We start from the raw sequence: 46,323 nt of genomic DNA on the forward strand, positions 1-46,323 counted from the left end.
GGGACGCCGCCCACGCCGGCGTCGAGCACCGCGCCCGCGTCCGCGAGCGCCGTCCGGAGCGCGGTGCGCGTGCCCTCGTCGGCGACGAGGCCCGCGGACTCCGCGAGCACGGGCGTGCCGTCCGTCACCGCCGCCTGCAGCCGGTCGTAGGCCCACTGCTGCTGCGCCGCGACGACCGCGGCGGTCGCCTCCGTGACCGTGCCCGCCGCGGTGTCGAGCTCGCCCGGCGCGGGGGACGAGCCGGTGACGACGATGAACGACCGCTCGGGGCGCGAGCCGGGGTGGAACGGGTTGGGCCGCGTGATCCCGTCGACCGTGCGCTCCTCGGTGGTCCACCGCGGTGCCGTCGTGCGGAGCCGTTCGCCCTCGTCCACGGCGACCCGCAGCGTCTCGCGGACGGCGGGGTCGGCGACCTGGCCGTCGCTCGCCGCGAGCACCGTGCGCCCCTCGTCGACCGCTCCGGCGAGCGTGGCGAGGGCGGCGGCGTGGTCCTCCTCGGCGCGGGCGCGCGCGCCGTCGACCCGCGCGGACTCTGCCTGCACCTCGGCGTCGTAGCTCTCCACCGTCGTGACCCACGCGCGGTGCTCGGCGCGCGCCCCGAGCGCGCCGCCGACGACGACCGCGAGCGCCACGCCGACGGCGACGGCGGCCCACCACCACCGTCCCCGGCGCCTGCGCCCGACCACCCGCGGGGTCGTCATGCACCGATGGTGGGGCAACCCGTGTGTGACGTCCAGCACACCACGCGGGATGTCGCGCCTTCGCCACTGCCCGTCGACGCACGAGAGGTCCGCCGGGGCGGTCCCTGCGCATGCCTGCGCATCCCGGCGCACGCCTACGCTGGGTCGACGACCACCTGACGACGACCCGACAGGAGGGGACGCATGTTCGGCAGGCGACGTCGCACGTCCGACGACGACCCGGTGCGCCGCGCCGCGCAGTACCGGGTGGACCGCGAGGTCGACGAGGAGGCCGCGGAGTCCGACGAGCACGAGGAGCACGGCGAGCACGGCGACGCGGCCGGGGCGGGCGAGGAGGACGAGGTCGTCCGCACGCCGCGGCGCGTGCGCCCCGAGGACCGTGCGCGCTACGTCGACACGGTCATCGACCAGGCGATCCGCCGCGGCGAGTTCGACGACCTCCCGCTCGCGGGCAAGCCCATCCCGGGGCTGACCGGCCGGCACGACCCCGACTGGTGGCTCAAGAGCGTCATCGAGCGCGAGCAGCTCACCGGCCTGGGCCCGCCCGCGATGCTGCTCAAGCGCGAGGACCGCGAGCTCGACGCACGGCTCGACCAGGAGCTCGACGAGAAGGCGGTCCGCGACATCCTCGAGGACTTCAACGCGCGCGTGGTCGACGCCCGCCGCCAGCTCCTCGGCGGCCCGCCGGTCGTGACGCCCACGCGCGACGTCGACGCCGAGGTCGCGCGGTGGCGCGCGCGCCGCACCGGCCGCTGACGCGCCGCCCGCCGCCGGGCTCGCGCGCCCGGACCCCCGCCGCCGTCAGGTGGAGCGGGCCTCGAGCTCGGACCGGACGTGGTCGACGATCGCGTCGGCCGCCGCCTCGACCTCGTCGAGGCACTCCTCGAAGTCGCGCGGCCCGCCGTACCAGGGATCGGCGATGTCGAGCGCGCTCTCGGACCCGCCCGGCTCCACGCGCGGCGCGGCCGGGTCGAACGAGCGGTACATGCGGACGCGGTCCGCGACGTCGGAGCCCTCACCGTCCGCGCCCGCGCTCCCGTCGGCGAGCCGGCGCAGCGCACGGGCGTGCTGCGCCGTCATGGCGAGCACGAGGTCGCGCTGCGCGACGTCCCCCCGCTCGACCCGGCGCGCGCGGTGCAGGTCGTCCACGGGGTACCCGCGCTCGAGGAGGACCGCGCGGGCGCGCGGGTCGATCGGGTGCCCGCGCTCCTCGTCGCTCACCCCGGACGAGTCCACGACCACGCGGCCGCCGAGCCCGGCGGCCTCGAACCGGTCGCGGAGCACGATCTCGGCCATGGGGGAGCGGCAGATGTTCCCCGTGCAGACGGTCATCACGCGGTACGGCTCGCTCATGCCGCCATTGTGCCGCGGCCGCACACCACCGCCGCCTTCGTCCGGTGGCGGCGAGGCGGCGGAGCACGGAGGTTTGACCTGGGCGGGACAGGCAGGACGCCTCGACGACGACCCGCACACCGCACGCAGAGCACCGAGGAGACCGGCATGACCGTCGTGAACCCGCCGAGCGACCTGCGGGAGTACATCGAGTACCTCCGCGACAGCGGCTACACGGTCCGGGACGGGCACACGCCCGACCCGGACCTCATCGACCCGGAGGGCAACCCCGTCTGGACGTGGCAGGAGGGGTACCCGTACGACGAGCTCATGGACCGCGACGAGTACGAGGTCGAGAAGTACCGGCTCCAGGTGGAGCTGCTGAAGTTCCAGTACTGGCTCGAGGACAACGACCGCCGCGCGATCATCCTGTTCGAGGGCCGCGACGCGGCGGGCAAGGGCGGGACGATCAAGCGCTTCACGGAGCACCTCAACCCGCGCACGGCACGCGTGGTCGCGCTGTCGAAGCCGAGCGACCGCGAGCGCGGCCAGTGGTACTTCCAGCGCTACGTCCAGCACCTGCCGACGGCGGGCGAGATCGTGCTGTTCGACCGCTCCTGGTACAACCGCGCGGGCGTCGAGCGGGTGATGGGGTTCGCCACCGACGAGGAGTACCGGACGTTCATGGCGCAGGCACCGGCGTTCGAACGCATGCTCGTCGACTCCGGCATCCACGTGACCAAGCTGTGGTTCTCCGTGTCGCGCACCGAGCAGCGCACCCGGTTCGCCATCCGCCAGCTCGACCCCGTGCGGCGGTGGAAGCTGTCGCCGATGGACCTGGCGTCCCTGGACCGCTGGGAGGACTACACGGCGGCCAAGGAGGAGATGTTCCGGCGCACCGACAAGCGGTACGCGCCGTGGACGATCATCCGGTCCAACGACAAGAAGCGGGCGCGGATCAACGCGATGCGCTTCTTCCTCAGCCGGTTCGACTACGACGGCAAGGATCGCGAGGTGGTCGGCACCCCCGACCCGCTCCTCGTCCTGCGGAGCAAGAACGAGCCGGCGGACGAGTGAGGTCGCCCGTCCGGTGCGTCTCGTCCGCCCGCTCGTCGCGCACCGGCGCGGCCGCGTGCCTACCGTGAGGCCATGACGATCAGGGCGGGTACCGGGCGTGTCGCGGTGACGGGGGCGAGCGGGCTCCTCGGGTCGAAGCTCGCGTTCCGGCTGGCGGCGGAGGGTGCGCCGCAGCGCCTCGTGGTCCGGGACGAGGAGCGCGCACCGAGCCTGGGCGACGGACCTCTCCCGGAGTCGGAGGTCGCGGTCGTCGGGGGCTACTCCGACACGCGCGCCATGGTCGAGGCGTTCACCGGCTGCGACACCGTGTTCCTCGTGTCCGCGCACGAGGCGGCGGACCGCGTCGCCGAGCACCGCGCGGCCGTCGACGCCGCGGTCGCCGCCGGCGTGCAGCGGATCGTCTACCTGTCGTTCGTCGGCGCGGCGCCCGACGCCGTGTTCACGTTCGCGCGCGACCACTGGCAGACCGAGCAGTACGTGCGCGGCACGCGGCTGCGCCACACGTTCCTGCGCGACAACCTCTACCACCGCGGCCTCGCGCTCATGGTCGGCGACGACGGCGTGCTCCGCGGGCCGGCAGGTGACGGCCGGGTCGCGTCGGTGTCGCACGACGACATCGCCGACGTCGCGACGGCCGTCCTCCTCGACGAGCGGCCGCGCCGGCACGACGGCGCCACGTACGACGTGACCGGCCCCGAGGCGCTCACGCTCCACGAGGTCGCGCAGGCCTTGTCGCGGGCGGCCGGCCGCGAGATCACCTACCACCCGGAGTCCGTCGACGAGGCGTACGCGTCGCGGGCGTCGTCCGGCGCGCCGCGGTTCGAGGTGGAGGGCTGGGTGTCGTCCTACCAGGCCATCGCCGCGGGTGCGCTCGCCCAGGTCAGCGACGTGGTCGAGCGCTTCACCGAGCGCCCGGCGCAGTCGTTCGCGGAGTGGCTCGACGACTACCCGGAGGAGTGGGCGCACCTGCGCCGCTGACCGTGCGGGTCCGGGCGCCGCCCGGGCGAATCCTCCCTGCGCGAAATTCGGTGGTCGGTGCGCGCGGGCGGACGTACCGTCGTCGTACACGAGAAGGGAGGTGATCCGAGAAGTGAATTCTCTTCGGACCCGTGAGGTGGTCGCGCGCTAGTCGTCGCGCGACCGATTCGTATCTGACGGACCGGACGCGGTGAGCCCGTGAACCGGGCGGCGCCTCCCGCGCGGGAGGCGGCCGACGGCGAGCGAGTACCACGCGACCACCGGGGCCCGCGGGCGTCGTGCCCTCGTCCAGCACGACAGGAGGAATCCCCTCCGGCCCGCGGGCTTCTCCGTGCCCGCGCCCGGCACGACGCGCGTGCTCAGTACGGCGCGCGCGCCACCACGAGGAACCGCGGCGCCTCGTCGACGAACTCGTGCCCGGCCGCGAAGTGCAGGTGCAGCGCGCGCAGGGGCGCCTCGAACCGCGCCACCGCCTCCGGCGTGAGGGGCGCGAGCTCCGGGACCGGCGACGCCGTCGTGCGCAGCGACCCGAGCAGGGAGCCCAGGTCGCGGTACCGGCGCAGGCCCTCGTGCTCGCGTGCGACGTCGACGACGAACCCCGCCCCGCGCAGCACCTCCACCGCCCCGTCGAGGGTCACGGAGTCGGGGTCCCAAGGCAGCTCCGCGCCGAGCGCCGTGCACACGCGGATCCCGTCGCGGCTGTCGAGCTGCTCGGTGAGGAACACGCCTCCGGGCCGCAGGACGCGGCGCACCTCGTCCGGGTCGAACTCCTCGTGCCGCGCCAGCACCACCGCGAACTGCGCGTCGAGGAACGGCAGCACCTCGTCACCGCGTCCCGTCGCGCGCACCTCCACGCCCAGGGGTGCGAGACGCCGCCGGGCCACCGGCAGGTGCGGCGGCCACGCCTCCGTCGCTGCCGAGCCCGCGGGCAGCGGCGCGAGCGAGGCCAGCAGCCCTCCGCTGCCCGTGCCCAGGTCGAGCACCGGCCCGCGGTCGCCCGCGACGAGCTCGCGCGCGAGCGCCGCGTAGTCCCACGGCGGGGCGTCCTCGACCACCCGGCCGGTCACGCGCCCGTCGACCGCGCCACGGTCCGGCACCGTCAGCGGCACCGACCGCGCCCACACCACATGCGTCTCGAACGACGCGTCCGGGGCGGGCAGGGCGAGGGGGACCGCGGCGTGCATGCCCTCGATTCTCGCCCGGCACCCTGGTCGTTCGCCGGGAGGACGGCCCTGCCCGCGCGTCGTGGCACGCCGCCGGACGGGGACTCCTCCCCATCGCCACCCCCCGACGGCGCGCGATAGCCTCCCGGGGCACGCGCCGTCGGCGCGCGCCGACGGCCCCGCACCGCGGGCGCCGCCGAGGACCGGACCGGAAGGCGGGGGCGCGTGAGCAGCGGTCTCTGGGGAGCCGACGTCAACCAGCTGCGGGCGCTCGCGGAGTCGTTGCAGTCCGCGTCCGAGCAGCTCGTCACCACGACGGCGCAGGTGAGCAGCCTCCTCGAGTCGTCCACGCGGTGGACCGGCGACGACGCCGCCCAGTTCCGCAGCGAGTGGGGCGGGTCGTCCGTGGCGCTCCTGCGCGGCGTGAGCCAGACCCTCTCCGAGGCGTCCCAGGCCGTCCTGCGCAACGCGCAGCAGCAGTACGACACGAGCACCGAGGGCGGCGGCATCCCGGCCCCCGGCGTCCCCGCTCCCGGCGTGCCGACGGGCCCCGGCGGCGGCCCCCTCGGCGGGAGCCCCGGGCTCCAGGGGTCGATCTGGGACGTCGGCCAGGTGGCGTGGGGCGCCGCCTCGCTCGTCCTCGCGGGGAAGAAGGGCTGGAAGGTCGGCTCGTTGGTCAACAGCTTCCTCCAGGCGAACCGCCTCGCGGACGTCTCGGACGCCGCCGCGAGCGCCTCGGTCTTCGCGCGCGGCATGGTGGTCGACGACGCGATCGGGGTGCTCGGCGGCTTCGGGACGGCGGGGCGCCTCATGGGCGGCGTGGGCGGCCTGTTCGGCGTGATCGGCGGCTTCGACCAGATGTTCAACACCCAGTACGACGGCCTGCGCGGCGGGGTCGACCGCGTCATGGGCGGCGTCTCCGTCGTCGGCGGCGCGGGGACGATGCTCCTGATGGCCGGCATGCTGACGAACCCGGTGGGCATCGGCGTCGTCGTCGGCGCGGGCGTCGTCGCGGGCGCCTGGGCGCTCGGCAACCTCGTCGTCGACAACTGGGACTCCATCACCGGCTTCTTCGGGGACCCCGGGGGATATCTGGCCGACGGGTGGAACGACGTCAAGGACTTCGCCGGGAACGCGGCCGATACCATCGGGGACGTCGCGTCCGACGTCGGGGACGCGATCGGCGACGGCCTGTCCGCCGCCGGTGACTTCGTCGGAGGGCTCTTCTCGTGACCGAGCAGACCATGCGGTGGTCGGCCGCGGACATCGCCGCGGCCGAGCAGACGCTCGCGCGGTCCACGGCGGGGGAGGTCACGCACGTCGTCACGCTCACGGACGAGGAGGTGACGATCCTCGACGGCCTGCAGAACCCGCAGCTGGTCGTGCTGCCGTGGCTCGACGCCCAGGAGGGCGCCGACCGGTCGCTCGTGGGCCGCGTCGCGCTGCGGTCCCTGCTCGCGCGCGGCCTCGTCGTGCCGACGGAGGAGCAGCCCGCGGGTCAGCCCGGCGCCGACGGCGCGCCGGAGGTCCGGATCGTGGCGGTCCCCGAGGTCACCGGCCCGCTCGTGCTGCGCCGCACCGCGAGCGCGATCCTCTCCGCGGAGCGCACGACGTCGCTCGGCAAGCACTGGGTGTACCTGTACCTCCACGAGGACGACCGCGTGCTCGAGGAGGAGGTCGGCCCGAGCGGCCACCACTCGTTCAGCGTCTACCCGCTCGCCGAGGTCGCCGGACGCGTCGCCGTGTTCGCGGACCCCGCCGCCAAGGCGGTCCTCGACGGCCGGTCGCAGACCTTCACCCCGGACGAGCTCGCCGCGCAGGCGCCGACGCTGCCCGAGCTCGCGGACGCCGTCGCGGTCACGACGCTCGCCGGCGTCCGGGCCGGGTCGGACGTCCTCGTCCAGGTGAGCGTCTACGCGACGCCCGACGGGGTCTACGTCGTCCGCGGCACCGAGCGCGGGGAGGACGGCGAACCCGTCACCCTGACGCTGTCCGAGGTCGGGCCCGCCACGGTCCGCCGTCTGCCGCTCGAGCTGCTCGGTCGATGAGCGCGGGGCAGCTCGCGCACCCGACCGGTGACCGCGTCACGGCCAAGGTCCGCCAGCTCGCCGCGGAGTCCGGGCTCGGCGGGGTCCGGCACGTCTCGGCCGCGACGCTCAACGGCCCCGGTTGGACGACGGTCGTCCTCGCTCTCCTGGTGTTCTCCCTCGGTCCCGTGCTCGTCGGCGGCGCGAGCCCGGCGACCGCCGCGGGCGTCGGTGCGGCCTGCGTCGTGATCTTCGCCGGGATCCTGGTGTTCCTCGCGTCCGAGAAGCTCGTCGTGCTCGAGCGCGGGATCCTCGTCGGGTCCTTCGCGCCGTTCCTGCGCCCGACCGCGCTGCCGTTCGCGGCGATCGACGCCCGCACCGTGCGCGCCGTCGTCGCGAACCAGCGCACGCTCGGCCTCCTGCTCGCCGACCGCGGCGTCAACGGCGGCTCGCGCACGGTGCTGTGGTCGCGCCGCGCGGTGACGTTCATCGGGGTCGCGCCCGTCCTGGCGAAGCGCGCCGCGGTCACTCGCGAGCCGCTCGACCTCGCGACCGCGACGGGCGTCGAGCTCTGGGTCTTCTCCGCGCGTAACCCCTCCAGCCAGGAGTCGCTCGTGCGCGCGCTCGGCACCGCGATGCGGTCCGCCGGGGCGCCGGGCGCCGACGACGTCGAGGCGCTCGCGCTGCCCGCGCAGCCGGTCGAGGTCTCGGCCGACGGCGCGGACCGGCTGGCGATCCCCGAGCGCTTCCGCGCACCGCGCGTGCGGCGCACGCGCTAGTCGTGGGTCCAGGCCGAGCGACCCGCAAGGTGCGTGCCACCGTCCAGCGCCACCCCGAGCTGGGCGCTCTCCTGCACGTCGAGGCGAACACGCCGCCCGCGAGCGCGTACGTCGTCACCGCGGTCGTGATCCTGGCGTTCACGGTCGGCGTCGTGCTCGGCAACGGGGACGTCGTCGACGCGCTCGCCGTCGCGCCCGTCTGGGTGGCGATCGCGGCGGTCGTCCTGTGGTTCATCGGCTCGGAGAAGATGCTCGTCCTCGAGCGGGGGGTCGTCGTCGGCTCGTTCGCGCCGTTCCTGCGCCCGTACGTCGTGCCGTTCGCGGAGATCGACGCGTGGTCGGTCGGTGCTGTGGACAAGGTCGTGCGCCTCGGGCGCATGACGGCGAGCCAGGGCGTCGCGTCGACGGGCCGCACCGCGCTGTGGTCCCGGTACGCCGTCGTCTTCGTCGGCCCGTCGGCGGTCGTCGCGCGACGCCACCGCGCGCGCGTCGCGGGGGTGCTCGACGTGTCGGAGCGCACCGTCCGTGGCGGCACGCTGTGGTGGTTCGCGACGCGCGGGCGCCCCGACCGCCTCGTCCACGCCCTCGCCGGCGCCCTCCTCGCGGCGGGCGTGCCGGGAGCGGACGGTGTCGTGGCGCGAGCGCTGCCGCCCACCGTCCTCTCGGGCAGGCCGGAGGACGCGGCCGTCCAGCTCCCCGGCCTTCAGCGCCGCACGCGCTGACCGGGCCTCAGCCCTCGCTGGGCCGTCCGAGCGCGGCGACGAGCTCCGCCGTCGGGCCGCCGTCAGCCGTCGCGGCGCGCAGGGCCTCGAGCTGCAGGACCATCCACGGGCTGAAGGCCCACGGCGTCGCGTCGACCGACCGCACCACGTCGCGCGGGTCGGCCCAGGCGATCTCCACGACCTCGTCGGGGTTCGGCACGACGTCGCCCACCGCGCGCGCGACGTAGACCGGGCAGATCTCGTTCTCGACGACGCCCGACGCGTCGACCGCGCGGTATCGGAAGCCGGGCACGGCGACCTGGAGGTCGGCGAGCTCGAACCCGAGCTCGTGCTCCGCGTGGCGCACGACCGACTCCTCGGACGTCTCGGTCCAGCGCGTGTGCCCGCAGAAAGAGTTCGTCCACACGCCGGGCCACGTGCGCTTGACGAGGGCGCGCCGCGTGAGGAGCAGGCGGCCGGCGTCGTCGAGCACGTAGCAGGAGAACGCGAGGTGCAGGGGCGTCTCGGTGGTGTGCACGGCCGAGCGGTCGAAGGTGCCGGTGCGGCGGCCCTCGTCGTCCACGGTGACGACGTGGTCGGCGGCCACGGGGACGTGGGAGGTCATGCCGTCACTCTCGCACACCGGGCCCGGACGCGGGGCCCGGGCTCCCGCGCGGGTGAACTAAGGTGAGGGTAACCTGCACGACCTCCCCGACCCGTGAAGAGCACGAGATGGCCCCGCACGCCTCCACGACGGACGCCGCCCCGGCGGCCGCCGGCGGACCCGAGGACTCGCCGCGCGCCACGCGCGAGGACCGGCGTCCCGGCGTCGTCGGCTCGCTCGGCGGCCGGACGCTCGGGCTCCTCGTGTCCCTGCTGGTCCTCGTCGTGGCCGTGGCGCTCAGCCTCGCCGTCGGGTCCCGGGCGGTGCCGCTCGGCACGGTCGTCGACGCCCTCACGGCGTACGACGGCAGCGCGGAGCACGTCGTCGTGCACGACCTGCGCGTGCCGCGCACGCTCCTGGGGCTGCTCGTCGGCGCGGCGCTGGGCGTCGCGGGCGCGCTCATCCAGGGCATGACGCGCAACCCGCTCGCCGACCCCGGCATCCTCGGCGTCAACGCGGGCGCCGGTCTCGGCGTGGTCCTCGGCGTCGCGCTGCTCGGCGTCGCGGACGTCAGCGCGTTCGTGTGGTTCGCGTTCGGCGGGGCGGTCGTCGCGGCGGTCGCCGTGTACCTCGTCGGGTCGGCGGGGCGCGGCGGCGCGACACCCGTGCGGCTCACGCTCGCCGGCATCGCGCTCGGCGCGTTCCTCAGCGGGCTCACGCTCACCATGACGCTGCTCGACCCGGCGTCGTTCGACCGGCTGCGAGCGTGGGGCGGGACGTCGGGCGCGTGGGGGTCCGGGTCGATCGCGGGGGCCACGCCCGCGACCGTCGGCGACGTGACGCCGTTCATCGTGGTCGGGCTCGTCCTCGCGCTGCTCGTCGCGCGCCCGCTCGACGCCGTCGCGCTCGGCGACGACCTGGCCCGTTCGCTCGGCGCGCACGTCGGACGCACGCGCGTGCTCGTCGGCGTCGCCGTCACGCTCCTGTGCGGTGCGGCGACCGCCGCCGCCGGCCCCGTCGCGTTCGTCGGGCTCATGGTCCCGCACGTCGCGCGCTGGGCCGTCGGCCCGGTGCAGCGCTGGATCGTGCCCTACTCGGCGGTGCTCGGCGCCGTCCTCGTGCTCGCCGCCGACGTGCTGGGGCGCCTCGTCGCGCGCCCGGGCGAGGTGCCGGTCGGCATCGTCACGGCGTTCGTCGGGGCACCGGTGCTCATCGCGCTCGTGCGCCGCACCCGGGCGAGCGGCCTGTGAGCGCGCCGACCGCCCGCGCGGGGACCCACCCCGCCGAGCGCCGGACGAACCGACCGGACTTCGGCCGGCCCGTGCGCGTCCTGCGCACCCCCGGCGGCGGGTTCAGCCGGCGGCTCGATCTGCGCACCGGCCTCGTGTGCGCGGCGCTGCTGCTCGTCTCGCTCGCCGTCGGGGTCGTCGCGCTGACGACCGGGGACTACCCGCTGAGCGTCGGGCAGGTGCTCGGCGCGCTCACCGGCGCGTCCGAGGGCCCGGTGCGCATGATCGTCGTCGAGTGGCGCCTGCCGCGCGCGCTCCTCGCGCTCGTGCTGGGCGCCGCGCTCGGCGCGAGCGGTGCCGTCTTCCAGTCGATCACGCGCAACCCGCTCGGCAGCCCCGACGTCATCGGGTTCAACACCGGTGCGTACACGGGCGCGCTCGTCGTGCTCATGGTGCTCGGCGGCGGGTACGGTGGCGTCGCGGTCGGGGCCCTGGTCGGCGGCATCGGCGCCGCCGTCCTCGTCTACGTGCTCGCCTACCGGCGCGGGGTCCAGGGCTTCCGGTTCGTCGTCGTCGGCATCGCGGTGTCCGCGATGCTCTCGGCGGTCAACGGGTGGCTCGTCATCACGGCCGACCTCGAGACCGCGATGGCGGCGACGCTCTGGGGCGCCGGCTCGCTCAACGGCACCACGTGGGAGCAGGCGGCGCCGGCCACCGTGCTCGTCGTCGTGCTGCTGCTCGCGCTCGTACCGCTCGTGCCGCGCATGCACCTGCTCGAGATGGGCGACGACGCCGCGACCGCGCTCGGCGTGCACCGCGAGCGCGTGCGGCTCGCCCTCGTCGGCGTCGGCGTCGCGCTCATCGCCGTCGTGACCGCCGCCGCCGGCCCGATCTCCTTCGTCGCGCTGGCCGCGCCGCAGCTCGCGCGCCGCCTGACGCGAGGCGCGGGCGTCCAGGTGCTGCCCGCCGCGGCGATGGGCGCGCTGCTGCTGTCGGCGAGCGACCTCGTCGCCCAGCGCCTGATCCCGTCGACCCAGCTGCCCGTCGGCGCCATCACGGTCGTGCTCGGCGGCGCCTACCTCGTCTGGCTGCTCGTGCGCGAGGCACGGCGATGAGCGGCGAGCACCCGACCCGTCCCGGGAGGACCCGCGTGACCACGACCGACCGCTCCGCCGGCACCACGGGAGCGCCGGGCCGTGCCGCGGCGGCCGCCGCCCACGAGCATGCCGCCGTACAGGAGGGTGCGGACCGTCTGTACGCCGCGGGCGTCACGCTCGGCTACGACGAGCGCGTCATCTCCCGCGACCTCGACGTGGCGATCCCCGACGGCTCGTTCACGGTGATCGTCGGGCCCAACGCGTGCGGCAAGTCGACGCTCCTGCGCGCGCTGTCGCGGCTCTTGCGACCGGCCGAAGGGCAGGTGGTGCTCGACGGGCGCTCGATCTCGGCGATCCCCGCCAAGGAGGTCGCGCGCCGCCTCGGGCTGCTGCCCCAGTCGTCGATCGCGCCCGAGGGCATCACCGTCGTCGACCTCGTCGCGCGCGGCCGGTACCCGCACCAGAAGCTCCTGCGGCAGTGGTCGCGCGAGGACGAGGCGGCCGTCGTCGCGGCCATGGAGGCCACCGGCGTCACCGAGCTCTCGGGCCGGCTCGTCGACGAGCTGTCGGGCGGGCAGCGCCAGCGCGTGTGGGTCGCGATGGTCCTCGCGCAGGAGACGCCCCTCCTGCTGCTCGACGAGCCGACGACGTTCCTCGACATCGCCCACCAGGTCGAGCTGCTCGACCTGTGCGCCGACCTCAACCAGGAGCGCGGGCACACGCTCGTCGCCGTGCTGCACGACCTCAACCACGCGTGCCGCTACGCGACGCACCTCATCGCGATGAAGGACGGCGCGGTGGTCGCCGAGGGCGCGCCGGCGGACGTCGTGACGGCCGAGCTCGTCGAGGACGTCTTCGGGCTGCCGTGCCGGATCATCGACGACCCGGTGACCGGCACCCCGCTCGTCGTGCCCGAGCGCCGCCCGCGCCGGGGTTGACGCGCCAACCTCATCCCGGGAGGGAAACGGAACAGCGCGCAGCCAGAGACCGATTGACAATCGATAGAACGCCATCGATAGTCGATACATGAACACGACGCTGACCGTGACCTTGCGGACGACGCTGGCGCTTCTCCTGCTGGGTGCCCTGGCGTGCCAGATCGCCTTCATCCCCCTCGTCGCCCAGGGATTCGCAGACGCATACCCGGAGGTCTCGCACCTTGCGGTCCCCTACACCAGCGCGGCCATCCTCGCGCTGGCGTGCTTCGACATCGCGCTCATCGCGATCTGGCAGTTGCTCACCCTGGTCAGGAGACAACGGATCTTCGACGCGAAGGCCCTCAAGTGGGTCGACGCCATCACGACCTGTGCAGCCGCCGCCTCGGTCCTGGCGATCGCCGTCTTCGTGCACATGATCTTCGTCGAGCAGACAGGCGGACCAGCGGGTCTCCTCGCTCTCGTCGGATCTCTCGTTGGTGGCGCAGCACTCGTCCTGCTGATGGTCGTGATGCGAGGGTTGCTCGAGACCGCGATCTCCGACCGCAGCGAGCTCGCCGAGGTGATCTGATGGCGATCGTGGTCGACCTCGACGTCATGCTCGCCCGTCGGAAGATGACGGTGGGCGACTTCGCCGCCGCAGTCGGGATCACGCCCGCGAACGTCGCCGTGCTCAAGAACGGGCGAGCGCGGGCCATCCGGTTCACGACCCTCGACGCGATCTGCCAGGTCCTCGAGTGCCAACCGGGGGACATCCTCAGACACGAGCCGGAGCCCCCTGCCGGCACGCACCAGTAGGAGCATCGGCTCGACGCCGCGGCGTCGCCTCACCCGACGACGTCCGCGAACTCCTCGGGCAGCCGCACGTTCCGCGGGTGGTCGGCGAACAGCGGAGCGACCTCGGCGGCGGAGTACCCGGCGATGCCGCAGCCGACCGGTGTGAGCAGGAACGTCAGGTCCGGGTGCTCGCGCGCGAACGCGAGGAAGGTCGCGACCTCGTCGCGCAGCACGTCCCAGCCGGACATCGTGTCGATCGCGTACGACCGCCCGTGCAGGCCGTGGCCCTCGCCCCACACGGCGCCGAACAGCTCGTGCGCGGTGCGGGCCGCGCCGGCGCCGTGCGCGCCCGAGGCGTTCGACCCGAAGACGAAGATCTCGCCCGGTCCCAGCTCCGTGATCCTGGCCATCCGGCCACGCTAGGCCGCCGGGGCCGGAGGCGCACGGCCGGCCGGCGGGCCGCCGTCCCGTGACGCAGCGAGGCCCCGGGACGCGACGTCCCGGGGCCTCCTGTCAGGGCGTCAGCCGCAGGCGTGCGCGGCGTGCTCGACCTGCTGCTCGGTCGTGACCGCCTCGCCGTCGACCGTGGCGGTCGCGGTGACCGTCACCGCCCCGGCCGGGACCGAAGCGCTGCGGACCGCGAACGCGTGGTAGGCGTTCGCCCCCGCGGCGACGGCCTCGAACGACCGCTCGCCGTACGGCGTCGCGAGGGTGACGCCGACCGGCACGTCCTCGCCGTTGGCGGCGCGCACCGCGAGGTACGCCTTGCCCGCGAGGCACCGCGGCGAGACCTCGACCGCGACGTCGAGCTCCGGCTCCTCGGACAGCGCCGGCAGCACGACCCGCCCGCGCGCCTCCTCGTTGCCCGCCGCGTCGGTCGCCGCGAACTCGATGACCTGCTCGGTGTCCGTGAGCGCCCGCGTGAACGGCTCGGAGTAGGTGCCCCAGAACGTGCCGGGCCCCTCCCACTGGATCTTGTCCACGCCGGAGCCGGCGTCGGTCGCCTCGAGCGTGATCTCGACGCTCGTGCCGAGGTCGCGCACGGTCGCGGTCGTCACCGGGGCGACCGAGTCGACGCGCAGGTCGCGGGACCCCTCGCCGACGTTGCCGGCCGCGTCGGTCGCCCGTGCGGCGACGGTGTGCGCGCCGTCCTCGAGCGCGAACGGTCCGTCGTAGGCCGCCCACGCCCCGCCGTCGACCGAGACCTCCACGGCCGGCGCGGCGTCGCGGTTGTCCGTCGCGACGACGGTGACGGTCGGCTGCTGGGTGTACCAGCCCGACGTCGCCGGGCCCGGCTGGGCGGTGAGGCTGACGGTCGGCGCGACGGTGTCCTCGCCGTCGTCGGGCGCCACGACGAAGACCACGGCCTCCGCCGGGAGGTCCGTGCCCTCCACGTCGCCCTCGACGAAGAACAGCCCGTCGGGCTCGGCGTAGTCCGCCGGGTCGACCTCGTCCCACGTCACGGGGATGCGGCTGTCCCTCGACGCGTCCTCGTACTCCGCGGTGACGGTCGCGGGCAGCGCCGGGGCCGTCCCGGAGAGCGTCACGACGCTCACGTAGTCGACGAGCGTGATGGCGCCCGGCTCGCCGTCGCGCACGTGCACGGTCCCGGAGAACGGCTCCACGAGCTCGGGCGACGTGCCGACGACGTCGAACGACCCCGCGGCCGCCACGTCCTCGGCGGTGACGTCCTCCCAGTCCGCGTCGACCGTCTGCACGCGCCCGTCGGCGAAGATCGCGTCGATCTCCGCGGGCAGGTCCGGCAGCACCCCGACGTCGGTCGGGATGTGGACGGGGGAGTGGTCGATCGGGCCGTGGGGGTCGACGGGGTCCGGCTCCTCGACGCCGCCCGTGCCCCACAGCTCCCACTCGGACACGCCGACCGCCGAGTACGTCGGCGTCGTCGTGCCCTGCAGGGCCTGGAACGTCGCCCGCACGCGCGTCGTCGTGATCGGGTCGAACGTCGTCTCGTTCGTCTCGAGCCGCTCGGTGCCGAACCCGCTCGGGTTGGGGACGTCGACGAACGCGCCCGCGTCCTCGTCCCAGTACTGGATCGTCCACGACGCCGGGACGCGCACGTTGTCGCCGTTGGCGTCGGTGCCGTCGGACCAGAAGCGGATCACCGAGCGGTCGACCGTCACCGGGGCCGGCCACGAGTACTCCAGCCACTGCGAGGCGGGGCGGTTCCCGCTCCACGTCGCCCAGGTCGCGTCGTGCCCGCCCCCGGTGCTCACGCCGGCGCCGTCGTTCACCGCCTCCACGCGGTTCCACGAGGCCGTGTAGCTCGCCTCGGGCGTGCCGCGGAGGGCGACGTTGCCCGGCTCCTCCACCGCGGCGGCCACCGCGGACGGCGCGGTGCCCCGCGCGCCCGCCACGTCCGCGACGGCGGCCCCGGCCGACGCCGTCCCGGCCAGTCCCACCACCAGGGCGGCCGCGGCGATCCCCGCGACCGGACGCCTGCGCTGCATCCTCGTGCTCTCCCGTCCGTCGGTCGTCCGTGCGCTCATGCGATCCTCGCCTTCCCCGCCGCGACGAGGACCTTCTGGCCGTCACGACGGCTGAGCAGCCCCTCCGCGACGAACTGCTCGACCGTGCGCTGCACCTTCGTGAGGAAGGCCGCGCGGTCCGCGAACCCGCCGTCGCCCCACACCACGTCGAGGAACGACGTGCCGTTCGGGCGCACCGCGTTCGCCACGCCGCTGTCGAGGCCGGCGAAGACGACGCGCGGCTCCGACCGCTCGACGTACATGTGGTACTGGGTGTCGTCGCCCGACCACGCGGGCTCGAACGTCAGGTTCCCGAGCCTGTAGTACCCGTCGCCGAGATCGGTGAACGCGCCGTCGAGCGTGCCGTCGAGGCCGAGGTGCGCGTAGAGCGAGAGCTTGAGGTACTCGCGCGACGCGCTGCGCGCGAGCAGGACCGTCGGCCCGTTCTCGATGCTCTGGACGGCCGGGTTGTCGATGGTCGGGACGGCGCGGATGCTCAGCGGCATCGTCACGTCGACGACGTCGCCGGGCGACCACGAGCGCGCGACGCTCACGTACGTGCCCGGCACGGCGTCGAGCTCCTGCTCGACCCCGTTCACCGCGACCGTGAAGCCCTTGCGCACCCAGCCGGGCACGCGCAGCCGCAGGTCGAGCTGCCCGGACCCGTGCACCGTGATCCGGCTCGCGCCCACCTTCGGGTACTGCGTCTCCTGGACGACCTCGAACTCCTTCTCGGGCCAGCTCAGCGTCGACGCGAGGTAGAGGTTCACGTACAGGGCGTCGCCCTCGACGGTGCGGAAGTAGATCGAGTCGCGGTACTTCACGTGGTTCTCGAGCCCGGTGCCGCCGCAGCACGTGCCCGTGTTGCCGTACTCGCGGCGCGTGCCGGGGTTGACGCCGTACATGTACGTGACGTCGGGGGACGTGTCGGACTGCGTGTTCTCCTTCGACCCCACGATGTGGTTGAGAAGCCCGCGCTCGTAGTACTCCATGTACTTCGGGTCGAGCGTGTGGAAGAACAGCAGGCGCGAGAGCTTGAGCATGTTGTACGTGCCGCACGTCTCCGCGTTGCGGGCGCCGATGTCGCCCGCGACGGTGTTCGGCGGCCCGAACAGCTCGCCCTCGCCGTGGCCGCCGTGCGCGTACGTGCGCCCCGGCACGACCATGCCCCAGAAGCCCTCGACGGCGCGGCGGTAGCGCTCCTCGCCCGTGAGGTCGTAGACCTTGAGGTACCCGGGGAACTGCGGGATGTGCTGGTTCGCGTGCTTGCCGTTGAGCGTGTCCGTGCCCGCCGCGCTCGCGTCGACGAGCGTGTTGAGGTCGAACAGCTTCGCGGTCGCGACGAAGGTGTCGTCGCCGGTGATCGACGCGAGGTCGGCGAGGACCTCGTTCATGCCCCCGTACTCGCCGGCGATGTAGATGCCCCACATGCGGTCGAGCTGCGCCTGCGGCAGCACCGAGAGGCGGCTGTGCACCCACTGCGCCATCGACGTCGCGATCGCGAGCGCCTGGTCGGACCCGGCGAGGCGGTACGCCTCGAGCAGGCCCGCCATGATCTTGTGGCACGTGTAGTACGGCGCCCAGATCTCCCCGTACGGCGCGTACTTCTCGAGCTGGCTGAACTGCCACTCGCCGTACGCCGCGAGGAAGCCCGGGTGGCTGAACCGGCCCATGGCCGCGAGCGCCGTCTGGACCTCCCCGAGGCCCTCGACGATCTGGTTCACCTTGTCCGCGAACACGGCCTCGCCCGTGCTCGCGTACGCGAGGGACACCATGGACAGGAAGTGCCCGCCGTAGTGTCCGCGCAGGAGGTTGGCGGTCTGGGTGTTCGCGCGGCCCGGGTAGTCGTCCGGCCCCCACGGCTCCTCGTTCTCGTGGCCGAAGCCCTCCCAGCCGCCGGGTGCGCTCGCGCCCTTCGTGTCGAGACCGGCGTTTCGCCGGAACACCGCGAGGACGCGGTCCACCGGGTAGACGCGGGCGAGGTGCAGGATCTGGTCCTGCGACCGCGTGGCGACGCTCGGGGCGAGCGTCACGTCGGACATCGGGAACGGTTCGGCCGTCCAGCCGTCGAGCGTGATCGAGCGGTCGAGCGACCGCAGGAAGGCCCGGCTCACAGGTGGTGCGGCCGGGACGGCGCGCGCGGGGACGGGCGCGGCCGCGAGGGCGCTCCCGCCGCTCGCCAGCGCGACCGCACCGGCCGTGGCTCCCGCGGCCAGCGCGCCGAGCCGCAGGACGGACCGGCGCGAGTAGGTCGAGTCGTGCACGTGCATGTGTTCGCTCCTTGGTCACTCGTCGTCGAGTGGTGCGGGTACCGACGGTGGTACCCGGTCCCGGAGGTCGTCCCGGGTCGGACCCCGGGACGACCTCTCGCGCTCAGCCGCAGTCGAGCGCGTCGTGCTGCACCTCGTGCTCCACGGTCACCGGCTCCCCGTCGACCGTCGCCGTGGCGGTCACGGTGACCGTGCCGGCCGGGAGCGACGTCGTCCGCGCCGCGAACGCGTGGTACGCGTTCCGCCCGGGCGCGACGGCCTCGAACGACCGCTCGCCGTAGGGCGTCGTGAGCACGACGTCGACCGGCGCGTCCCCGTCGTTCGTCGCCCGGACGGCGACGTACGCCTTGCCGGCCAGGCACCGCGCCTGGGCCGTCGCCGTGAGCGGGAGCCCGGGTCCGCCGGTCCCCGGGTCGTCCGCGAACGCGCGCCACTCGGTGACGGCCACCGCGGAGTACGTCGACCCGTTGCCGTTCGCCGTGAACGTCGCACGCAGGCGCGAGGTCGTCACGGGGTCGAACGTCACGGCGTTGAACGCGGTCGTGCTCGTGCCGTACCCCGACGGGTTCGCGACCGGTGCCCAGGCCTGCGCGGCGTCGTCCCAGTACTCGAGGACCCACGAGTCCGGCGCGTTGACGCCGTCGCCGCTGCCGGGCGCGGAGTCGCGCCAGAACTTCAGCTCGGCGCCCGTGAGGCGGATCGGCCGCGACCAGTCGTAGCGGGTCCACTGCGTCGCCGGGCGGTCGCCCGACCACGTGCCCCAGATCTGCGCCTGGCTCGGGCTCGCCGGGTCGGCGCCGTCGTTGAGCGCCCCGACGCTGTTCCACCCGGCGGTGTACGACGCCGTCGCCGTGGCGATCGGCGCGACGTTCCCGCTGAGCGGGCCGGAGATGTCGGCGGGGACCGTCACGACCTTCGGCGTCTCGGCGTTGCCCGCTGCGTCGACGGCGCGGAACGAGACGCGGTGCTGGCTCGCGTCGGGCGCCGCGACCGGGCCGTCGTAGACCTCCCACGCGCCCGTCCCGACCGCGTACTCGACGCGGGCCACGCCCGACGTCGCGTCCGTCGCCGTGACGGTCACGGTGCGCGCCGCCTCGTCGAGGACGCCCGTGCTCACGGGGGCGACGCGGTCGACCCGGACGTCGAGCACCTCCTCGGCGGACGTGTTGCCCGCACGGTCGGTCGCCGTCGCGACGACGCGGTGCTCGCCGTCGCCCGACACGGGGACCTCGGTGGTGCGCACGTGCTCGGTGGCGACGGCCTCGCCGTCGTCCACGCGCGTCGTGAGGACCACGCGGCCGCCGGAGTCGTCGGTGCCGTCCACGCGCACGCGGACGTCGGACCGGAACCAGCCGTCGCTGCCCGCGCTGCCGAGCGGGGTCAGCGTGACCGCCGGCGCGGTGTCGTCGCCCGCGGCCGCCTCGGCCGGGATCACGGTGACGTCCGCGCTCACGCGGCCGCCCGCGTACCCGAGCACGGAGCCCTCGACCGTGAAGGTCCCGGGGGACGCGACGTCGTCAGCGGTGACCTCGTCCCAGAAGGCCGGGACCTGCAGGGTTTCGCCGCGGGGGAACGTCACCGGGACGGTGCCCGGGAGATCCCTCTCGCCGACCTCGACCGTCACCGCGGGCGGCTCGACGGAGTCGGGCTGCTCGGCGAGGACCTTCCACTCCTCGACCGCGACGGCCGAGTACGTGCTGCCGTTGGTCGAGGCGTCGAACACGGCGCGGACCTGCGTCGTCGTGACCGGCTCGAACGTCGTGTCCTGGAAGCCGCTCGTGCCCGTGCCGTACGCGCTGGGGTTCGCGACGTCGACCCACGAGCCGCCGTCGGACGCGTCCCAGTACTGGATGCGCCACGACGCGGGGGCCGCGACGCCCACGCCCGTGCCCTGCGGCTGGTCGTTCCAGAACTCGATCTGCGAGCCCGACAGGCCCATCGGCTGGTCCCACGTGTACTGGACCCACTGCTGCGGCGGGTTGGTCCCCGTCCACGTGCCCCACATGTCCGGAGGGAGCGGGTTCGGGCGCACGATCTCGTCGTTGAGCGCCTTCGTCCAGTACTGCGTCGGCACGGGCTCGTTGGAGACGGTGACCGTCGCCTCCTGCGCGACGTTCGCGCGCGGCGTCGTGTCCTTCACCGGGGCGGGGGTCGTCACGACCTGCTTCATGCGCGGCGGCGTCTGCGTGTCGTCCCACTCGACGCGGTCGATCGCGACCGAGCGCCGGAAGTGGTTCCCGCCCTCCGCGTCGGCCGTGTGGTACGCGATCCACCACTCGCCGTCGAGCTCGAGGATGCCGGGGTGGCTCGTCGTCGACGACACCGGCGCGAGGATCGTGCCGCGGTACGTCCACGGGCCCTCGGGCGACGGCGCCGTGCCGTACGCGATGCACGCGTGGTAGTTCGCCGGGGTGCACGACGACGTCGGGCCGGCGTTGTTGCCCGCGTACGCCATGTAGTAGGTGCCGTTCCGCTCGAACGCCCACGCCGCCTCGAAGAAGCCCGTGAGCCCGCGCACGGCCTGCACGGCGCCGGTCGTCGTGCGCATGTCCGGCTCGAGCTCGACCATGCGCAGGTTCCCGAAGCTTCCCCACCACAGGTAGACGCGGGCGTCGGGGCCCTCCCCGTCGACGAGGACGGTCGGGTCGATGTTGTGGATCGTGTTCGGCGTCGGGAGCGACTGCGAGACGATCGGGCCACCGGCGTGGTCGGTCCACGGCCCCGTGGGGGAGTCGGAGACCGCGACACCGATGCCGAACTTGTCGCTCGCGGTGCTCGCCGCCTCGTGGACCGGGACGTACCAGTAGTACCGACCGTCGACGCCCTGGACGACCTGGCCGGCGTACGCGCGACCGGGCGTCGCCCAGTCGAACACCTGCTCCGGGCGCATGAGCGACGGGTGGTGCGTCCACTCGCCCGCGTCGACGTCGCTCGTCACGAACGCGCCCCACTCGTTCATGATGAAGTCGTTCGTCGTCGGGCCTGCCTCGTCGTGGCCCGTGTAGACGTAGAGCTGGTCCTCGCCCGTGGCGTTCCCCGGCGCGCCGGCCGGGACCACGAGGGGCGCCGGGTCGGCCGAGTAGTAGCTGCCGTCGTCGAGGATCGGGTTCTCGGTGCTCGTGAAGGTGTACGGGTCGGCGGCGGACGCGGGCCCCGCCGCCACGGCGACGGTGCCGAGCGCGAGCGTCATGCCGAGCGCACCCCCGAGCGCCCCCCTGCGCCCCCGTGCCCGCGACCGCGGGCGTGTGCCGTGCCTGGTCATCTGGTCTCCTGACGGTCGGCGCGAGACGACGCTGTGGCTCGCGCGGAAGGCCGTGGCGGTGACGTCCCGCGCCGCGGCACGGGGTCGCACCTCTCGTCCTCGAGATCGGTGTGCGAGCCTCAACGTGCCACAGGAGAAAGTAGAGCGCAATGGGTTTCGGCGAAGGACTGCGCGAGTTTCGTCGCTCGGGACGGCGGAACGGCGCGAGGCAGGCGCTACATCGTTGGCGTCGTGCCGATCGGGCGCTCGTCCGGGCACCGAAGGGGCCGAGACGCTCCCGAAACGCAGCCTGGTGGTTTTCGGTGTCGCCCTCCCCGCACAGCAGCGTGCCCGCCACGGTCGCAGACCGTGGCGGGCACGCCGTCCCGGGCGGGTGAGGCGGAGTCGGACCCCGCCTCACCCGTCGTCAGGGGTCGATCAGCCGCAGCTGGACGCCGCGTACTCGGACTCGACCGTGGCCGTCCTCCCCTCGGCGTCCGTCGCCGTCACGGAGCTCGTGCCGGCCTCCACCTCGTCGGCCCGGACGGGGAACGCCTGGTAGGCGTTCTTGCCGGGGGCGACGTTCTCGACGGTCTTGCTGCCGTAGGGCGTGTCGAGCGTGATGGTGAGCGGGACGTCCTCGTCGTTCAGCGCGCGCACCGCGAGGTACGCGTTGCCCGCGAGGCACCGGACCTGCGTGGTGACCGCGACGGTCCGCTCGGGCTCGCCGGCCGTGAGACCGGTGAGGTACTCGAACCCGGTCGTGGCGAAGTCCTCGCCCTCGGGAGCCCGGTCGTACTCCAGCACGTAGAGCTTGACGTCGGCCTCCTGCGCCGCGGCCAGGATCTCCTGGAGCGGCACGTCACCCTCGCCGAGGTTGGTGAACGTCGGCCGGCCGCCGGCGTTCAGGTTCACGGCGTCCTTGACGTGCAGGAGCTCGATCCGGTCGCCGTACTCCTCGATGAGCGCCGGGACGTCGACGCCCGCGTGGGCGGCCCACGCGACGTCGAGCTGGAACGTCACGTACTCCGGGTTCGTCTCGCGGACGAGGATCTCCCAGGCCGAGAGCGTCTCGCCCTCGTGCTCGTACGTGGTGCGGAACTCGCCGTCGTGGTTGTGGCCGAAGAACTTCGTCAGCCCCGCCTCGACGGTGCGCTGACCGAGACGGTTCATCGCCTCGGCCGTCGCCAGCGTGTTCTCGTACGTCCCGATGCCCGGCTGCGGGAAGCCGCCGGAGCCCACGTACTCCTGGCCCAGCGTCTTCACGTACTCGAGCGTCTCGTCGAACGTGTCCTCGTTCACGTTGTAGTGCGACGACTTCACGCTCAGGCCGTACCTGTCGGCCAGCGCCCGGAACTCCTCCGCCGTGTAGCCCGCGAAGTTCGAGCCGAACGGCTCGATGTTCTCGAACCCGATCTCGCTCAGGCGCTCGAGCACGGCCTCCAGGCCGACCTCGTTGACCCACGGGATCAGCGAGAACATCCCGATGGAGACCTGCTCCGCCGGAACCGTGACCGGCTCCTGCGGCTCACCGGCCGGAAGGCCCGTGAGGTACTCGAAACCGGTCGTGGCGAACTCCTCGCCCTCCGGGGCCACGTCGTACTCCATGACGTAGTACCGGACACCGGCCTCCTGGCCGGCGGCCAGGATCTCCTGCAGCGGGACGTCGCCCTCGCCGAGGTTGGTGAAGGTCGGGCGACCCTCGCCGGCGAGGTTGACGGCGTCCTTGACGTGCAGGAGCTCGATGCGGTCGCCGTACTCCTCGATGAGCGCCGGGACGTCGACGCCGGCGTGGGCGGCCCACGCGACGTCGAGCTGGAAGGTCACGTACTCCGGGTTCGTCTCGCGGACGAGGATCTCCCAGGCCGACAGGGTCTCGCCCTCGTGCTCGTACGTGGTGCGGAACTCGCCGTCGTGGTTGTGACCGAAGAACTTCTCCAGCCCAGCCTCGACGGTGCGCTGACCGAGGCGGTTCATCGCCTCGGCCGTGGCGAGCGTGTTCTCGTACGTGCCGATGCCGGGGGCGGGGAAGCCGCCGGAGCCGACGTACTCCTGGCCGAGCGTGGTGACGTACTCGAGCGTCTCGTCGAACGTGTTCTCGTCGACGTTGTAGTGCGACGACTTCACGCTCAGCCCGTACTCGTCGGCCAGCGCCCGGAACTCCTCGGCCGTGTAGCCCTCGAAGTTCCCGCCGAACGGCTCGATGTTCTCGAACCCGATCTCGCTGAGGCGCTGCAGCACCGCCTCGAGACCGACCTCCTGGACCCAGGGGATCAGCGAGAACATGCCGATGGACACCTGGTCCACCGGGACGGTGACCGGCTCGACCGGGCCCTCGCCGACGGCGAAGGTCAGGTGGTCGACGTCGACGCCGCCCGTGCCCGTCACGACGATCGAGCCCGAGCCCTCGGGCACGTCGCTCAGCGCCTGCGTGACGTCCTGCCAGCCCTCGCCCGTGAACTCGAACTCGGCGAGCGCCTCGGGAGCCTCGGCGCCCTCGGCCGTCCAGCCCAGGGAGACCGTGCCCTCGCCGCTGCCGCGGACGGTGATCTCGTTGATCGCCTCACCCGTCGGGGCGTGGTGCAGGGCGATCGGCGAGTAGGAGAACGAGTCGCCCTCGTCGAGCGACGTGACGTAGCCGCCGGCGCCGGCGGACGCGTCGTCCACGACCTCGACGCCCTCGGCCGCGTCGTACCACTCGGCCTGCTGGACCTCGGGCTTGAGGATGTGGGTGGCCTCGCCGGTGATGGCGGGCACCTCGCCCTGCGCCTGGTCCGTGTAAGTCACGACGAGGGTGCCGAAGATTTTCTCGCCCTCACCGTGCTCGACGGCGTCCGGGCTGGTCTGGATCGTGAAGCCGCAGCCGGCTTCCGTGTCCGCGGCCCGGCCGCTCACCTCGGGGTGCGCGTGCTCGTTGTGCCCGAGGCCGAACGTGTACTGGATGTTCCGGCACGTCGGCTGGTCGCCGTCCTCGGCGTCGTTCACCGCGACCGTGTACTGCACGGCGTCGCCCCAGTTGAAGATGGCGCCGTCCGGCTGGTCCAGCGTGATCTCGGGGGCGGTGTTGCCGACCGTGACCCGCTGGATCGCGAGGCCGAAGTTGCCGGCCGGGTCGGTGACGCGCAGCTGCACGTTGTACTGGCCCAGCTCGGTGAACGTGTGCGTCACCGTCTCGCCCTGTGCGTCGTACTCACCGTCGGCGTCGAAGTCCCAGTCGAACGTGAGCTCGGCGTTGGGCGTCTCGGCGTCGGTGGTCGCCGACGCGTCGAACGTCACCTCGAGCGGTGCGGTGCTGCCCGAGATCGGGTCCGCGGAGATGGACGCGCGCGGCGTCGTGTCGTCCGACCCGTAGGTGACCTTGTAGAGGCCCGCGTCGGGGTTCTGACGGAAGAAGCCGTCGCCGTACTCGAGCACGTAGAGCGCGCCGTCGGGGCCGAACTCCATGTCCATGACGTTGTCCCAGATCGGCTGGTTCACCGTCTCGAGGTGGCTGTTCGGCAGGAAGTCCTCGACCGCGGTGACCTGGCCGGCGGACGAGAGCTCGTCCATGGTGAACGCGACCACGTAGTCCTGCGAGAACTCGGCCATGAAGGGGTGCCCGTCCCAGTACTCCGGGAACTTGACGTCCGAGTCGAGGTTCTCGTCGAAGCGGTAGATCGGGCCGCCCATGGGCGCCTGGCCGCCGCCGCCGAGCTCGACCAGCGGGTCGAGCACCTCGGGCTGGTCGCCCGGGTTGTCGCCGTAGTAGACCTGCGGCGCGGTGACCGGCGGGACCTGGTCGAGGCCGGTGTTCCAGGTCGAGTTGTTCTCCGGACCGGCGTCGCAGTCGAAGAACTGCTCGCCCGGCGTGCCGGTCGCGTAGTCCCACTCGTTGTAGGCGGCGTTCGGGCCGTGGCAGTACGGCCAGCCGCCGTTCATCGGCTCGGTCGTGAGCTGCCACTCGACGTAGCCCATGGGGCCGCGGTCGGGCTGCGCGGAGCCGGCGTCCGGACCGTAGTCGCCCCACGACAGCGAGGCGGACTCGAGGTCGTAGTCGATCCGGAACGGGTTGCGCACGCCCATCACGTAGATCTCTTCGCGCACGAGGTCGGGGTTCTCGGCGCCGTCGAAGAGGTTGCCCTCGGGGATCGTGTAGGTGCTCCCCGGGCCCACCTCGGTGCCGGCCGCGATGTCCTCGATCGGGTTGATCCGCAGGATCTTGCCGCGCAGGTCGTTCGTGTTGCCGGCGCCGCGGCGCGCGTCGAAGCCGGGGTTCATGCCCGGCGCGTTGTTGATCGGCGTGTAGCCGTTCGCGCCCGGGGTGCCGGCGGGGGTGTTGTCACCCGTGGAGAGGAAGAGGTTGCCGTCGGCGTCCCACGCCATGTCGGCACCGACGTGGCAGCACTGGCCGCGCTGCGCGTCGACCTTGATGATCTCGCGCTCGCTGGCCAGGTCGATCGTGCTGGTCTCGGGGTCCCACGTGAACCGCGAGAGCAGGTTGTAGCCGAGCCACTGGTTCCAGTAGCTCTCGTCCTCGCCCGCGGGCAGCGTGTTCGGGGCGCTGCCCTGGGGCGTCGTCTCCGGGTACTCGACCCCGGTGGGCGACGTGCCCTCCATCACGCGGGGCGCGTAGACCATGTAGACGTAGTTGTTCTCCTCGAAGTTCGGGTCGAGGGAGATGCCCTGCAGGCCGTCCTCGGAGTTCGCGTAGACGTCCAGCTCCGCGACCTGCGTGGTCCGCCCGGTGGCGGTGTCGGTGAGGCGCACGACGCCGTCGCGCGCGGTGTGCAGGACCCGCGAGTCGGGCAGCACGGCGAGGTCGATGGGCTCGCCCGTGTTCTTGCTGAGCAGGACCTTCTCGTAGTTGTTCCAGTCGGTCGCCTCCTCGGCGGCCGGTGCGTCGACGTCCTCGTCGCCGTGACCGGGGTGGGCGCTCGCCCCGCTGATCGAAAGTGGTACCAGCACCGCAACGGACAGCGCTGCGGCGGCACCGCGGGTCAGCCAGCGGCGACCCGTGGATGGTTTGTGCACAACGTCCTCCTTGACGCATCTCGAGGAGTCGGCGGCCCGGGACCGGCGACGGCGCCGTCGCCGTTGCCGGCTGCTCGACGTCGCGCAGATCGGTGGACCCCCGATGGGCTGGGGGCGCTCGGCGACGAGGCCCCCGTGCGAGGGGAGACGGTGTCCCCCTTCACCCGCCCGAGGCTACAGAGCACTTTCGTCGATGCCAATACGAAAGTTGAAACTTTGTCGTCGAGTTGCGGGATCCGTTCACCCGGGATAGAAGCCGGGGCCGGACAGCACCGCGGCCGGGTGCGACGGGGGTCGTGCCCCGCCGCACCCGGCCGTGGTGGTCGGACGTCGTGGTCGGACGTCGTGGTCGGACGTCGTGGTCGGACGTCGTGGTCGGACCGTCAGCCGCAGGACGCGGCGTCGTAGCCCTCCGTGACGGTCGTCGTGGCCCCGGCGCCGTCGGTCGCCGTGACCGTGACCTCGCCGGCGTCCACGGACGCCGCGCGGGCGGCGAACGCGTGGTACGCGTTCCTGCCCGGCTCGACGTCCGCGACCTCCTTCGTCCCGAACGGCGTCTCCAGGCGCACGGCGACCGGTCCGTCGTCGTCGTTCGTGGCCCGGACGGCGACGTAGACCTTGCCCGCGAGGCAGCGCGTCTGCGCCGTGACCGACACCTCGGGGCCGGCCGGGGCGCCGTCGCCCACCGTGAGGGTGAGCGTCGTCGTCGTGGTGCCCGCCGTGCTCACGTACGGCGGGAGGACGAGGTCGCCCTCGATGACGTGGACGCCCGGCGTCTGCACGACCGACTCGTCGAAGTCCCACTCGACGCCGATCGCCTGGTTGTCCCGCGAGCCGTCGTTGTACGACACCTCGACCCGGGTGGGCAGCCACGGCAGCTCGCCGACGTCGACGGACTGCTCGAACTGCTCCGCGCCCTGGATCGAGATGCCGCCCTGCGAGCTCTCGGGCCGCACGTAGACCCGCGCCTCGGCGATGAGCCCGTAGGTCGAGTTCGTGCCGTAGACGACGAACGGCTCGACGTTGGTCTCGGCGACCATCTCCGGTGTGATCGGCTGCCACGTGAAGTCGACCGTGCCGCGGCGCCCGCTCGAGTACACGACGTCGAGCGACGCCGGGAGCTCGGGCACCTCGCCCGTCACCGTGCGCACGAGGACCGGGCTGTCGACCGTGTCCACGGTGTCGCCGTTGACGCGCCAGCGCAGCACGCCCGTGCCGGCCCCGCCGCCCTGCACGCCCGTGATCCGGATGCGCAGGTGGCTCGCCTCGACGGGCTCGAACTTGAGCCGGTTGTACGCGTTGCGCTGGAGCGCGCCCGCGTACGTCGAGCCGTCCGTCAGCGTGACGGGCGCCCAGTCGGTGCCGTTCGACGAGTGCTCGACGACGTACGTGTCCGCGCGCGGCATGCGCGTCCCGCCGTTGTCGTCGTACCAGTAGATCTCGGTCGACGCGACGAGCACCGGGGACTCCCAGGCGTACTGGATCGACGCGGCGCTCGTCGGGCTCGTCCCGTTCGCGGGCTGGCCCCACGTGCCCCAGCCGTTGCCCGCGCCGGGCGCCGAGCTCGCCGGGGTGTCGGGGTCGTTGACGCGGTCCGGGTTCTCCCACGGCGCGGACCCGCTCGTGGAGATCGTCGCGAGCGCGCCGAACTCCGCCGAGGTGGCCTTCTCCGTGAGCTCGACCTCGACGTCGCGCTCGGTGGTGAGCTCGCCGTCGGAGGCCGTCAGGCGGAGCACGTAGACACCGGGCACCGTGCCCGTGACGGTCGTCGTCAGCGCGTCCTCGTCGCCGAAGATCACGCCCGCGCCGTCGGGCGCGGAGACGGTCGACCAGCCGTAGGTGAGCTCGCCGTCCTCCGGGAGGCCGTCGTCCGTGACCGTCCCGACGAGCGTCGTGGACAGGTTGCCGTCCTTCGACCGGTCGACGTTCACCGCGACCGAGGGCGCGTCGTTGACGACCTCCGGCACGTCACGGCCCGAGTCGAAGACCTGGATCTCCGAGATGGCGGTCCAGTGCGACGGCGTGTTGGTGAACGCCACGCGGACGCGGTCCGCCGTGACGGTCTCGAACAGCGCCTCGTTGAACTTCGGCCCGGGGACCTTCGGCGCCTTGTACGCGTCGGGGACCGTGGTCCAGCCGCCGGAGCCGTCCGGCACCTGGATCGAGTACCGCAGCGGCTCGCGGTACCCGCCGGCCTGCCGGTCGCTGACGAACCACACCTTGACGTTGTCGAACGACGTCGGCTCGCCGAGGTCGAGCTCGACGTACCCGGTGTCGCCCTCGGTGCCGTAGTTGCCCCAGTACGGCTCGTTGACGGTGGTGCCGTCGGTCACCGCGTCGAGGGACACGGGGCGCTCGGTCGTGCTGATCGCGCCGGGCGTGTAGTTCATCGAGCCGGTGCTCCAGCCCGGGGTGTGGAACTGGCGCCACGGCGTCGGCCGCGGGCCCTCCTGGGCGGCCGACGACGACAGCCCGGCCCCGGCCGCGAGGTTCGGGGCGTCCTCGGTGACGTCGATGCCCGCCGTGCGCAGGTACGAGACCACGCGCTCGTCCTCGATCGGGGTGCCGACCGCCGTGGGCAGGTCGACGCCCGCGTCGTCGACGACCTCAACCGTGAGGCCCTCGTCGGACTCGACGACCTCGTTGGCCACCGGGTCGTAGACGAACCGGCCGAGCGCGTCGGCGGAGGCCTTGCGCTCGCCGTCGACGAACAGGCTGTAGCCCGCGCCGAGGCCGTAGTGCGAGCCGTCCTCGTCCCACACGATCGTCAGGTCGTGGCCGTGGTAGCGCAGGTTGTTGACCATGAAGTGCTCGTAGCCGAGGTCGATCGGCCAGAGCTCGATCTTGTCGTCGGACCGCGGCCGGATGCCGCCCATGTCCTCGACGTAGATGTAGTTCATGTTCCCGAGCATCACGTGGTTCGGGTTGTTGCGGTTGTACGTCTGCGTGGCCGGGTCCCAGTTCGAGTAGTACTCGGACTGGTTGGGCGCGCGCAGGTCGCCGCCCGGGTAGATGCTCCACGCCATCCAGTCGAGCAGGCGCGCGGCGTACTCGGGCGTGACGTACTTCTGCTCTGGGTCGTAGTGGCGCAGCGCCGAGCGCACGGCCCGGTACTGCACGGTGAAGTTGATGTTGGAGAAGTTGTTCGAGCCGCCGATCTGGTACTTCGTCTTGTCGTACTGGTTGGCGGTATAGAACGGAAAGATCGGGAAGTTGTCCCCGAAGCGCAGGAAGCGGAAGCCGTCCTCGTACGTCGCGGCCTGGTCGAACGGGATGAGGTTCTGCGCGTAGACGTCGTACAGGTTGGACTCGCGCGCCGGGATCAGGTCGCGCTCGCCCTCGGGGAGCGGGTTCGCCGCGCCGTTGTTCGCGGCCGGTGCCGACTGCGCGCCGTGCGACGTGCCCGCGAGGAACATCCGGGCCGACTCGCTCCACAGCCGGTCGAGGACCGCGGTCTGGATCTCGTCCGCCTGCGCCTGCATCTCGGCGACCTTGGCGTCGTCCGCACCGGCCATCTCGTACAGCTGCGCGGCCGCGTCGAAGTCGCCCCACACGTAGGCCGACTCGGGGCGCTCGATCGTGCGCGCGCCCGGTGCGCCCGCGTTCACGCGCGGGAACCCGAACGAGATCGCGTCGGAGTCGTTGCCGGGCATGTAGTTGGTGTCGTACGCGATGAGGCCGTCGTCGTTGCCGTCGTAGTGCTCGAGCTGGCCCTTGCCGTCCCACTCGAAGTAGTGCGCGAACCGCTCGGCGACGTCGGCCCCGCCGCCGTGCACGTTGAACGCCTCGAGCCCGGCCGTGCCGAGGTACTGCGAGTAGTGGTTGTTCCAGCTCGTGTGGCCGGGGCTGTCGAGGAACGCCGACGAGCCGGACAGCTCGCCGATGTTGAGGATCTGCCCGTACCCGAGGTAGGGGTTGCGGATCCACTTCGTGTCCTGCAGGTGCATCGGCTGCGTGAGCGCGACCGAGTTCTGGTACAGGTTCACGCCCTCGATCGTCGTCGGGTACTGGTACACGTACCCGGGCTCGTTCGCGTCGAGGCTGTTGTAGCGCTCGCCCCACCAGCGGTAGACGATCGCCTTCTCGATGCCCGGGCTCGGCACGTCGATGTACGGGATGTCCTGCGCCCAGCGGCGGTTGAACTCCGTCACGCCCTCGCGGAACGCGTCCGCCGGCGCGAGCGCGGCGTACTCCTCGAACGCGGCGCGGGAATCGGGCATCCCCGCGCTCGACAGGACGCCGACGACGGACAGGTCGACCGACCCGCCCGCCGGGACCGTGATCTCACGGTCGAGGTTCGTCCCGGCGCGCTCGAAGCCGGCGGCCTTGAGGCCGACCGTCACGGTGGACCACGGCGTGTCGACGAGCCCGTTGTTGGAGCCGCTCGTCAGGGTGCGCGTGCCCGTGAGCTCGTCGGCCGCGTCGGTCGACGTCGTCGCGAGCGGCGAGGCGGCGCGGACGGTGAACGTCGCGTCGGCGCCGCCGGGGTTGGTGAACGTGATGGCCGTGACGGCCACGTTGTCGTACGTGATGAGCTTCTTGAGGTCGGCCGTGACGCCGGTCGTGCCGACCGTGTACCGCGCCGTCGCGTGGCTCGGCGCGTTGAAGCGCTCCGCGCCCACCTCGGTGACGCTCTGGCCGGGGACCGTGACCGTGTAGAAGTTCCCGAGGTTGTTCGGGCCGCCCGCGAAAGCCGTGCCCGCGAAGCCCATGACGTTCCAGTTGCTGTTCCCGCGCATGTACAGCGTGCGCCCGCGGGTCTGCAGGACGCCGTTGCCCTGCGTGCCCTTCACGCCGAGCACGCGGTCGAGGTAGTAGTCCGTCCCCCCGGCTGCGAGATCCTTCTCGAAGATCGAGCCGTGCATCGATCCCGCGGTCCACGACACGCCCGGCTCGAGCGCCGCCGCGGCCGCGTCGACGCCCGTGTACGTCGGGTCGCCGATGTCCATCGAGTCGGTCTCACCGCTCGTCCACAGGCCGACGTCGCTCTCGTTCTCCGGCAGGACCGGGTCCGCCCAGGCCGCCGCGGGCACGAGGGCGACGCCGGTCACCGCCAGCGCGCCCGTCATCGCCGAGGCGACGACCCTTCTCCACGTTCTTCCCGACATCACCAAGTCCTCTCCGTCGAAAACCGGACTGCGGCGCCGGCGGGGACCGCCCCTTCGCGGTCCGCCTCGACGACGAGGTCGCCGGCCGCCAGCAGTCAACCAGCCGGCCGCAGGTATCGCAATGGTTTTCGGTATCACGACGACGCCGCCCGCTCCGAGTTCCGGAGCGGGCGGCGGTGGCGTGAATGGCGGAATGGCTGCCTGACAGGGCTGATGCGGGTCGGACGGGGTCCGGGGCGTCGGACGGATCGCCCCGTGCAGCGAAACAGTCTCCGACCGTGTTTTCGGTCGCCGAGCCGGTCCCCGCGAGCCGGTTGCCGCGAGAGCTGCTCGCGCGGTCAGAGCGTCGGCATCCAGACGCGCATCGTCGACGGCCCCCGGTTCGCCCAGTCGTGGTACGGGACGAGCGCGACGTCCCGCTCGACCCGTGCCTGCTCGTCCGTCGCCGGTCCGTCGGCTCGTGCCGCCCGCCGGCCGTCGCCCGAGCCGTCCGCGGGCGCGTAGGGCCACGTGCGCGCGTGGTGGTCGACGACGACGCCCCGCACGAGGACCCGCCCGTCCTCCTCGCGCGGCGCGACGGACGCGTCGACCCGCAGGTCGGCGACGTCGCGGCCGTCGAGGTCGACGGACTCGACGCACAGCACCTCGGGGCCGCGCTGGACCGCGACGCAGCCGCGCACGGCGTCGATGCGGTCGTCGGGGCGCAGGAACCGCGGCGCCATGTCGAGCTCGAGCACCACGACGCTCCCGGCGCGCAGGTCGGGCACGGCGACCACGCCCGCGGGCACGCGGCGCTCGGGGCCGTCGTCCACCCGGAGCGTCGCGGTGGGCGACCACGCGGGCACGCGGAGCGTGAGCGCCCAGCGGCCCGCGGGCGCCTCGACGACCGTGATCCGCACGCGCCCGTCGGCCGGGTACCGCGTGTCGACGTCGACCGCGACGCGCTCGCCCGACGGCAGCGCCGCCCGGATCTCGCTCGTCGCGTACTGGTGGAGCTGGAGCCCGCCGTCGTCGACGGTCGCGACGTACGCGGCGAGGCTCGCGAACGTCCGCGCCACGTTCGGCGGGCAGCACGACACGTCGAACCACGGCGCGCGCAGGGAGGACTCGGCCCGCTTGCTCGCGGCGTCGGGCGCGGCCGCCTCGCCGGGCACGCGCTGGTGCAGGGTGTTGGCGTAGTAGAACGCGCGACCGTCCTGTGCCGGCGACGTCGCCACGACGTTGTAGAGCGTGCGCTCGACGGCGTCGGCGTAGCGCGGGAGACCCTGCGCGAGCAGCAGGCGCCACGAGACCATCACGGAGCCCACGCCGGCGCACGTCTCGGAGTACGCGCGGTCGGGCGGCAGCACGTAGTCCTCGCCGAACGCCTCGTCCTGGTGGTGCGACCCCTGCCCGCCGGTCACGTACGTGCGCGCCGCGTGCGTGCGCTCCCACTGCCGCGCGACGGCGGTGACGAGCTCGTCGTCGCCCGTCTCCACCCCGACGTCGACCGCGCCGGCCGCGAGGTAGTTCGCGCGCACGGCGTGCCCGCGGAACACGGCGGCGTGACGCACCGGGACGTCGTCCTGGTAGTACGAGCGGCCCCACTCGATGTCGGCGAGCGTCCCGTGCCCGCGGCGCTCGACGAAGAGGGCGGCCTGCCGCACGTAGCGGGGCTCGTCGAGCACGCGACCGAGCTCGGCGAGCGCCACCTCGATCTCCGCGTGCCCGCACACGCCCGGGTTGCCGTCCGGGCCGAACGTCGCGCACACGTGGTCCGCGGAGCGGCGCGCGACCTCGACGAGCAGGTCCTCCGCGTGCCCCGTGCGGGCCCGCGCGACGGCGGCCTGCATGAGGTGGCCCTGGCAGTAGAGCTCGTGCCCCCACTCGAGGTCGGAGTACCGCGCCCCCTGGCCGGGGCGGCCGAACATCGTGCCCACGTAGCCGTCGGGCTCCTGCGCCGCCGCGACCCGGCGCACGATCGCGTCGAAGCGGGCCTCGAGCGCGGCGTCGGGCCGGCGGCCCAGCTCCCACGCCATGGCCTCGAGCAGCTTGTAGACCTCCGAGTCGCTGAACTCGCGCCCCCGGCGCCCCTCGGGCAGACCGCCGCGCACGGCGAGGTCGAAGTTCGGCAGCCACCCCTCGCGCTCGAGCCAGTGCTCGATGTGCGCGAGCGTCGCGGACGCGTTCGTGTCCTGGCGCTGCGCCCAGAAGCCGCCGGTGATGCGCACCTCGTCGAGCCCGAGCGGGCGCAGCCGGCCGTCGCGCGGGGCCACCGGCCGGCCGCCGTCGGGCCGGGCGGCTCCGGGCCGGGCGGCCGACGGGTCGGACCGGTCGGACGAGGCGGACGGGTCGGACGGGGTCACGGCCGCGCGCGCGGTCGGGGAGAGGGTCACGGTGCTACCTCCGGGGGCGGCCGGGCCGCGTGGGTGGTCGGGGACGCCCGCGGGCGTCGCGGTGGGGTGGGCCGTGGGGCCCGGGGTCGCGCCGTCGTCGGCGGCGCTCATCCCTTCAGCGCTCCCGACATGAAGCCGCGCACGTAGTGGCGCTGGAGGAGCAGGAACAGCACCACGCACGGCAGGGCGAGGACGACGACGCCGGCCTCGGTCGCGCCGTAGTCGACGATGCCCATGACCTGCTGGCGCATGTTGGCGACGGCGAGCGGCAGCGGGGCCTTGTCGGAGTCCGTGATGAGGATGAGCGGGGCGATGAAGTCGTTCCACGCGGCGAGGAAGGCGAACAGGCCGACGGTGATGAGGCCCGGCTTCACGGCGGGCAGCAGCACGCGGCGCAGCGCGCCGAACGCCGTGCAGCCGTCCACGAGCGCGGCCTCGTCGAGCTCGCGCGGCACGGACTCGAACGAGATCCGCATGAGGAACGTCGCGAACGGCAGCTGGAACATCGTCATGACGCACGCGAGGCCGAGCAGCGAGTTCTGCAGCCCGATGGCGTTGAGCAGCACGTACAGGGGGATGAGGAGCGTCGCGTACGGGACCATGAGGATCGCGAGCGTCACGAGGAACAGCACGTCGCGCCCCGGGAAGCGGAACCGGGCGAACGCGTAGCCGCCGAGCAGCGAGATCGTCAGCGTGAAGAGCACCGTGAGCCCCGAGACGATGACCGAGTTCGCGAGGTGCTGCCCGATCCCGGCCTGGTACGCGGCGAGGGTCGCGTAGTTGCCGAAGCCCCAGCCGTCGACCTGGGCGCTGCCCGGTTGCGGGGACACCGACGCGACGCCGGCCCACACGAGCGGGAAGAGGAAGATGATCGCGAGCGCGCCCGTGAAGACCCAGTAGGGCGTGCGGAGCGCGAGACCGGCGAGGTAGGTGCGGGGAGCGCGCCGCGCCGGCTCGGGCGGCGTGCCGTCCTGCGGCGCGGGCGCGGGCGGGGCGGGAGAGGTCGTCGTCGTCATGTCACTTCTCCTCGGGGGCGCGCATCCCGCGCAGCTGGGCGATGTTGATGACCACGAGGGCGCCGAGGACGATGATCGACAGCGCCGCGGCGACGCCGAGGTCGTTCTGGCCCTGGAACGCCACGTTGTAGATCAGCTGGACCACGGTGATGGTGCTGTTGTCCGGCCCGCCCTTGGTCAGGATGAAGAACTGGTCGAAGGCCAGCAGGGACCCGGTGACGCACAGGACCGTGCACAGCGCGAGCGACGGCCGCAGCAGCGGGAGGGTCACGCGCGTGAACGTCTGCCACCGGCTCGCGCCGTCCATGCGCGCCGCCTCGTAGACCTCGTGCGGGATGCCCTGCAGCCCGACCATGAGCAGCAGCATGTAGAAGCCGGCGAACCGCCAGACGATGAGGAACACGGTCGACCACAGGGCGCCGTCGGGGGACCCGAGGAACGAGATCGGCTCGTCGATCAGCCCGAGGCGCTCGAGGAACGGGGAGATCGGGCCGCTCTGCGGCGAGTACAGCGCGTAGAAGAGCAGCGAGGCGGACGCGAGGCCGAGCGCGCTCGGCACGAGGATCGACGTGCGCAGGACGTTGGTCCAGCGGCTCGACTCCTGCACGAGCATCGCGAGACCGAGGGCGAGACCGATGAGCAGCACGGTCGTGATGACCGTGTACTTCAGCGTGAAGACCACGGAGTCCCAGAAGAACCGGTTGTCGACCGCGTCGGCGAAGTTCTCGGGGAGGTTGACCCCGCGGTTGCCGGCGAGCAGCGGCCAGTCCGACACGGACATCTGGCCGACGAGCAGGACCGGCAGGACGAAGAAGACGAGGACGAAGACCGCGGTGGGGGCGGCGAACGCCCACCCGCGGAGCGCGTTGCGCCGTCCGGGGCGGCGCCGGCGCGGCGACCGGGCCACGGCGGGGTCCGCGCCGATCGGGACGTCGGCTCCGCCGTCGGGCAGGGGGCCGACGGGACGCGGGGCCGGAGGCGAGGGGTGCGCTGACTGCACCGGCATGGGACTCTCCTGGGCTGTCCGGGAACGAGCTGGCGAGGGCGGCGGCACCGGCCGGGAGGGTGCCCGCCCGGCGGCACGACGGCCGTGGGCGGGCGTCCCGGCCGGCACCGGGACGGGGTGCTACTGCTGCAGCACCGCCGTGATCTCCTCGTTGTCCTCCTCGACGCTCGAGCCGTCCTCGAAGACGGCGTTGCGCACGAGCGTGAGCCAGGGGCTGTTCGGCGCGTTGAACGCCTGCTGGAAGTTGCGCGCCACCGGCGTGCGGCCCTTGCTCGCGACCTCGTTGATCGTCACGACGCGCGGGTCGGCGGAGGTGTACTCGTTGTCGATGAGGTCGGCCCGCGAGACGACGTCGCCGTTCTTGGCGAGGACCTCGACCTGCGCCTCCTCGGACATGAGCCAGGAGAGGAAGTTCCACGCCTGCTCGGAGTTCTCGGAGTCCTTCGAGATGCCGATGCCGTCGCCGCCCACGAACGTGGACTCGCCGCCGTCGGGGCCGGGGATCGGCGCGACGCCGACGTCCACCGTCTCGTCCGCCGTCGACAGGAGGGTCGCCGGGTACGGCATGACGCCGATCTTGCCCTCCTGGAACGGGCCCACCCACGTCGCACCGGTCTCGTCGCGCGTGCCGGCGCCGACCGCGTCGGAGTCGACGAGGTCCTTGAACGTCGCGTAGACGTCCTGGGCGGTGTCGCTCGCGAGGAACGACTCGGTGCCCTCGGCGTTCATGACGTCCTCGTCGGCGGCCCACACCATCGGGAACCACGTGAAGACGAGGCAGCCGCCGCAGTTGCCGCCGAAGAACGTGCCGTCGACGCCGTTGCCGAGCGCGTCCACGGCCTTGGCGTGCTCGGCGTACTCCGCCAGGGTCGTCGGCGGGGCCTCGGGGTCGAGGCCCGCCTGCTCGTAGAGGTCCTTGTTGTAGAACATGACGGAGACGTCGAGCACGAACGGCAGGACGTGCTGCATGTCGTCGTACGTGCCGGCCTCGAGGTGGCCCTGGTTGATCTCGTCCGCGTGGTCGAGCTGGTCGATGCGGCCGGTGAGGTCCTGGAACAGGCCCTGCTCGGCCCAGTTGGGCACGTAGACGATGTCGGCGGCGAACAGGTCCGGCAGCCCCCCGCTGCCCGCCGCCGCGCCCACCTTCGCGACGTAGTCGTCGTTCGGGACGATCGTCAGCTCGACCTGGTTCTCGTGGCTCGCGTTGTACGCGTCCACGAGCAGGTTGGCCTGCTTCTCGAGCGGCGCCCGCGTCCACAGCGTCAGCGTGGTGCCGTCGTCCACCCCCTCGGGGCTGCCGCCCGCGGCGGCGCCGCCGTCGTCCGACCCCTCGGACCCGCCGCACGCGGCGAGGCCGAGCGCGGTGAGGCCGATCACCAGCGTCGAGGCAACGGCCCTCGTCACCGACGTCCTGCGGTGGTGTGTCATCTCGCGTCTCCTCGTACTCGTCGTTGAGCTGTGCGCACCGCTGCCGGGCGGCCACGAGGCCGCCCGAACCGTTTTCGGTGCGGGTGTCGTCGGCGGCCAGGTCGTCTGGCCGTCCGGCCTCACCGGGGGCTACTCTTTCGGGACTCCGGAGCCGCTGGGCGACATCGCCCGATCGGCCCTCGGTGGCCGAAAGCAACCGAAAAGGTTTTCTGAATCTAGGGCAGGCGCATCGCCCCGTCAAGCATCTCGGCGGGTTACAGTTCGATCACGGCGACTCGGCCGGCGGCGTCCGCGCCGCCGGGCCGGGAGAGGGGGCACGAGCCTCATGACCACCCAGAGCGGGAGCGCGGCGCCGCGCGCCGCGACGCTCACCGACGTGGCACGTCTCGCCGGCGTGTCCATCGCGACGGCGTCCAAGGCGATCAACGGGCGCGACCAGGTCAAGGCGGAGACGCGCCTGCGCGTCCTCGAGGCCGCGGAGCGGCTCTCCTTCGCGCCCAACGCCCTCGCGCGGGGGCTGCTCAAGGGGCGCACGGGGACCGTCGGGCTCCTCACGAGCGACCTCGAGGGCCGGTTCTCCATCCCGGTGCTCATGGGCGCCGAGGACGCGTTCGGCGCCGGGCGCGTCTCGGTCTTCCTGTGCGACGCGCGCGGCGACGCCATCCGCGAGCAGCACCACGTGCGCGCGCTGCTGTCGCGCCGCGTCGACGGGCTCATCGTCGTCGGGTCGCGCACCGACCCGCGCCCGCCGCTCAGCGGCGACATCCCCGTGCCGGTGGTCTACGCCTACGCCCCGTCCGAGGACCCGGCCGACCACTCGATCACCGCCGACAACGTCGGGGCCGGGCGGCTCGCCGTCGAGCACCTGCTCGCGTGCGGGCGGCGCAAGGTCGCGCACGTCTCCGGCGACCCCGGGTACAAGGCCGCCCAGGACCGCGCCGCCGGCGCGCAGGCCGCGCTCGCCGCCGCCGGGCTCGAGCTCGTGGGCGGGCAGACCTACTTCGGGTCGTGGAGCGAGGGCTGGGGCCGCGGCGCCGCCCGCATGATCGTCGAGCAGCACCCCGACGTCGACGCGTTCTTCTGCGGCAGCGACCAGATCGCCCGCGGCGTGCTCGACGCGCTGCGCGAGCTCGGGCGCGACGTCCCCGGGTCGACCTCCGTCATCGGGTTCGACAACTGGGAGGTGCTCACCACGAACGCGCGCCCGCAGCTCACGAGCGTCGACATGAACCTCGAGCGGCTCGGCCGCGTCGCCGCGCAGCGCCTGTTCTCCGCGATCGACGGGCAGGTGCGGCCCGGCGTCGAGGAGCTGCCCTGCCGGGTCGTGACCCGCGCGTCGAGCACGCCCGTCAACTGACGCCTCAGACGAAGCCGAACAGCGGCGGGAACGCCACGACGACGACCGCGGCCCACACGGCGTAGACCGGCAGGAAGCGCGTCTGCCACCGCACGAGCGCGTCGAGCGGCCGGTGGCGCAGGAACCGCGCCGCGAGCACCGCGGAGCCGACGAGGTGCACGAGCAGCAGGAGGTTGAGCCCGAGGGCCGCGACCTTGTTGGGGCTCACGCCGAACTCGGCGATGCGCGTGAGCATCGCGGTCAGCGCGACCGCGTCGACCGCGAGCGCCGCGACGACGAGGACGAGCTGCAGGCCGTCGAACAGCGTCGGTGGGGCGAGCGGGTCGCGCGCCGAGACGGAGTACAGCAGCAGGCACAGCACCAGCACGAGGATCGCGTCCATGAGGATGAGCAGCTCGCGGTCCACGGCGGCGAGGTCGCCCGCCGTCAGCAGGACGGCGAACAGCGCGACGAGCATGACGACGGTGAGCGGCGTGAACACCTTGGTGAGCACCGGGGCGATGTTCTCGACGACGTTCTGCTTCGCCTCGACGAGCCACGCGGCCACGACGAGCGCGCCCGGCACGCAGAACGGCAGGATCCAGTCCTCGAGCCAGGGCTCGAGGTCGACGTCGACGAGGGAGAAGACGCCGAGCGTCAGGCCGATCAGCACGCCGCCGCCGAGGGCGAGGAGCGTGACGTACACCGCGAGCTCGCCCGTGAAGCGGGCGAAGTCCATGCGTCCCGCGTCCGAGCGCCAGCGTCCGGCGACGTACGCGACCCCCACCAGTGCCCACAGCACGACCGGCGCGTGGATCGCCGCGAGCAGCTCCGTCGAGCCGAGCGGCGCGAACGGGTACGCGTTGAGCACGACGGCGAGCACGACGGACGGGACGAGCAGCGTGACGCCGACCTGCCACGTGAGGCGCCGCTTCCACGCGAAGTAGCCCGCGAGGAACGGGAACACCAGGAGCGCGACGTTGCGCAGCAGCACCTCCTCGGACGGCACCAGCTCCGCCGCGACCTTGACCGCGACGCCCGCGCCTACGGCGAGGGCCAGGACGACGGCGAGCTCCCGCCACGACCGCGACCCGTCCTCCGGCGCCTCGCGCACCAGCACGAGCTGCTTCCACAGCCGGTCCGAGTGCTCCCGGGCGAACTCGCGCGACACCGCGTCCAGGTCACCCATGCGCTTCACCGCGACGAGGAACGCCTCCTCGTCGTCGAGCCCCGTCGCGCGCAGGTCCTCCACCCGCTCGCGCAGGTGGTCCTCCATCTCGTCGACGTCCGCCGCCGAGATCGCCTCCCGGCGACGCACGTAGCCGCGCCACTGGTCGATCTGCGCCTCCAGCTCGGCGTGCCGCTCCGCGTGCGGCCCGGGCGCCGGAGCCGACGACGCCATCACGCCCACCCCTCCGCGCGCCGCGGCGGCAGCGCCGGCCCGGCCTGCGCCTCCCGCCACACCTGCGCCAGCGCGTCCGCGACCACGTGCCACTGCGCCTGCCGCTCGGCGAGCGCCTCGCGGCCGGCCGTCGTGATCGCGTAGTGCTTGCGGCGGCGCCCGACGTCGGACACTCCCCACGACGACTCCACGTGACCCAGGCGCTCGAGGCGGTGCAGCAGCGGGTAGAGCATCCCGTCCGTCCACTGCATGCGCCCGCCCGACAGCTCGTCGACGCGCTTGAGGATCGCGTAGCCGTACGACTCGCCCTCGCTGAGGATGCCGAGCACGAGCGGGGTGGCCGAGGCGGCCACGAGGTCCTTGTCGATGCGCACGGGCGTCTCCTTGCCTAGATGAGCTAGGCATGAACCCTAGCACCGCTAGGCCTTTGGGTCTCGGTCGCGGTGGGTGTGGTCGCCTGGGGAGGCGGGTGGGGTGGTGGCGCCGGATCTACCATCCGCGGCTCGTCCCTCGCCGCTCCCGCCAGGCCCGCCACGATCCGGCGCCACCACCCCACCCGCCCGTGTCGTCGCACCATCGCGTTCGGTAGCGTGGATGCGTTCCCTGCACCGCGATCGACGACGACGGCGGATCCTCGGGGGTGTGACTGATGGCGCGCTCGTACCTGTTCGCCCTGACCGACGGGGGCGGGACCGTGCCGCCCGAGGTGGGGGCCGCGCGTCGGCTCGTGGAGCGCGGGCACCGCGTGCGGGTGCTGGCCGAGGACTCCATGGCGTCCGAGGTCCGGGCGGCCGGCGCGACGTTCGTGCCGTGGGAGACGGCGCCCAACCGGCGCGACCGCGACCCGGCCCACGACCCGCTCCGGGACTGGGAGGCGCGGGGCGCCCTCGCGCAGGCACGCCTCATCGGTGACCGCGTCATCGCGGGCCCCGCTCCCGCGATCGCGCGCGACGTCCTCGCCGCCGTCGACGCCGAGCGGCCGGATCTCGTCGTCACGTCCGTGTTCACCGTCGGCGCGATGATCGCCGCGCAGTCGCGGGGGATCCCGTTCGACGTCCTGCTGCCCAACGTCTACGCGGCCCCTTACCCCGGTCGGACGCCGTTCGGCGCCGGTCTGCGGCCCGCTCGCGGGCCGGTCGGGCGGCTGCGCGACCGTGCGGTGACGTCGGCAGCGACACGGACGCTCGACCGGTTCACGCTCGCGCGGCTCGACGCGCTCCGCGCGGACCTGGGGCTCGGCCCGCTGACCCACTCGTGGGAGCAGATGGGCGCGGCGCGGCAGCAGCTCGTCATGACGAGTCCCGCGTTCGACCTGCCCGGGCCGCTCCCCGCCAACGCGCGGTACGTCGGGCCGGTGCTCGACGACCCGTCCTGGGCCGACGACGTCCCCTGGGAGGCCCCGCCCGGCGACGACCCGCTCGTGCTCGTCGCCCTGTCGTCGACGTTCCAGGACCAGGCGGCGCTGCTCCGGCGCGTCGTCGCCGCCCTGTCGGCGCTGCCCGTGCGGGGCGTCGTCACGACGGGTCAGGGGCTCGATCCCGGCGCGGTGCCCGTGCGGGGCGTCGTCACGACGGGTCAGGGGCTCGATCCCGGCGCGGTGCCCGGGTCGGCGAGCGTGAGCGTCGTCGCGGCGGCGCCCCACCGGGCCGTGCTGCGCGACGCGGCGCTCGTCGTCACGCACGGCGGGCACGGCACCCTGCTCAAGGCGCTCGTCGCCGGGTGCCCGGTCGTCGTGCTGCCGCACGGGCGCGACCAGGCCGACAACGCCGTGCGGGTCACGCTCCGCGGTGCGGGCGTCGCCGTCCCGCGGCGGTCGTCGGCCGGCCGGATCCACCGGGCCGTGCACCGGGTGCTCCACGACCCGTCCTTCGCACGCGCCGCGGCCCGGCTCGGGGACGCCGTCCGTCGCGACGCCGAGCACGGCACGCTCGTGGCCGAGCTCGAGGACCTCGACGGCCGGGCGTCCTGAGCGCGCCGCGACCCCCGGCCGCGGGTTGCGGTCGGAGGTCGCGGCGTGACTGCGACCTGCGTGCGGCGTCAGCCGGCGTAGGTCTCCAGCTCGGCGATGCGCGGCGTCCCCGTCGCGCTCGTGATCTCGAGGTTGATCTTCCGCAGGGACGTCGCGGGGAACGTCACGGTCCCCGGTGAGCCGCTGCCGCTGCGCAGCACCGCGCCCGTGTCGTTGTCGACCACGCGCCACGACCCGACGCTGCCGCCGCCCGAGGCCTCGCGGACGACGACGCGCGACACAATCGTGTCCGAGCCCCACTTGATCGAGACCCGCCCCGTCGAGCCGGCCGGCGACCAGTAGGTGCTCGTGTCACCGTCCCGCACGTCGCCATAGCTCGTCCCGCTCGCCTTGCTCGAGCCGTCGCTGCCCGCCCCGAGGCTGAGGTTCGTCCCGTCCGGCTCGGGCTCCGGCTCGGGCTCCGGCTCGGGCTCGGGCTCGGGGTCGGGTCCCGGGCCGGGGTCCGGGTTCTGCGGCGTGCAGGAGCCGTCGGACGTCCGCAGACCCGTGTTCGCGCCGGCCGTCTGGCTGACGACGCCGGGCACGCAGCTCGCGCCGTCGAGCGAGTACGCGTACGGGATCGAGACCGTCGTCGTGGACGTCGGGTTCGGCCCGGCAGGCCGGTCGTCGCCGCTCGGGCTGGACCACGTGACGTCGTCGAAGATGTTCCCGGCGACCTGCCAGTAGCCCGCCTGGTCGGTGTAGAACGTGCCGAGCACGTCCTTGGAGTCCTCGAAGTAGTTGTTCTCCACCTTCGCTCGCGCGCCGGCGCGCGAGTTGATGCCCGACTCGTTGAGGCTCACGTAGTGGTTGTTGTAGATGTGCGCGATGCCGCCGCGCAGCAGGGGCGCGCGCGAGTCGATGTTCTCGTACAGGTTGTGGTGGAACGTGACGAACCCGTTCGAGCGGTCGCTCTCGCTCGACCCGATGAGGCCGCCGCGGCCCGAGTTGCGCAGGACGCTGTAGGACAGCGTCACGTACTGGACCCCGCCCTTCATGTCGAACAGGCCGTCGAAGCCCTCCGACTCCCCGCCGGACGCCTCCAGGGTGACGTGGTCGACCCAGACGTTGCGGACACCGCTCTCCATGCCGATCGCGTCGCCGCCGTTCGACGTCGGGGAGCCCGACTTCTTGACGTTCCGGACGGTCACGTTCTGGATGATGACGTTCTCCGCCTCGCGGAGGTGGATGCCGAGCTGGTCGAACACGGCGCCGCGTCCCACGCCGACGATGGTCACGTTGCTGACCTGCTTGATCTCGATGACCCCGGCCGCGGTGTTGCAGCTGTCGCCCGAGACCTTGCTCGTGTTGCCGTGGTTGATGGTGCCCTCGACCTCGATCGTGATCGGGGTGTCGCTGCTGGCGCGGTTGCACAGGGCCGCGTGGATCTGCGTCCCGGTCGTGGCCCGCACGGTCTGTCCGCCGGCGCCGCCGGTGGTGCCGCCGTTCTGGGTGGCGTAGCCCGTCGGGCTGCCGGTCACGGCCGAGGCCGCGGTCGCCGTCAGGGCGGTCACGCCCATCGCGGCCGTCAGGGTGATCGCGGCCCCCGCCGCGACGAGCCGTCGTCGGACTGGTCGTCTCATCGTGCCTCACTTCGTCGTCGAATCTGGGGCAGTGCTGGGGAAGTGCTGCCGTGCGCACGGTGGCGGTGCGTCGTCGCACCCACCGCGGTCGAGCTCGAGCACACCCGGCGAAGAGGCCGCGTCATCGCGGCTCGACGTCGAGCAACCGGTTTCCCGATCGTAGGGAACCGGTTTCTCACATGCAAGCCCTGGCTCCGACGTGCGGCGCACGACCGACGTCCTGGTTGCGAGGGACGCCGGGGCGGCGAGAGTGGGGCCACGTGACGACACGGGCCACGGCCCGACGACGGGAGGAGACACGATGACCGTGCCGGTGAGCGACGACCGGACGCCGTTCGGCGCCGTCCACGCGGGGATGACCGTGGTGGACGTCGACGGCGAGGAGGTGGGCACGGTCGAGGACGTCCGCGCGGGTGCCGACGAACTCGCGGGGGAGAGCGCCGTCGCCGACGCGCCGCCGGACCGCGGCGCGCTCGACGCGCTCACGGGCGCCGTGCGGGACGCCGTCACCACGGGCGAGGGCATCAGCGCGGCGGACCGGACGCGGCTCGACCGCGCGGGCTACCTGCGGATCGACGGCGTCGGGCTGCTCAGCGGCAGCCGGTACGCGGCCGCCGACGAGGTCGCGGCCGTCGAGGGCGACGTCGTCCGGCTGTCCGTCCCGGGCTCACGACTGGTCGGCTGAACCGGCGCGTATACCGCAGCCTCCGGGGTCTCGCACGCCGAGGCTTACCGAATCGCCGCAGGTCGTCGTAGTGTCTGCGTCGTGAACGTCTACGTCGTGCTGTCCCGCAGCCGGACCGTGCTGTCCCGCACGATCGCCCTGGCGACCCGCGACGAGTTCACGCACGCGTCGCTCGCGCTCGACCCGGGCCTCGAGCTGATGTTCAGCTTCGGACGGCGCCGGCCCGGCAACCCCTTCATCGGGTGCTTCCGGCGCGAGCGCTTCGACGACGGCCTGTACCGGGGGATGGACGTGGTCCCCGGGGCCGTCCTCGAGATCCCGGTGACCCCGGACCAGCACGAGGCCGTGTGCACGCGCATCAGCGAGTTCTTGCTCGACTCGCACGCCTACTCGTACAACGCGTCCGGTCTCGTGAACGTGCTCATCGGCCGCGGGTCGCCGGACGACACGCGCTTCTTCTGCTCGGAGTTCGTCTACCACGTGCTCCACGAGGCGGGCGTGTGCGACCTCGGGGTCGAGCGCTGGCAGGTCCGCCCGCAGATGCTCGCCGACCTCCCCGGCGAGGTCGTCTTCCGCGGCGACCTCAAGGCGTACTCCGCGCGCCACCGCCCGGGCGTCCGGGCCGGCCTCACGGTCGACGGCGCGGGCGTGCGGCTGCTGGCCTGAGGCGCTCGGCGTCCGACAGGATGTCGATGCCGACCACCCGGCCGCCGCGCACCGTGAACGCCAGCACCGAGTAGACCGTCCCGTCCTCGAGCACGGTGACGAGACCCGGGGACCCGTTGACGAGCGCGAGGCGCGAGTACCGGGCGGTGCCGAAGTGCATCCGCGCCTGGGCGGTCACGTCCTGCGCACCCCGCAGGAGCCGCGACAGCTCTCCGGGGCCACGGTCGACGCGCACCGTCACCTCCGGGTCGAGCAGCGCGAGCAGCGCGTCGAAGTCCCCCGCCTGCGACGCGGCGAGGTAGGCGGACACGACCTCTCGGCGCCGCACGACGTCGTCCTGCACGGGCACCGCGTCGCGCACCTTCCGCCGTGCCCGGCTCGCGAGCTGCCGCGTGGCGGCCGGCGACCTGTCGACGATGGCGGCGACGTCCTCGAACGGGACCGCGAACTGGTCGTGCAGCACGAACGCGACGCGCTCGGCGGGGGTGAGCGTGTCGAGGACGACCAGTAGCGCGACCCCGATCTCCTCCGCCTCGACCGCGCGCTGCGCGGGGTCGTCGAGGTCGCGGCCGAGGTCGCGGCCGAGGTCGTCGAGGGACGACACGAGGAGGTCGGGGACGTGCCCCTCCCAGGTGGTCTCCCGGCGCCCGGCGCGCGACCGCAGGACGTTCAGCGCGACCCGCGCGACGACCGTCGTGAGCCAGCCGCCGAGGTTCTCGACGCCGGCCGTGCCGGCTGCGTGCGCCCGCACCCAGGCATCCTGCACCGCGTCCTCGGCGTCCGCGGTGGAACCCAGCACGCGGTACGCGACCGAGCGCAGGTGCGGTCGCAGCGCCTCGAACTGCTCCGCCGTGAGCTGCTCCGTGCCCACCGGTCACACTCCTTCGTCCGGCCGTGTCAGAGAGGTGACAGCGCGCGCTGCCGGGGCCCACGGAACCACGGGCCGCCGACACCGGCCCGCGCACCGACCGACGCACCAGGAGTCCGCATGACCTCCCTGACCCCGACCGACACCCTCGCCGGCGACCTGACCGGCCGCCTCCTGCTCCCCGGCGACGACGGCTTCGACCGCGCCGCCACCCCGTGGAACCTCGCCGTGCGGCAGCCCGTCACGGCCGTCGTGGAGGCGGCCGACGCCGACGACGTCGCCGCCACCGTGCGGTGGGCGCGCTCCGCCGGCCTCGCCGTCGCTGCGCAGTCCACGGGCCACGGCGCGTCCGGCGACGTCGAGGGCGCCGTGCTGCTGCGCACGGGCGCGCTGGACGACGTCGCGGTGGACCCGGAGCGCCGCGTGGCTCGGGTC

General features: G+C 73.3%; 35 protein-coding genes. 17 read left to right on the top strand and 18 right to left on the bottom strand.

Features of this window, described 5'->3' with window-relative positions; all coding sequences use genetic code 11:
- Window positions 1–701 (bottom strand): hypothetical protein (locus JZ5iCDA_RS18705; RefSeq protein ID WP_436967383.1); only part of this gene is annotated, 701 nt, incomplete at its 3' end.
- Between the two features lie 183 nt (window positions 702–884).
- Between JZ5iCDA_RS18705 and JZ5iCDA_RS18230 the strand changes: the two genes are divergently transcribed.
- Window positions 885–1,457, top strand: a complete 573-nt coding sequence (locus JZ5iCDA_RS18230; protein WP_069385671.1) for a DUF1992 domain-containing protein — start codon at window positions 885–887, stop codon at window positions 1,455–1,457.
- Window positions 1,458–1,502: 45 nt separating this feature from the next.
- Here JZ5iCDA_RS18230 and JZ5iCDA_RS18235 read toward each other — a convergent pair whose 3' ends face one another.
- Window positions 1,503–2,054, bottom strand: coding sequence for a low molecular weight protein-tyrosine-phosphatase (locus JZ5iCDA_RS18235; RefSeq protein WP_069385672.1), 552 nt, complete (start codon window positions 2,052–2,054; stop codon window positions 1,503–1,505).
- A 147-nt stretch (window positions 2,055–2,201) separates the two neighbouring features.
- On the opposite strand from JZ5iCDA_RS18235, the gene ppk2 reads away from it, so the two are divergent.
- Together ppk2 and JZ5iCDA_RS02410 are read left to right on the top strand one after the other, a co-directional pair.
- On the top strand, window positions 2,202–3,110 hold the full coding sequence (gene ppk2, locus JZ5iCDA_RS02405; protein WP_069385673.1) for a polyphosphate kinase 2: 909 nt from the start codon (window positions 2,202–2,204) through the stop codon (window positions 3,108–3,110).
- Window positions 3,111–3,182: 72 nt separating this feature from the next.
- Entirely contained in the window at window positions 3,183–4,088 is a 906-nt protein-coding gene (locus JZ5iCDA_RS02410; RefSeq protein ID WP_069385674.1) for an NmrA family NAD(P)-binding protein, read from the top strand.
- Window positions 4,089–4,447: 359 nt separating this feature from the next.
- Here JZ5iCDA_RS02410 and JZ5iCDA_RS02415 read toward each other — a convergent pair whose 3' ends face one another.
- Complete coding sequence (locus JZ5iCDA_RS02415) at window positions 4,448–5,272, bottom strand: class I SAM-dependent methyltransferase (RefSeq protein WP_069385675.1); 825 nt, start codon at window positions 5,270–5,272, stop codon at window positions 4,448–4,450.
- A gap of 204 nt (window positions 5,273–5,476) precedes the next feature.
- Here JZ5iCDA_RS02415 and JZ5iCDA_RS02420 point away from each other — a divergent pair, with 204 nt between their 5' ends.
- From JZ5iCDA_RS02420 to JZ5iCDA_RS02435, 4 genes are read left to right on the top strand one after another with little or no spacing between them, the layout of a single operon-like run.
- Window positions 5,477–6,484 (top strand): WXG100 family type VII secretion target, encoded by a 1,008-nt coding sequence (locus JZ5iCDA_RS02420; protein WP_069385676.1) that lies wholly within the window; start codon window positions 5,477–5,479, stop codon window positions 6,482–6,484.
- Window positions 6,481–7,299: a hypothetical protein gene (locus JZ5iCDA_RS02425; RefSeq protein WP_069385677.1), complete on the top strand. Its 819-nt coding sequence runs from the start codon at window positions 6,481–6,483 to the stop codon at window positions 7,297–7,299. The genes JZ5iCDA_RS02420 and JZ5iCDA_RS02425 overlap by 4 nt, the downstream gene beginning before the upstream one ends.
- The gene (locus tag JZ5iCDA_RS02430) at window positions 7,296–8,057 is read left to right on the top strand and encodes a hypothetical protein (protein ID WP_069385678.1); all 762 of its coding nucleotides are present in this window, start codon (window positions 7,296–7,298) and stop codon (window positions 8,055–8,057) included. The genes JZ5iCDA_RS02425 and JZ5iCDA_RS02430 overlap by 4 nt, the downstream gene beginning before the upstream one ends.
- A 29-nt stretch (window positions 8,058–8,086) precedes the next feature.
- Complete coding sequence (locus JZ5iCDA_RS02435; RefSeq protein WP_069385679.1) at window positions 8,087–8,779, top strand: hypothetical protein; 693 nt, start codon at window positions 8,087–8,089, stop codon at window positions 8,777–8,779.
- A gap of 7 nt (window positions 8,780–8,786) precedes the next feature.
- Here JZ5iCDA_RS02435 and idi read toward each other — a convergent pair whose 3' ends face one another.
- Window positions 8,787–9,383 carry an isopentenyl-diphosphate Delta-isomerase gene (idi, locus tag JZ5iCDA_RS02440; RefSeq protein WP_069385680.1) on the bottom strand — a complete coding sequence of 199 codons (597 nt, stop codon included), beginning with the start codon at window positions 9,381–9,383 and terminating at the stop codon, window positions 8,787–8,789.
- A 107-nt stretch (window positions 9,384–9,490) separates the two neighbouring features.
- On the opposite strand from idi, the gene JZ5iCDA_RS02445 reads away from it, so the two are divergent.
- From JZ5iCDA_RS02445 to JZ5iCDA_RS02465, 5 genes are all read left to right on the top strand, one after another.
- Entirely contained in the window at window positions 9,491–10,612 is a 1,122-nt protein-coding gene (locus JZ5iCDA_RS02445) for a FecCD family ABC transporter permease (protein WP_069385681.1), read from the top strand.
- The gene (locus tag JZ5iCDA_RS02450; protein WP_069385682.1) at window positions 10,609–11,706 is read left to right on the top strand and encodes a FecCD family ABC transporter permease; all 1,098 of its coding nucleotides are present in this window, start codon (window positions 10,609–10,611) and stop codon (window positions 11,704–11,706) included. The genes JZ5iCDA_RS02445 and JZ5iCDA_RS02450 overlap by 4 nt, the downstream gene beginning before the upstream one ends.
- Before the next feature lie 137 nt (window positions 11,707–11,843).
- Window positions 11,844–12,626 carry an ABC transporter ATP-binding protein gene (locus tag JZ5iCDA_RS02455; RefSeq protein WP_069385698.1) on the top strand — a complete coding sequence of 261 codons (783 nt, stop codon included), beginning with the start codon at window positions 11,844–11,846 and terminating at the stop codon, window positions 12,624–12,626.
- 88 nt (window positions 12,627–12,714) lie between these two features.
- The gene (locus JZ5iCDA_RS02460) at window positions 12,715–13,194 is read left to right on the top strand and encodes a DUF2975 domain-containing protein (protein ID WP_069385683.1); all 480 of its coding nucleotides are present in this window, start codon (window positions 12,715–12,717) and stop codon (window positions 13,192–13,194) included.
- Window positions 13,194–13,421 carry a helix-turn-helix domain-containing protein gene (locus JZ5iCDA_RS02465; protein WP_069385684.1) on the top strand — a complete coding sequence of 76 codons (228 nt, stop codon included), beginning with the start codon at window positions 13,194–13,196 and terminating at the stop codon, window positions 13,419–13,421. The genes JZ5iCDA_RS02460 and JZ5iCDA_RS02465 overlap by 1 nt, the downstream gene beginning before the upstream one ends.
- Before the next feature lie 29 nt (window positions 13,422–13,450).
- Here the strand turns inward: JZ5iCDA_RS02465 and JZ5iCDA_RS02470 are convergent, their stop codons facing one another.
- The 10 genes from JZ5iCDA_RS02470 to JZ5iCDA_RS02515 all read right to left on the bottom strand — a co-directional run bounded on the left by JZ5iCDA_RS02470 (window position 13,451) and on the right by JZ5iCDA_RS02515 (window position 37,316).
- Window positions 13,451–13,810: an A1S_2505 family phage non-structural protein gene (locus JZ5iCDA_RS02470; RefSeq protein ID WP_069385685.1), complete on the bottom strand. Its 360-nt coding sequence runs from the start codon at window positions 13,808–13,810 to the stop codon at window positions 13,451–13,453.
- A gap of 111 nt (window positions 13,811–13,921) precedes the next feature.
- On the bottom strand, window positions 13,922–15,907 hold the full coding sequence (locus tag JZ5iCDA_RS02475) for an OmpL47-type beta-barrel domain-containing protein (protein WP_083259578.1): 1,986 nt from the start codon (window positions 15,905–15,907) through the stop codon (window positions 13,922–13,924).
- Window positions 15,904–18,156 (bottom strand): glycoside hydrolase family 127 protein, encoded by a 2,253-nt coding sequence (locus tag JZ5iCDA_RS02480; protein ID WP_069385687.1) that lies wholly within the window; start codon window positions 18,154–18,156, stop codon window positions 15,904–15,906. The genes JZ5iCDA_RS02475 and JZ5iCDA_RS02480 overlap by 4 nt, the downstream gene beginning before the upstream one ends.
- A 103-nt stretch (window positions 18,157–18,259) precedes the next feature.
- On the bottom strand, window positions 18,260–21,346 hold the full coding sequence (locus JZ5iCDA_RS02485; protein WP_083259579.1) for a family 43 glycosylhydrolase: 3,087 nt from the start codon (window positions 21,344–21,346) through the stop codon (window positions 18,260–18,262).
- A 489-nt stretch (window positions 21,347–21,835) separates the two neighbouring features.
- A complete protein-coding gene (locus JZ5iCDA_RS02490; protein ID WP_069385689.1) occupies window positions 21,836–26,341 on the bottom strand; it encodes a TIM barrel protein in 4,506 nt (1,501 codons plus the stop codon).
- A gap of 449 nt (window positions 26,342–26,790) precedes the next feature.
- Window positions 26,791–31,476 (bottom strand): Ig-like domain-containing protein, encoded by a 4,686-nt coding sequence (locus tag JZ5iCDA_RS02495; RefSeq protein WP_139122923.1) that lies wholly within the window; start codon window positions 31,474–31,476, stop codon window positions 26,791–26,793.
- A 377-nt stretch (window positions 31,477–31,853) separates the two neighbouring features.
- On the bottom strand, window positions 31,854–33,890 hold the full coding sequence (locus JZ5iCDA_RS02500; RefSeq protein WP_436967384.1) for a glycoside hydrolase family 127 protein: 2,037 nt from the start codon (window positions 33,888–33,890) through the stop codon (window positions 31,854–31,856).
- 107 nt (window positions 33,891–33,997) lie between these two features.
- Window positions 33,998–34,906, bottom strand: coding sequence for a carbohydrate ABC transporter permease (locus JZ5iCDA_RS02505; protein ID WP_083259583.1), 909 nt, complete (start codon window positions 34,904–34,906; stop codon window positions 33,998–34,000).
- A 1-nt stretch (window position 34,907) separates the two neighbouring features.
- The gene (locus JZ5iCDA_RS02510) at window positions 34,908–35,912 is read right to left on the bottom strand and encodes a carbohydrate ABC transporter permease (RefSeq protein WP_083259584.1); all 1,005 of its coding nucleotides are present in this window, start codon (window positions 35,910–35,912) and stop codon (window positions 34,908–34,910) included.
- A gap of 120 nt (window positions 35,913–36,032) precedes the next feature.
- Window positions 36,033–37,316 (bottom strand): ABC transporter substrate-binding protein, encoded by a 1,284-nt coding sequence (locus JZ5iCDA_RS02515; protein WP_253181915.1) that lies wholly within the window; start codon window positions 37,314–37,316, stop codon window positions 36,033–36,035.
- 349 nt (window positions 37,317–37,665) lie between these two features.
- Between JZ5iCDA_RS02515 and JZ5iCDA_RS02520 the strand changes: the two genes are divergently transcribed.
- Window positions 37,666–38,697 carry a LacI family DNA-binding transcriptional regulator gene (locus JZ5iCDA_RS02520; RefSeq protein WP_069385691.1) on the top strand — a complete coding sequence of 344 codons (1,032 nt, stop codon included), beginning with the start codon at window positions 37,666–37,668 and terminating at the stop codon, window positions 38,695–38,697.
- Between the two features lie 4 nt (window positions 38,698–38,701).
- On the opposite strand, the gene JZ5iCDA_RS02525 is transcribed toward JZ5iCDA_RS02520, so the two are convergent.
- Together JZ5iCDA_RS02525 and JZ5iCDA_RS02530 are read right to left on the bottom strand one after the other, a co-directional pair.
- Window positions 38,702–40,078, bottom strand: coding sequence for a permease prefix domain 1-containing protein (locus JZ5iCDA_RS02525; protein ID WP_069385703.1), 1,377 nt, complete (start codon window positions 40,076–40,078; stop codon window positions 38,702–38,704).
- Complete coding sequence (locus tag JZ5iCDA_RS02530; RefSeq protein ID WP_069385692.1) at window positions 40,078–40,452, bottom strand: PadR family transcriptional regulator; 375 nt, start codon at window positions 40,450–40,452, stop codon at window positions 40,078–40,080. Before JZ5iCDA_RS02530 ends, JZ5iCDA_RS02525 begins: the two co-directional genes overlap by 1 nt.
- 275 nt (window positions 40,453–40,727) lie before the next feature.
- Between JZ5iCDA_RS02530 and JZ5iCDA_RS02535 the strand changes: the two genes are divergently transcribed.
- Complete coding sequence (locus JZ5iCDA_RS02535) at window positions 40,728–42,047, top strand: glycosyltransferase (protein WP_069385693.1); 1,320 nt, start codon at window positions 40,728–40,730, stop codon at window positions 42,045–42,047.
- Between the two features lie 68 nt (window positions 42,048–42,115).
- Here the strand turns inward: JZ5iCDA_RS02535 and JZ5iCDA_RS02540 are convergent, their stop codons facing one another.
- On the bottom strand, window positions 42,116–43,669 hold the full coding sequence (locus tag JZ5iCDA_RS02540; RefSeq protein ID WP_069385694.1) for a pectate lyase family protein: 1,554 nt from the start codon (window positions 43,667–43,669) through the stop codon (window positions 42,116–42,118).
- A 301-nt stretch (window positions 43,670–43,970) separates the two neighbouring features.
- Between JZ5iCDA_RS02540 and JZ5iCDA_RS02545 the strand changes: the two genes are divergently transcribed.
- Window positions 43,971–44,354: a hypothetical protein gene (locus JZ5iCDA_RS02545; RefSeq protein ID WP_069385695.1), complete on the top strand. Its 384-nt coding sequence runs from the start codon at window positions 43,971–43,973 to the stop codon at window positions 44,352–44,354.
- An 81-nt stretch (window positions 44,355–44,435) separates the two neighbouring features.
- Complete coding sequence (locus JZ5iCDA_RS02550; protein WP_069385696.1) at window positions 44,436–45,020, top strand: hypothetical protein; 585 nt, start codon at window positions 44,436–44,438, stop codon at window positions 45,018–45,020.
- Here JZ5iCDA_RS02550 and JZ5iCDA_RS02555 read toward each other — a convergent pair.
- Complete coding sequence (locus JZ5iCDA_RS02555) at window positions 44,983–45,891, bottom strand: sigma-70 family RNA polymerase sigma factor (RefSeq protein ID WP_069385697.1); 909 nt, start codon at window positions 45,889–45,891, stop codon at window positions 44,983–44,985. The two genes, JZ5iCDA_RS02550 and JZ5iCDA_RS02555, sit on opposite strands and share 38 nt — an antisense overlap.
- 117 nt (window positions 45,892–46,008) lie before the next feature.
- On the opposite strand from JZ5iCDA_RS02555, the gene JZ5iCDA_RS02560 reads away from it, so the two are divergent.
- On the top strand, window positions 46,009–46,323 hold a 315-nt coding region (locus JZ5iCDA_RS02560; protein WP_139122924.1), incomplete at its 3' end, for an FAD-binding protein.

Source organism: Cellulosimicrobium cellulans (assembly GCF_001722485.1).
GTDB lineage: Bacteria > Actinomycetota > Actinomycetes > Actinomycetales > Cellulomonadaceae > Cellulosimicrobium > Cellulosimicrobium cellulans_A.

Excerpts from the sequence above, each read along its gene's own strand:
- JZ5iCDA_RS18230 (WP_069385671.1), top strand. The coding sequence starts at position 885 with ATGTTCGGCAGGCGACGTCGCACGTCCGACGACGACCCGGTGCGCCGC.
- JZ5iCDA_RS02545 (WP_069385695.1), top strand. The coding sequence starts at position 43,971 with ATGACCGTGCCGGTGAGCGACGACCGGACGCCGTTCGGCGCCGTCCAC.
- JZ5iCDA_RS02445 (WP_069385681.1), top strand. The coding sequence starts at position 9,491 with ATGGCCCCGCACGCCTCCACGACGGACGCCGCCCCGGCGGCCGCCGGC.
- JZ5iCDA_RS02470 (WP_069385685.1), bottom strand. The coding sequence starts at position 13,810 with ATGGCCAGGATCACGGAGCTGGGACCGGGCGAGATCTTCGTCTTCGGG.
- idi (WP_069385680.1), bottom strand. The coding sequence starts at position 9,383 with ATGACCTCCCACGTCCCCGTGGCCGCCGACCACGTCGTCACCGTGGAC.
- JZ5iCDA_RS02485 (WP_083259579.1), bottom strand. The coding sequence starts at position 21,346 with ATGACGCTCGCGCTCGGCACCGTCGCCGTGGCGGCGGGGCCCGCGTCC.
- JZ5iCDA_RS18235 (WP_069385672.1), bottom strand. The coding sequence starts at position 2,054 with ATGAGCGAGCCGTACCGCGTGATGACCGTCTGCACGGGGAACATCTGC.
- JZ5iCDA_RS02480 (WP_069385687.1), bottom strand. The coding sequence starts at position 18,156 with ATGCACGTGCACGACTCGACCTACTCGCGCCGGTCCGTCCTGCGGCTC.
- JZ5iCDA_RS02510 (WP_083259584.1), bottom strand. The coding sequence starts at position 35,912 with ATGCCGGTGCAGTCAGCGCACCCCTCGCCTCCGGCCCCGCGTCCCGTC.
- JZ5iCDA_RS02540 (WP_069385694.1), bottom strand. The coding sequence starts at position 43,669 with ATGAGACGACCAGTCCGACGACGGCTCGTCGCGGCGGGGGCCGCGATC.
- JZ5iCDA_RS02460 (WP_069385683.1), top strand. The coding sequence starts at position 12,715 with ATGAACACGACGCTGACCGTGACCTTGCGGACGACGCTGGCGCTTCTC.
- JZ5iCDA_RS02520 (WP_069385691.1), top strand. The coding sequence starts at position 37,666 with ATGACCACCCAGAGCGGGAGCGCGGCGCCGCGCGCCGCGACGCTCACC.
- JZ5iCDA_RS02430 (WP_069385678.1), top strand. The coding sequence starts at position 7,296 with ATGAGCGCGGGGCAGCTCGCGCACCCGACCGGTGACCGCGTCACGGCC.
- JZ5iCDA_RS02465 (WP_069385684.1), top strand. The coding sequence starts at position 13,194 with ATGGCGATCGTGGTCGACCTCGACGTCATGCTCGCCCGTCGGAAGATG.
- JZ5iCDA_RS02475 (WP_083259578.1), bottom strand. The coding sequence starts at position 15,907 with ATGAGCGCACGGACGACCGACGGACGGGAGAGCACGAGGATGCAGCGC.
- JZ5iCDA_RS02535 (WP_069385693.1), top strand. The coding sequence starts at position 40,728 with ATGGCGCGCTCGTACCTGTTCGCCCTGACCGACGGGGGCGGGACCGTG.
- JZ5iCDA_RS02415 (WP_069385675.1), bottom strand. The coding sequence starts at position 5,272 with ATGCACGCCGCGGTCCCCCTCGCCCTGCCCGCCCCGGACGCGTCGTTC.
- JZ5iCDA_RS02410 (WP_069385674.1), top strand. The coding sequence starts at position 3,183 with ATGACGATCAGGGCGGGTACCGGGCGTGTCGCGGTGACGGGGGCGAGC.
- JZ5iCDA_RS02495 (WP_139122923.1), bottom strand. The coding sequence starts at position 31,476 with ATGACGGGCGCGCTGGCGGTGACCGGCGTCGCCCTCGTGCCCGCGGCG.
- JZ5iCDA_RS02505 (WP_083259583.1), bottom strand. The coding sequence starts at position 34,906 with ATGACGACGACGACCTCTCCCGCCCCGCCCGCGCCCGCGCCGCAGGAC.
- ppk2 (WP_069385673.1), top strand. The coding sequence starts at position 2,202 with ATGACCGTCGTGAACCCGCCGAGCGACCTGCGGGAGTACATCGAGTAC.
- JZ5iCDA_RS02525 (WP_069385703.1), bottom strand. The coding sequence starts at position 40,078 with ATGGCGTCGTCGGCTCCGGCGCCCGGGCCGCACGCGGAGCGGCACGCC.